Origin of the sequence: Chryseobacterium sp. RLHN22 (assembly GCF_051011795.1) — a bacterium.
GTDB classification, from domain to species: domain Bacteria; phylum Bacteroidota; class Bacteroidia; order Flavobacteriales; family Weeksellaceae; genus Chryseobacterium; species Chryseobacterium zhengzhouense.
This window is the reverse complement of record NZ_JBPCHW010000010.1, coordinates 1-57,671: the sequence shown is the minus strand read 5'-3', so window position 1 is coordinate 57,671 and position 57,671 is coordinate 1. Positions and strand designations below refer to the sequence as shown.

The window sequence follows — 57,671 nt, the reverse complement described above, 5'->3', positions numbered from 1 at the left end:
TGTGATGATCGGAGAAATCGGTGGTGGTCTTGAAGCTGAAGCTGCGAGATGGTACAAAGCTAGTGGTTCTACTAAACCTGTTGTAGGTTTCATCGCAGGACAAACTGCTCCTAAAGGAAGAACAATGGGACACGCTGGTGCAATCGTTGGTGGTGCAGAAGATACAGCTCAGGCAAAAATGGAAATTATGAGAGAAAACGGTATCAACGTAGTAGATTCCCCTGCTGACATCGGTGCTACCGTAGCAAAAATCTTAGGATAATTAAAACAAGCATAATATGAAAAAAATTTTATTAACATCTGCGTTAGCTTTTTCTGTGTTATCATTCGCCCAGATTGATTTAAGAAACACTAGATTTGGTCTTACAGCGGGTGGAAACTATTCCAGAGTAAAGAATGCGCATAATCCTTCGGGACCAAGATTTACTTTTCAGGCAGGTGTTTTGGCATTAATTCCGATGGGGGGGGCAGATCAGTTTTATTTGCAGCCGGAGGTTACCTATTACGGAGCCGGAGAATCGGGAAAAGATAAAAATGCTAAAGGAGCGGATGGCTATGATGCAGTATATGCGAATAATTATTTAAGTGTCCCGATTTATTTCAAAGGATATTTTTCTGAAGCAGAATCAGAATTCTTTGGATTAGTTGGTCCTAGATTTAATTTTTTATTGAGTCAGACTACAAAAAATGCTCCGATTGGAAGACCTTATTACGATCCTGATATAACTGATCCTGATTACCCACAGATAAGTGGTAAAGCGAACAGCTTTAACTTTGCAGTAGGTCTTGGAATAGGATATAGCTATAAAAGACAGCTTGAAGTAGCTTTGAAATATGATTTTGGTATTTCCAATACATATCCGAAGCTTGTCGAAAGTTTTACTCAAGATCCTAATACGGTTAAGAAAAAATCTGAACAGGTTCTTAGTTTAACGTTAAGCTATATTTTCGAATAAAATTTTTTCGTTAAAATATTAATCCCGGAATTTTTTAATTCCGGGATTTTATTTTATACTTTTTGATGAATTATCTTATCCTAACTTCTTATCCATTTCCAGATTTCTTTCATTGTTGCTTTATTGCCGTACATCAAAATGCCTACTCTGTAAATTTTTCCTGCTAAAAAAATCATAAAGAAAGTCGTTCCAGCCAGCAAAGCAATAGACAAAACAATTTGCCACGCCGGAACACCAAACGGAATTCTTGCCACCATCGCAACAGGCGAAGTAAACGGGATAATCGACATCCAGAACCCAACAGGTCCGTCGGGATTATTAATGACAGAAATACTTCCATACATCCCTAAAGTAAGCGGAAGAATCGCAAATAAAGTAAATTGCTGCGTTTCTGTTTCATTATCAACTGCAGAGCCGATTGCAGCATAAACTGAGCTGTAAAACATATATCCTAAAAGGAAAAATATGATAAAAACAAAAATAATTAAAGGAAAATTCATTTCTAACAAACTATGTGAAACCTGTGTTGCCATTTGTCCAATGTCAAGTTTGTTCATCAGTTCTTCATTTCCTCCAGGAATATTCTTCTGAAGCGATGAAAATCCCGTATTTAAAATTAAAGCTCCGGCTACAGACATGGTAATCCAAACGATAAACTGAGTCAAAGCAACCAAAGTTACACCCAAAATTTTTCCCATCATCAATTCGAAAGGTTTTACAGAAGAAATAATAATCTCAACCACTCGGTTGTTTTTCTCTTCCAAAACACTTCGCATTACCCGAACTCCATAAATAATGATAAACATAAAGGTTACATACATCAAAATCATGCTTAATGCACTTTTAATTCCGAATGCTAAATCAGAATCTTCTTTATTATCTTCAGAAACATTGATGGTTTTTAAAGTAAAGCTCTTATCTAAATTTTTAAGCTGCGCTTCCTGAATTCCTAGCTGCTTGATTTTTTCTTTCTTAATAACATTCGTAATGTCTGAGATGATTTGTTGCTTCGTATCAAAACCGATTTTAGTATTGATAACTAATCTCGAATCTTTTTCAACATCATCCAGATTATTTCCTGATAAAGCAGGAAGTACCAAAATGCCATCAAGATTCTCATTGCCTTTCAGGTTTTGAAGTTTAGATTGTTCTTCTGCAACAGGAATAAATACGTATTTGATTTTTTCATCAGATTTGAGTTGTCCTTTAAACAATCCACTGTTATCAACAACTTCAATAACGTTGTGCGACTCATTAGCCTTAAACATAAATCCGATTACTGCTCCAAAAGCAATAATCATCAACGGAGCCAGCAAAGTGAGTATAATGAAAGATTTTTTCTTAACCTGCGTAAGAAATTCTCTTTTTGTAATTAAAAAAATATTGTTCATAAAATTAAGAGTGATTGCTTACCGCATTAATAAATACTTCATTCATGCTTGGAATTTTTTCGTCAAAAGACCTTACTTTTCCCACATTAACCAGATCTAAAAGAATGTTGTTCTGATCTGTTTCATTTTTCAGGTCAAAAGAAACCAGATTATTTTCGTTGGTAATGTTAAAAATCCCATATTTTTCTTTAAACTGATCAAACTGATAATCATTAACTTCAGATAAAGTAACACCAAAAATGTTCTTCTTGAATTTTTCACGAACATCAAAAACTCTTCCGTCAATAATTTTTTTAGAATTATTAATTAAAGCAACATAATCACACATTTCTTCTACACTTTCCATTCTGTGCGTTGAAAGAATAATGGTTGTTCCGTTATTTTTAAGTTCGATGATCTGATCTTTTATTAAATTGGCATTTACCGGATCAAAACCTGAAAAGGGTTCATCAAGAATTAAAAGATGTGGTCTGTGAAGCACCGTTACCACAAACTGTATTTTCTGAGCCATTCCTTTTGAAAGCTCAGACAGTTTTTTCTTCCACCATTGGTCAATATGCAGTTTGTCGAACCATTTTTTTGCTTCATTCAGAGCGTCATTTTTTTTCATTCCTTTCAGCTCTCCAAAATAGAGAATCTGATCTCCGACGCTCATATTTTTATAAAGACCACGTTCTTCCGGCATATAACCGATGTCTTTAATGTGATTGGGATTAAGTTTTTCTCCGTTAATTAAAACTTCACCCGAATCAGCCTGTGTAATCTGATTGATAATTCTGATGAAAGAGGTTTTACCCGCTCCGTTTGGCCCGAGAAGACCGTAAATACTTCCTTTCGGAACGTGGATGCTAAAATCATCCAATGCTGTTTTTTTTCCTGCATTGTAGGTTTTAGTAATATGTTCAGCTTTTAGCATTAAAAATTGTTTTTACAATTAGTATAAAAATATCTGGAAAGTTACGGAATTGAGAATTGAGCTAAAAGAAAAAATCCTGATGTTGATCAGGATTTCTATATTATTGTTTTACTATTTGAGTAACTTTTTGCGTATTGTCGCTTAGAATATATCTGATAAGATATTTTCCGGGTTTCAGTTTCTGAATATTGATCTCTGCACTATTGCTGTTTACTGCATAATTGGCAACCTGAGTTCCTAAGATGGAGTAGAACGAAACATTTTTTATTTTCAATGAAGAATCTTTAGCTTTCACCATCAAAAAGTCTTTCGCTGGGTTCGGGTATGCAGTAAGCACACCATCATCCGACTTTTGAGAGGTCGAAGTTGGCTCTTTTATCTGCGCTTTTAAATTATCGGAAAACCCGACAGAAGCTGCAATAAAGATAAATAAAAGTAAAAGTTTTCTCATCAAAGTATAGTTTGCTTAAATATCACTAACAAAAATAATAAATTCTATAATTATCTGCAATAGTTTTTTGTAGAACTTATATTAAATTTGCAATAAATTATTCAAAAAGTATTCCAAAGATGATATATTCTAGAAACAGAAGATTAAGAGTGAATGAATCGATGAGAGGTTTGGTGAGAGAATGCAGTCTTTCAGTCAGTGATTTTGTAATGCCGATTTTCGTAATGGAAGGCGAAAACAAGCAGGAAGCCATAGCTTCGATGCCCGGAATTTTCAGGCGAAGCATCGATCTTACGGTAAAAGAATGTAAAGAATTATTTTCTTTAGGTGTAAAAGCTGTTAATCTTTACATGAAAGTTTCGGATCATTTGAAAGATAATACCGGAAAAGAAGCGTGGAATAAAGATGGATTAATGCAGAATACCATTAAAGCAATCAAAGATGCAGTTCCTGAAATGGTAATTATGCCCGATGTAGCTTTAGATCCATATTCAATTTACGGTCACGACGGGATCATAGAAAACGGAAAAATTATGAATGACGCCACCAATGAAGCTTTGGCAAAAATGGCAGTGTCACACGCAGAAGCCGGAGCTGACATTGTGGCACCGAGTGATATGATGGATGGCAGGGTTTTAGCCATTCGTGAAGCTTTGGAAGAAAGCGGCTTTCATGATGTGGGAATTCTAAGTTATGCTGCAAAATACGCAAGTTCATTTTACGGGCCTTTCAGAAGTGCTTTAGACAGTGCTCCAAAAGACAATATGGAAATTCCTAAAGATAAGAAGACCTATCAGATGGATTTTCACAATTCCCGTGAAGCTTTGAATGAAGTTTTTAAAGACGTGGAAGAAGGCGCAGATATTATCATGATTAAACCGGGACTTCCTTATCTGGATATTGTTGCAAAGGTTCGTGAAGCGATCGATCTTCCCATTGCAGTTTACAATGTGAGTGGCGAATATGCCATGTTGAAAGCTGCGGCTCAAAACGGCTGGCTTGATAATGATAAAGCTATTATTGAAAGTTTAACGTGCTTCAAAAGAGCAGGCGCAGATATGATTTTCACATATGCTGCGAAAGAAGCTGCAATCATTTTACAACAATAAATCTAATTCAAAAGATTAATTCATCAATAGAAACGGGCTAAAGCCCGTTTTATCTTTATATTAATTCATTGTGGCTTTAGCCAAAACCTATTTGCTATTATCATAATATAATTTTTGGCTAAAGCCATTTGAATGAAGCCATTTTATTAACGGGCTAAAGCCCGCTTCTATTGAATAAATTCCAATATTAATCCACATCAAAATCTTTTCCTTTTACAAACTTCGCTGCAAAAGGAGCCTGGTTTCCTGAATATTTTAATACAAAATGTTTTTTGGTGTCGGTGTCAACTTTTGCTTCTACATTAACATTAGTGGTCTGAAAGCTTACATTTAATCCCACTCCCGATTCTTTTTCAAGAAAAATCTCTACACTTTCAGCATAAAATAAAGAGGCGCTCAAGTAATTAAACTTTACATTTTTCCGATACGTTTTAGACTTCGATTGGGTAAATGCTGAATAATTTTGAAGAATTTCAATTCCGGGAGAATCAATATTGGTAATTCTTGATTTTGTAACGCCGTTTACTCTAACTGAGAAATTTTTAGCCTGATTGATATTACCGTTTACCCCGATATTAAATAAAGAAGGTAAAGCCAATCCATATTCAATCATGCTGTCTTTTGTAAATTCAAAATCGGGAATCAATGCAGAGTGTTTCGTAACATTCATCAGTTGATTTTTGATGTCGGTAAGCTGTTGTCCTGAAAATAAATAACCGATCAGATTATTATTGGTTGTTCGCCAGTTTCTGCCGTTCCATTCGTAGATTTCGCACAATAACGTATCTGTAGAAGAATGAGGAAGAAGATCAATATCCTGCCATTTGAAAACTTCCTTTGCATAAGGTCTTCTGTTAATCAGATTTATTCCTAAATCAAGCGCCATTAATTCGCTGAGTTGTTGATTGGTTGCCATATTTAATATTTAATGATTGGTGTTTTAAAATTATGAAATTATTCAGATTTCTGAGTAAAAAAGTTTAGCAACAATAAAATCAACGAGATATTCATCTTTTAGTTAAATTATTAAAGAGCCTTCTTTTGAATTTTAACTCACATAAACATTTGTCAGCATAATTTTAAAAAAGTAATTTAGGCCTATGAAAATTTACACCAAAACAGGAGACAAAGGTCAGACCGCTTTGTATGGCGGAACGAGAGTTTCGAAAGCCAGCGCAAGAGTTGAAAGCTACGGAAATATTGATGAACTGAATTCTTTTATAGGAATTTCCAAAAGTCATATTGAGGATGAAGAAGTTTTAAAACAACTGAAAAAAATTCAGTTCGATTTGTTTACGGTAGGTTCTGAAGCCGCAACTCCGGTTGATAAACTGATGTTGGCCAACGGAAAATCTCGTCTTCCGTTAATTATTTCTGATACGGAAATTGAAGAATTGGAAAACTGGATGGATGCTTTTGATGAGAAATTAGATCCGCTTCAATACTTTATTCTTCCGGGCGGCGGTAAATCGGCTACTTTTTTACACGCAGCCCGTACAATTTGCCGAAGAGCAGAGCGTTCTTTGGTTTTTTTGAATGAATCTGAAGAAGTACGTCCTGAGCTGATTAAATATTTGAACCGACTTTCAGATTATCTTTTTGTTTTAGCAAGATATATTTCAAAAATCAACAATGAGCCTGAAGAATATTGGAATCCGAATGAAAGATAAAGTGTTGCTTTTCATCAACGGTGATCCACCAAGATCCTTTCCAAACTTAGAAAATTATAACCTGATTGCCTGTACAGACGGTGCTTTTCATTATTTGAAAGATTTTCATTTTCCTTTGGAAAAACTCGATTTTATTTCGGGTGATTTTGATTCTCATTCCGGTTCGGATGAAAATATTTATCACGAAAAATTTATTCATACTCCGGATCAGGAGCGAACAGATTTTCATAAAGCTTTAGAAATTATTCTTGAAAAAGGTTTTGATAATGCTGATGTTTTCGGTGGAAGTGGTGGAGAGCAGGATCATTTTTTGGGAAATCTTACAGTAGCTTTTGGTTTCAAAGAGCAGATGAATATTCAGTTTTATGATGAATTTTCTGAATATTATTTCATTCCGAAATCGTTTTTGGCAAAGAAAATGAAAGGTAGAATTGTATCCTTATATCCTTTTCCTTTTGCAGAAAATATTATCACAAAAGGTTTGCAATGGCCTCTTGATAATGTGAATGCAGATATGACAAAAGATATGATGATCAGAAATTTTGCGGTGGAAGATGATGTTTTTATAGAATATCAGAAAGGAGACCTGCTTTTTTTTGCAGGGAAGAAAATGATGTAAATTCAACATACAGAATGCGTTAAGAAAATCTGTTTTTCACAAATAAATACCATTTTTATTTTAGGTTTAAGTATAAACTTTAAGAAAAATTTAAACTAAAAAATCAAACTTTTTTAGCAATTTTGCATTCTTAATTCACTTGTTAGAAAATGAAAATAAAATACTCGGAACTTATTGATCAGACATTGTATTTTCCAACGGAAGAATTCAATGTTTCTGAGAACAATTTGTTGTTTCACGATATTCCTTTGATGGAAGTTGTTGAAAAGTTTGGAACTCCTTTAAAGGTAAGTTACCTCCCGAAGATTTCTCAGAATATTCAGAAAGCAAAAGGCTGGTTCAAAGAAGCTTTTGAGAAGATAGATTACAAAAAAAGTTACAGGTATTGCTACTGTACAAAATCCAGTCATTTTAAATTCGTCATTGAAGAAGCGTTGAAAAACGATATTTCTATCGAAACGTCTTCTGCGTATGATATGGATATTGTAAAATCACTTTTTGATGAAGGAAAAGTTGATAAAAATATTGAAGTAATCTGTAACGGTTTTAAAACCGATGATTATCTGGCGAAAATTTCAGATATGATCAATAGTGGTTTTGAAAATATTACACCGATTCTGGATAATTACCGTGAATTGGATAAGCTTACCGAAAGCATCGACACCACATTCGATATCGGAATCAGAATTGCTTCTGAGGAAGAACCGAAATTCGAATTTTATACCTCAAGATTAGGAATCGGATATAAAGACATTATTCCTTATTACAGTCAGAAAATCGCAGAACATCCGAATGCAAGACTGAAAATGCTTCACTTTTTCATTAATACCGGAATCAAAGACACGGCTTACTATTGGAATGAATTATATAAATGTCTTCGTGTTTATGCACGTTTGAAGAAAATTGCTCCGGAAGTAAATTCATTAAATATTGGTGGTGGTTTCCCAATCAAAACTTCTTTGAATTTCGATTACGATTACCAGTATATGGTGGAGGAAATTGTTTCTCAAATTAAAAAATTCTGTGAAGAAGAAGGAGTAGAAGAGCCAAATATTTATACTGAATTTGGAAGTTTTACAGTAGGAGAAAGTGGTGCAAATCTTTATAAAATTATTTCTCAAAAACGTCAGAATGACAGAGAAAAATGGAATATGATCGACTCATCTTTCATGACAACGCTTCCCGATACCTGGGCAATTTCAAGACACTTTATTATGCTACCGTTAAACCGTTGGGAAGATTCTTACGAAAGAGTTTTCTTAGGAGGTTTGACCTGTGATTCTGATGATTATTACAATTCTGAACAACACACCAACGCTATCTATCTGCCTGTTTTCAGTGATACAAAACCTTTGTACATAGGTTTTTTCCACACCGGAGCGTATCAGGAAACAATTGGTGGTTATGGTGGAGTTCATCACTGTTTAATGCCTCAACCGAGACACATTTTGATTCAGAAAGATGAAAACGGTGAATTTCAATATGAAATTTTCAGAGAAAGACAGGAACCGGATGATATATTGAAACTTCTTGGTTATAAATAATCTTATCAATAGGAATGGGCTTTAGCCCGTTTTATGTAAAATAAATTCAATTGGCTTTAGCCAAAGTTTAAAAAAAATAGCTCTCATAATTTGAGAGCTATTTTTAGTTGAAATGATGTGAAATTTTATCTTTCTCTATCTCAGAATAATCGGTAATGACCATGTTTGCCAAACTGTAATCCTGATTATGTGAATGAAAACTTTTGTAAGCAGTGCAGAAAATATTGGCTCTGTGTGCGGCTAAAATTCCGTTGGTAGAATCTTCGATAACCATACAATTTTCAATCGGTTCATTTGCCAATTTTGCGGCCAATTGGAAAATTTCAGGATGAGGCTTTGACTCTTTGAGATCAGCACCACTGATTTTTCCACTGAAATATTTTTCCAGACCAAATTTTTCGAAAACCATGTTAATGGTCGTCATCGTTGCAGAAGATGCTAAAATTAATTTGATATTGTTTTGATGATAATGCTCAATGAGTTCTCGTACACCGGAAATTAAATCAAATTCTTCATCATTATAAAAGTAGTCTTTGAAGTGAGCTCTTTTAATGGTAGCAATATCTTCGTGCGATTGAGAAAGTCCGAAAGTCTGAATTAAAGTTTCGCAAACTTTTTTTGTAGAAGCACCGGTAAATGAAGTGTAAAGTTCTTCAGAAACATCAGCATTCAATTCTTGAAATGTTTTGAAATAAGCTTTTCTGTGCAGCGGTTCTGTGTCAACAATTACCCCATCCATATCGAAAAGCACCGCTTTTAAGGACATATTTTTTAAATTTTTGCAAAGTTAAGTTTTTTGGATGGATGTTGGAAGCGGGATGTTGGAAGCTTAACAGTCTATAATTTTCAGAATTTGTTATAAAACAGATAAGAGGTATTGCTCAATCTGCGTAATCTCCAAAATCTGCGGGAGACTAAAATAATTATTTTCAGGCATAAAAACTTCCAACTTCCATCATCCATCTTTCATCTTTCATTATCTTTGCAAAAATCATTTAATTCTAAATAAAACATGAAAACATACGCAGGAATTCCTGAAGAAAATGCTTCATTAGAAAATTCGAAAGTAGTTTTGGTAACAGTTCCTTACGACGGAACTTCAACTTGGGGAAAAGGTGCAGACAAAGGTCCTGAATTGTTTTTAGACGCTTCTGAAAACATGGAACTGTACGACATCGAAACAGGAACAGAGCCTTATCTTGAAGGGGTTTACTTAGCTGGAGAAGTTTCTGAAAGTTCAACGCCTGAAGCCATGACGGAAGCGGTTTATCAGAAAACAAAAGAACTTTTGGCAACAGATAAATTATTCACGCTTTTTGGTGGAGAACATTCGGTTTCTATCGGTTCGATTCGTGCGGTTGGAGAAAAATTTGAGAATCTGACAGTTCTTCAGTTAGACGCTCATACAGATCTTCGTCCGGAATTCCATGGTTCTACTTCCAATCATGCTTGTGCGGTTTTTGAAGCTAATCAGAAACATAATTTGGTTCAGGTGGGAATCCGTTCTATGGATGTGGAAGAAACAGAATATTTACCAGAAGGCAGAGTGTTTTTTGCTCACGAAATTGCCAATAATGACAATTGGGTAAATGATGTTTTGGAAAAAGTTTCAGGAAATGTGTATATCACCATCGATCTGGATGCTTTTGACCCATCAATTGCACCATCTACAGGAACTCCTGAGCCGGGTGGTTTACAATGGTATCCGACATTGGAATTGTTGAGAAAAGTTTTCGAAAAATGTAATGTTGTCGCTTTTGATATTGTTGAGTTGATGGATTCCGCTTATGCAAAACCAACAGCATTTTTAGCTGCAAAACTATATTACAAAATGTTGGCGTATTATCATATTAACAGAGATTAAAATTTTTTGCAAACTGATTTCAAAATAAAAAAATTTAAACACATAAGTCGCAAGAGTTTTAATCTGATATACATATTTGGAACACATAAGCTTTGAAAATCTTTGATTTTTTTTCTGTGTTCTAAATATTATCAAAAATTTAAGCTAATAACTAATGTGACTTATGTGTTTAAAATTATACAGTTTCAGACTTTCTAAAATTTCACAGGAAACGGATTTTTTCCTTCGGTTTTTCTTCTGACATTTGTGAGGTAAAATAAATTGAAATGTCCACACAACAGCAAATAGATTACCAGAGAATTGCAAAGGCGATAGAATATATTCAGAGCAATTTTAAGCTTCAGCCTAATTTGGATGAGGTTGCTGAAAAAGTAAATTTGAGTCCGGCCCATTTTCAGAAGATATTTACGGATTGGGCAGGAACAAGTCCGAAAAAATTTTTGCAGTTCATCAGTCTTGAACATGCAAAAAGTTTATTGAAAGAAGAAAAAGCCACTTTATTTGATGCAGCATTAGAAACCGGGCTTTCCAGTACGAGCAGATTGCACGATTTATTTGTGAACATTGAAGGAATGTCTCCTGCAGAATACAAAAACGGCGGAAAAAACCTGAATATCAGTTATAGTTTCTCTGAAAGTCCGTTTGGGAAAATCATCACAGCATCTACCGAAAAAGGCATTTGCTATATGGCTTTCGAGGAAAATAAAGAACAAGCATTGAAAGATTTACAGAATAAATTCCCCAATGCATCTTTTTTTGAAAAAGAGGACGAACTTCAACATAATGCTCTATCTATTTTCAATAAAGACTGGTCGAAACTTAACACGATAAAGCTTCATCTCAAAGGAACCGATTTTCAGCTGAAAGTCTGGGAAAGTTTACTTAAAATTCCTTTAGGAAAACTGTCAACTTATGGGAATTTAGCCAACGAAATTGGTAGCCCTAAAGCATCAAGAGCTATTGGAACCGCCATTGGAAGCAATCCTGTTGCATTTTTAATTCCCTGTCATCGTGTAATACAGTCTTCGGGGAAAATCGGAGGTTATATGTGGGGAAGTGATAGAAAACAGCTGATTATTGGTTGGGAAAGTGCAAAGATCTATTCAGACGATTCTATATTACTGTAAATGATTTCTCCCACAGATTACATGAATTTCCACAGATTTTTTGTGTTTATTAGTGAAAAATATTTGTGTAATTAGTGTTTGAATTTTTTAATATATAAATTATTTGACTGATGAATTTATTCCACGAAATACAAGATTTCCCAATCAATATTCTTCCCAAAGACGGCGTTACAGAATATTACGGAAAGATTTTCTCTGATGCTGAATGCGAAAAATTTTATAAATATTTATTCAACCAGATTCCTTGGGAAAATGATGAAGCAGTTATTTTCGGAAAACTGATTTATACCAAAAGAAAAGTCGCATGGTTTGGTGAAAAAGAATTTGAATATACTTATTCCAACCGTACGAAGTATGCAAAGCTCTGGACTCCGGAATTATTAACTTTAAAACAAAAATGTGAAGAAGCTTCCGGAGAAACGTACAATTCCTGTCTTTTGAATTTATACCACGATGGTAGCGAAGGAATGGCGTATCACAGCGATGGGGAAAAAGATTTGAAAAAACACGGAGCTATTGCATCTTTAACTTTCGGAGCGGAAAGAAAATTTTCTTTCAAACATAAAGTTTCTAAAGAACGGATTGATATTTCATTAGAAAACGGAAGTTTATTGGTGATGAAAGGAATTACTCAGGAACATTGGCTTCACCGACTTCCGCCAACTACAAGAGTAAAAACTCCAAGAGTGAATCTGACGTTTAGAACGATTGAGGAATAAGTCTTAATTGTACAGCATTTTTGTCATGCTGAAAGCATCTCAATGTACTCTGTTAACTTCGCTTAGATCCTTTCAGGATGACAAACTCGATGTTGATGATTTTGTAACTAAATATAAATGGCACAAATCATTAGTGTAAAAATCTGCATCACTGCAAAATCTGCGAGAGCAAAAAAAAGCTGTTCAAACCGAACAGCTTTTCAAACTTTATTTCAAAACCTCAACCTCAATCGCCGAGTCTTCAAAAATTTTGATGAAGGCTTTTGTATAATCTTCTTTCGTAGCAAAATTCGGGTTTTCCATAAACTTCTGTGGATTAATGGCAAATAAAGGAAACCAAGTTGAAGAAATCTGAATCTGAATTTTATGTCCTTTTTTAAACGTATGAACGACATCCTGCAACCTGAAATTGACTGCGGTTTTCTGATTAGCAATCAAAGCTTCACCTTTTTCTCTGGAGTTTCTGAATCGTGCAGGCATAATCTCACTTCTTACCATTTGATGATAATTTCCGTAAATCACGCCTTCTTTTTTCTCGATTGGCTTAAAATCTTCAGGGTAAACATCAATTAATTTTACTGCAAAATCCGCATCGGTGGTTGTCGAAGCAATATTTAATTTTGCTAAAATTTCTCCAGCAAATGTTATGTCTTCCGTTAAAATATCTGTTGTAAAGGTCAAAACATCGGGTCTTCCAACTGCAAATCTCTGATCTTCCGACATATAATTTCTTGGCGTAAATCCATTAAAATCTTTCAGATTGTCCGAACTTAAAACCGGATTATTCGGGTCGCTGTAATATTCTGAAAATCCTTGCCCTGCAGAATTTTTTAAAGTTCCGTTGACTAAATAAAAGTTCACTTTCTTTGATTCTTTCGGCGGATAAGTTGCAAATTCACGCCACTGTTTTGCTCCTGTATCATACATCAATGCTTCCGGCAAGCCTGCGTCTTGTTTTGTATTTCCTTTTAAATAATGATTGAAAAATTTCGTTTCAATATTTTTTTGGTAATAGGTTGCGATGCTGTCTCCGAAATAAATTTGATTGTGAAAATGTTTGCCTTCTTCACGTCCCCACCCTCCATGTGAAAACGGTCCCATTACGATGGTGTTTTTGGCTTTCGGACTCGTTTTTTCAATGGTTTTATAAATATTTAATGGTCCTGAAAGATCTTCCGCATCAAACCAACCTCCGACTGTCATTACTGCATGATTGATATTTTTCAGATGCTGCAATAAACCTCTTTTCTGCCAGAATTCATCATAATTGGGATGATTCATAATCTCTGTCATGAAGAAATTATTCTTGTAATATTTTTCATAACCGTCTTTTAAAGTACCCATGTCTCTGTAGAATTTCAAACCGTCTTCAGAAGTCGATTTAATCATAGAATCAGAATACCAAGCTTTGTTTTCAGGTTTTGTTTTCTGAACACCGAAAACCGGGAAAGTTTTAAAATAACCCAACATAAATCTCCCGTTATGCAGAAAATCGTCGTTCCAGAAATCTGAAATTGGAGCCTGTGGAGACGAAGCTACCAAAGCAGGATGCTGTGCTAAAGTTCCTACCGCCGTGTAGAAACCGGGATAAGAAGTACCAAACTGGCCAACTTTTCCGTTGTTGTGTTTGATGTTTTTAATTAAATATTCTATTGTATCGTACGTATCGGTGCTTTCATCAACATCTTTTTTCGTTTTTCTTTCAACCTGCGGTGTCATATTGGTGAAAGTTCCCTCACTCATGTATCTTCCGCGAACATCCTGATACACAAAAATATATTTGTCATTCATCAGATATTTATTTGGTCCAAGACTTTTGCGGTATTCATTTTCCCCGTATGGTGCGATGCTGTAGCAGGTTCTCTGCATCAGAAAAGGATATTTGTTTTTATTGGAAATATCTTTCGGAATATAAACTGCCGTAAACAGTTTCGTCCCGTCACGCATCGGAATATAAAATTCCTGTTTTGTAAAATTGTCTTTTACATAGTTTTCTTGTGGTTGAGTTTGTGCATTTCCAAAGATGAAAAGCAAAATAAAGAATATTGAAAAATCAATTTTCATGAATAAAATTTGATGCTAATTTATTAATAAAATGCGACTTTGCTCAATATTTAGATGTATTACTAGTTAGTATTTAAACAAAAAACATCCCCAAAAAGGAGATGTTCTATATTTTAAAATGAATTCGGAAATTAAGCCCTCAAATATCTTGAATAAGCATACCCTTCCTGTCCGTCGGCAGTTTTTACTTTCCACCAGTCGTCAGAAGTTTGTTCTACTAAAGTGACAGAAGCGCCTTTAGCTGCTTTTCCTACAACAGCTGCTTCAGTTGAAGGTTCCTGTCTGATGTTTAAGTTTGACTCTTCGGTTGCTACCGTAAGGTTTGTTCCTGCAGCAAGACCAGAAACCTGAACATCCAGATTGATGTCTGTCGCAGAATACGTAGAGTCAATTGCTCCTAAAGCATTCCAAACAGCATCTTTAGCAGCAGTGTTTGAAGCATTTCCGGAAACATAAAGAATACCGTCCTGCTCCTGAACCTGAAGATTAGAGATTCCTGCAGACTGAGCAGCAGAAACTACACCTGAATATTTATCTTGTAATGTGCTCATCTTAAATTATTTTACGACTAAATTATTGTTATACTTTCCTACTTTTAAAGCATCAACAGATTCTTTGATTTTTCTCGCCTGAGCTGAAGAAACATTACCTGTTAAGGTTAATTCCCCGTTTACAACTTCTACTTTCACAGAAGGAAAATCTTTTACGGCATCCTGTACCTTTTGCTGAACAGCAGGATCTACAGCTGATGTTGTTTCTACCGGTGGTGGAGGTGGAGCAACTTCTACAGTCGCCATATCATGTACGTCTTTTACTCCTTTAATTTCTTTTAGAGATTTAATCGCAGCATCTTTTTCTGCCTGAGAAGCAAATGTACCACCAAGATGTGCCACACCTTCTTTTACTTCAACAGTTGCTGTAGGACTTGCTGTAATTACTGTAGTAGCCTGAGTCTGAAGATCAGCATCGGATACCTTTTTTTTGCACGAAATAGCTCCAAATGATACTGCCAAAGCTAAGGCAGACATTACGAATGTTTTTTTCATAGTTGATTTAATTTAATGTTTTGTTAGACTCAAATGTAACAATAAATTTTATACCAAAACACAAATACTTAAAAATTTAGAAAAACATATACGAAATATTTTATGATTACGATCCTATTTGCTTTTCGTCTAATAGTCTGATTTATAATCTTCTTTCCTTAATCTTCCATAATATTTGAAAAACATTATATTTGTGGCAATTGATAATAAATATGAAAGGACAAAACAAATTATTTTTTGCCATCATCATTGCGCTGGTTTTAGGCGTTGCGATTGGTGGCTTCGTTCATTTACAATATCCCGAAAGCGCTGAACCGTTTTCAAAAAACATTAAACTTCTCGGAACGGTTTTCATCAGATTGGTACAAATGATCATTGCTCCATTGGTTTTCACAACCTTGGTGGTAGGAATAGCCAAAATGAGCGATATCAAAATGATTGGTAGAGTAGGAACAAAAGCAATGCTTTGGTTTATTTCTGCTTCACTGGTTTCTCTTTTCATTGGTTTGATTTTAGTAAACTGGCTTGAACCTGGTCACGTTACAAAACTTCCTATTCAGGATGCAGCTTCTGCAGAAGAATTGATTAAATCGAGTAAAGGTTTTTCTATGGAAGATTTTGTGAAACATATTATTCCTAAAAGTATTTTTGAGGCTTTTGCAACCAATGAGGTTCTTCAGATTGTAGTTTTCTCGATTATGTTTGGAGTAGCTTTGGCAAATTTAGGTGATGAATATGCTCAGCCGGTCATCAAATTATTCGACGTTATTGCCCATGGAATTCTGAAAATGGTTGGCTACATTATGTGGTTTGCTCCGTTTGGAGTTTTGGGTGCTATTGCAGCCGTTGTCGCAACGAATGGTTTTGAAATATTTAAAGTCTACGCCATTTATCTGAGAGACTTTTTCTTTGCTATCGGTGTTTTGTGGTTGGTTTTATTGTTAGTTGGATATATGATTTTAGGAAACCGTCTTTTCGAATTATTAAGAAGAATAAAATCTCCTTTGCTGATTGCGTTTTCAACAACAAGTTCAGAAGCCGTTTTCCCAAAATTGGTTGAAGAATTGGAAAGATTCGGATGTAACAATAGAGTAGTATCATTTATTTTACCTTTAGGATATTCGTTTAATCTGGATGGAAGCATGATGTACATGACGTTTGCATCAATTTTTATCGCTCAGATTTATGGAATCGAAATGTCAATCGGGCAACAGATAACCATGCTTTTGGTTTTAATGCTAACTTCAAAAGGAATTGCCGGTGTTCCAAGAGCATCTTTGGTCATCATCGTGGCAACATGCTCTATGTTTGGAATTCCGCCGGAAGGAATCGCCTTAATTTTACCAATCGACCACTTCTGCGATATGGCAAGAAGTATGACCAATGTTTTAGGAAACGCTTTGGCAACTTCGGCGGTCTCAAAATGGGAAGGTCAGTTGGATAATCATGGCGGAGATATGTAAGATGTCAATTTAACTAACGTTAGTGAATGGTCAATAGTGAATTTTAAATTTGTTATTGACCATTTATTTTTTTAGGAGCAATTTCCCGCTTTCCGTTACAATCTTTTTTTAGCAAAAAAGGATTTTCACTACAATCGGGGCTAAGAAATAAGTTGATAATTTAAATATTGGAAATATTTTTCAAGTTTGTCATTCTGAAAGAATCAAAACATACATTCCTTATTTTATTATGTCAAAACTTCTTCAGAATGATAGAAATAGTATTACTTTGCTGAGTAGAACGCCTTTGCGAACGGAAAAATATTCTCAATCATTTAAAAGAAACTTTGCGAACTTTGCGTTTAAAATAGATTCTTCATTACGCTGCGCTTCTTTCGGAATGACAATGCAATAATAAAAACTTTAATTCATGAATTTACAAAATCATAAAAACTCAATTATAGAAAACGGATTTACAGTAATAAACAATATTTTTTCAGACGAAGAAATTGAAAAGATTTCAGCAGTTATTCAAAATATAGACATCTCAAAAGAAACCTTTCGAAAGTCGGAAGATCTTTTTGCAATCCGTCAGTTTTTAAAGGAAATTCCCGAAGTAAAAGATTTGATTTTTAATGAAAATTTAAAAACAATCATTAAAGAAATTTTTGGTGAAAACTATTTTACAGTTAAAAGTATTTACTTTGATAAACCTGAAAATTCCAACTGGTATGTTGCTTATCATCAGGATTTGACAATTTCTGTCGATAAAAAAGTAGAGTTGGAAAACTTCGGACCCTGGACGACCAAACAGAATCAGTTTGCAGTACAGCCTCCTTTAGATATTCTTGAAAATATTTTTACCATAAGAATTCATTTAGACGATACTGATGAAAATAATGGTGCTTTAAAAATTATTCCGAAATCTCACGCCAAAGGAATTTACAGACCGGAAACCATCGACTGGAATGTAGAAACTGAAAATATCTGCAAAGTAGAAAAAGGCGGAATTATGATTATGAAACCATTAATTCTTCACGGCTCAAATCGCACAACAAACGGAAAGAAAAGAAGAGTGATTCATATTGAGTTTTCTGATAAAGAACTGCCGGAAGAATTGAATTGGTCGGAGAGGATCAATTGATTTAAAAATTATTCAATAAGTTTCGGCTAAAGCCAATGGAACTTTTATATCTTGATAAACGGGCTAAAGCCCGTTCCTATTGATATATTAAAAAATAATCTCACGCAGATTATTCGGATTAAACAGATTCATAAAAGAAAATCTGCTCAATCAGCAAAATCTGCATGAAATATAAAAACAAAAACCTCTTTCCATCAAAAGAGGTTTTATTATTTATTTTGAATTTTTCGTTTCGGCTTCAGCTTTTTTGGCTGCTTCCTCTTCTAAAGATTTTTGATAATCTTTGAAATCATCATCGGTTTCGTTCAAATCTTCTTTTTGATATTTTCCGGTTTCAACTTTAAATGTATCGGAAGGTCCCGTAATTTTAATGGGAATTCCGATAATTCCGAAAGGTGGCAGACCTAAACGCATTCCGACATTGATGTAGCCATCCAAACTTACTTGTCCTTCAATTCTTGGTCTGAAGCCGGCAATTTTAAACTTCGTTCGTTCGATGGTAATAACGTTGTCTTTTATGGTTGTTTTAATACCAACTTTACTCACTTTTGCATCGTGCAGAGCATCGGTTGAAGTTTTTTCAGCTACCGAATTGAATACTTTAAATCCGTAAAACTGAATATCTTCCAGAGTCAAAATACCGTCTCCTTTTATCGTCTTCAGTTTTGGAAAAAAATCTGCTCCCAAATCGCCTTCCAAATGGTAATCCATAGAAACTTTTCCGTGCGCTTTTTCTGCTGCGGAAACCATTTCTCTAAATAATGTAATCTCTTTGTAGGCTCTCTGGATATCAAAGTTTTTAGCTTTTGTATCAATGCTGAATTTCGCTTTTTTAGCGTTGATGGGAGTGTAAGTTCCATTAGCGTTAAATGTTGAGCCAATCATTCCAAATTCTGTTTCATTGAGTGATAAATTTCCACCTTTTAAAGCTAAGTTGCCTTTAAAATTATTCAGTTTAATATCTTTAAACAAAATTTCGTTGGCATTTCCGGTTATGGTAATGTCGAGATTTTTTGGTAATAAAATCACTCCCTCTTCTGCAGATGAAGAGTTTGAAGATTCTCCTGAATTGTACGCCATAAAATCATCAATATTAACTTTTTTTGAAGTAAAACTGATGTTTCCGCTCAAGTTTTGATCTTTTAGAATATAATTAATGTAATTGCTCACATTGCCGTTGAATACAAACATATTTTTCTTGTAACGGGCTTTCACATCTTCAAATTTAAGCTGACTTCCATTCAGTTTAAACAATCCTTCTTTTATTACAAATTTACTTGGGAAAAACTTAGAATTGATGGTGATGTTTTCAATTTTCACAAAGCCTCGATTCTGGATGTTTTCCAGAGCAGCCCCGTTTTCACCTTTTAAACCAACATCTGTAGAAATCACGCCATTCACATCAAGTCCTTCAATAGGAAAAAGTTTATACAAATCTCCCAGGTTGAGTTGCCCTTTTGAATGAAGTCTGTAATCAAGATTATTCAGATTTTTTAAATTGGCTTTTACCGTGAAAGGTTTTCCTGCCAAAGTAAACGAAATAGGAAGAATATTGATGTTTAAATCATTAAATGAGCCTCTGCCGCTTTTTACTTGGGTTTCTACATTGATATTTTCTAAAGGAAGCTCAGGATAACTGTCTAATTTTATGTAGCCGTTTTTTAACGATAAAGTACTGTTGGTTACAGGAACTTTTTTTCTTTTGGGTTCGTAGGTTCCGACAGCTTTTGATTTTATGAAAACGTCACCTCGCATATTGATCCCTTTTACAGGATAAATTTTGTAGATGTCTTCCAGACGGACTTTTGCTGTAAAATCCGCATCAATAGGGTAGTTGTATAAATTTTTTATTTCAATTTTACCTTTTGCGTAATTATCCAGTGCTTTTGCATCAATGTTATGAACTAAAACTGCCGTGTTTTTAAAATTACCATTTGTGTTTCTGATGTCCATATCAAGATTGATATGCTCTAAAGCAGCGGGCATTTCTCTCATTTTGAAATATCCGTTTTGTAAATCTGCATTCAGATCAAAAAGAGGAACTTTTTGCAAAGTGTTTTTTGAATCAGTAGAAATAAATCCTTTCCAGTTTCCGTTAAGTTTTATATTTCCTTTCGCGTCGATTTTTTTGTAACCAATCGCATTTTTCAAAGCCTCAAGATTGATGTTTGAATCTATATTTCCTTCCGAAAACATTTTAGGGCCATTTTCAAATGTGAAATTTGTTCTGGTGTAACCATTTAATAAACTGAAGTCGAGCTCGCTTACTTTTACTTTAAGTTGATTTGGGTCCAAAGCCGGAATATCCATAACAGAACTCAGACTTAAGTTATTGATTGGCGAAGAAGATTTTTGATAATTGAAAAAACCGTTATTAATATTTGCTTCGATATGAATGTCGGGATTTTGCTTCTTAGTAGCATTTAAAATTCCTCTCATTGTAAACAAAAGGTCAGCTTTTCCTTTCGTTTCAATGTGTTTTGCATATTCCTGATAAGCTTCCGGCATTATTACAGGAACTGATTTTAAATTGGCATTCTTTGTCGTTATTTTTAAATCGTAAACCTGTTGTTCAGCGGGCATTTTCAAACTTCCCTGAAGATTAAACGGAAATTCTCCCAAAATCAAAGGATTATCTGTGAAATAAAAAGCCAATTGATTGGTATTGATTTTTGTATTGATTTTTCCTTTCAAAGGAAGGTTTTTAACCCAGACATCTTTATCGACTTTGAAAAGCGTATTTCTAATTTCAGTCTTAGCATTTAAACTTAAGATATCCTTCGATAAATCAATCAAACCGTCATAAGTTAAATCATCTAATTTCAGATAAGTTTTGCTTTGCTGATCATCATAAAGAAAATTAGAATTTGAAATTTTGAAATTCTGTAACGCTAAAGCCAAATTAGAATCGTTTTTCTCTTTAGATTCTTCTTCAGCAACCAGAATGTCGAAATTGTTTTTTCCTAAACTATCAATTTTCATCCGGATGTTTGCATTTTCAATATAAAGTTTATTGAAAATTATTTTATCTCCGAAAAGACTTGTGATGTCAACGCCTAAACCAATTTCTTTTGCATCAATAAGGTTTTCATTTTGAAAGGGCTTACTGGATTTTACAGACGAATTGGTTAATGTAACCGTAAGATTGGGAAAGTGCTTAAAGAAAGAAATATCCAAATCTTTAAAGTCTACTTCGGTTTTGATGTAGCTTTTTGAAATTTCTTTTATGCCGCTGTTGATAGAGTCTTTAAAAAAGTAAGGTGTTACCAAAAGAACGAGCATAATACTCCCTAAGCTTATACCTGAAATTTTTAAAACTTTAGATAAGGTCGATATTTTTGTTTTTTCCTTCTTCATAAGTGTCTTTAATATCAATATGCAAAATTAATTGATTAATAAAAACAAAACGAAATTTTTTAGACGAATATGAATTATTTATAGATGAATTTGAATATTTTTAAGAAATAAATACCACATTGGATATTGTATTTAAAAAATAAACCTCCTTCGGTTGAAAGAGGTTTAATTATAGAATTTAAATTTTTTTGACTATTTCACAGAAATTTCATCTACAAAAACATACGCTTCTCCACCTGCACCTTGATGCCATTCCGGAAGTTTTCCGAAGTGATAAGCTTTTACTTTTACATATCTTGCTTCAGTTGGAAGAACCGTTGTTCTGAAATCTTTTATCTGAACATTGGTGTCTTTCGGGTCGATATCATTTTCTAAAGTTTTCAGAAGGATAAATGTTTTTCCGTCCATTGAAGCGTAATATTCTACTTCTTTAGGCATTAAAATCCAAGCTCGGCTGTCCTGTAAATAAGTTGAAGAAATTTCGTTGATTTGCTGTGGAGATTTAAAATCAATAATCGCTTCCACAGTTTGTCCCTGATAACCCTGCCATTCTCCTTTTCTCCAGTTTACATCACCGTTGATCCCGTCGATAATTGCTAATTTTCCACCTGCAGTGTATTGCGGATTTACCGTTGCATTAATTTCTACATCCCAATGATTGGGTCTTCTGTTGAAATTAGCTGTTGTAATTCCGCTTTTTTCGCCATTCCTTTCTGCGTAGGTCGAAACAATTGTTGTTTTGCTGATGGTAAATGGTTCTTTGTAAACTTTAAAGGTTTTTCTTACATTTTTATCGCCTTCATCCAAAGTCATGTAATATACTTTGTCTTTTTCGTTCAATGGAGTGATTTTTACTTGTGTAGTAAAATCAAAAATTCTGTCTGCAGCAATTACGGGAGATGCTGTTTGTTCGGTGTATTTTAAATCTTTCGCAATTTTTACATTTTCAAAACCTAAAGTTTTAAGCTCAGTTTTCGGAGTGTTTTTAGTGATAACTCTTGTCGTTCCATCTTCTAAATGTAGTTTAACCTCATCAAAATAAGGTGTAACGGTTTCCCATTCAGGTTTTCCGGGAGTTACCGAATAAATTCCCATTGTGCTCAAAATGTACCATGCGCTCATTTGTCCGCAATCTTCATTTCCAATCAAGCCATCCGGAGAATTTTTGTAGAAATTATCAAGAATATATTTTATTTTTTCTTCGGTTTTTTGAGGTTTATCAACGAAATTATAAAGATAAGCGATATGATGACTCGGCTCGTTTCCTTGAGCATATTGTCCCATTAAACCTGTGATATCGACCTGTTCTCTTCCTGTTGTTTTATCAGAAGCAGCGAAAATAGCATCAATAAACTGTTCGAATTTTTCCTTTCCGCCATGTGCCTGAATCAATCCCGGAATATCCTGCTGAACTGAATATGAATAATGCCAAGAATTTCCTTCCGTATAATTATTGTTGACTTCATTAGGATCAAACGGTTCGTACCAGTTTCCGTTCTTTCTAGCCTGCATAAAACCGTTGTTTGGATTGTAAAGGTTTTTCCAGTTTTGAGAACGTTTCATGAAATATTCGTAATCTTCTTTCTTGTTTAAAATTTTCGCCATTTGAGCAATACACCAATCGTCATAAGCATATTCTAATGTTTTTGAAACACTTTCGTGCTCATCATCAATGCTGATATAATTTTTCTGTTTGTAAGCATTTAAACCAAAAATATCCTGTATCGCAGAGTTTTTTGAGGCCTCAAAAGCTTTTTCGTAATCAAAACCGGTAATTCCTTTTGCCATTGCATCTGCAATGACGGAAACACCGTGATAACCAATCATACATTCGGTTTCGTTGGAAGCCAATTCCCAAACAGGAATTCTTCCGCCTTGTTCACGTTGTTTAATAAAAGTATTAACGAAATCTGCCGTTCTTTTTCTGTCGATTAAAGTCATTAAAGGATGCGCTCCTCTGAAAGTATCCCAAAGTGAAAACACAGAATAATACCCGAAATTATTTGCTGTGTAAAATTTGTTGTCTCTTCCACGGTATTTTCCGTCAACATCCATGTTGATATTCGGTTGCGTGAAAACATGATACATCGCCGTGTAGAAAACTGTCAGTTTGTCTTTGTCATTAGATTTAACTTCAGTTTTCGAAAGTTCTTTATTCCAATCCGCAACCGCCTGATTTTGGATTTCAGTAAAATTATTTGATTTTCCTTCAGCCAACATATTTTTTGCCGCTCCTTCATAACCGGTCGGAGAAATCGCAACTTTTACACTGATTTTTTCTCCTTTTTTTACCGCTGAGGTAAATGCTAAAGCTAATTTAGTTCCTGAAAAAGTATTGTTTTCATTTTTACCGTTGAATGTTTTACCAGAAATTTTCATCGGTTTTGAAAACTCAATTCTTGCATAAATATATTGATTGGTTGCCCAGGCTTCACTTCTCCTGAAAACTTCTATGGTTTTGCTATCAATAATTTTAACTTCTCCCTCCAGAAGTTTGTCTCTGTGGTTTAAATCTAAAACGATATTGGCATTTCCTGCTTTGTTGAATTTATACTCGTGATATCCAACTCTCGCCGTAGTCGTCAAACGAACATCAATATTATGTTTGTCTAATTTAACCGAATAAAATCCGGCAGTTGCTTTTTCGTTTTTATGAGAAAATTTTGATGAATACTCTTTTGGCGTTAATCCCGGTTTTCCCATTGTAGGCATCAACATGATGTCTCCATAGTCAGAAACTCCGGTTCCGTTTAAGTGGGTGTGAGAAAATCCGTAGATCACAGAATCGGAATAATGATAACCGCTGCAACCGTCCCAACTTCCGTCAATTCTCGTGTCCGGAGAAAGTTGTACCATACCGAAAGGTACGATGGCTCCCGGAAAAGTATGTCCGTGACCACCCGTTCCAATAAAAGGATTTACATATTGCGAATAATTTTGTGAAAACGAATTATGAGCAATTAATCCTAAAAGAACGAATATTATTTTTTTCATGGATATTAAAATTAAAATCGCCCTAAATTACACAAAAATTCCTTCAGCAAAAGAATTTATCTATCAGTAAGTTTATTGATTCTAAATAGCTAAAAAATACGTAAATTTGTAGACAATTTATATTTTTATGTTGACTAAAGAAAAAGTTCAGAATTTCCTGAAAGAGATTGAGGTAGACGATTTGGTGACCAACTTTCAGCTTATGGGAAATGATGTTTATATCGATATGACTGCGCATTCTCCGGCAATGCATGAAAAGAAAAAACTTGAGGCAGCAATGAAACAGGCGTTTGCAAGTGAATTCGGAGAAGAGATTAATCTTAAACTAAAAATTGTTTCTCCGGAACCAAGTGAAATTCAGCAAAGCCAGATTAAAGGAAAACAAATTCCCGGAATTCAGAATATTATTGCCATTGCATCGGGAAAAGGCGGAGTAGGAAAGTCTACCGTTTCAGCAAACCTTGCGGTAACTTTAGCAAAAATGGGCTTTAAAGTAGGCTTATTGGATGCCGATATTTACGGGCCGTCTGTTCCTACCATGTTTGATACAGAAGGGCAAAAACCGATTTCTGTTGATGTAAATGGAAAGAGCTTGATGAAACCTATCGAAAATTACGGTGTTAAAATGCTATCTATCGGGTATTTCTCAGGAGCGAATCAGGCAGTGGTCTGGAGAGGACCAATGGCTTCGAAAGCTTTAAACCAAATGATCAGAGATGCAGCTTGGGGCGAACTTGATTTCTTATTAATCGACCTTCCTCCGGGAACTGGAGATATTCATTTATCAATTATTCAGGAAGTTCCGGTAACGGGAGCGGTGATTGTAAGTACACCTCAACACGTTGCTTTAGCAGACGTTAGAAAAGGAATCGCCATGTTCCAGATGGAAAGTATTAACATTCCTGTTCTTGGATTAGTGGAAAATATGGCGTATTTTACACCGGAAGAATTACCTGACAATAAATATTATATCTTTGGAAACCAGGGAGCACAATATTTAGCAGAGGATTTAAATATTCCTGTTTTAGGAGAAATTCCTTTAATCCAAAGCATCAGAGAAGCGGGAGATGTAGGAAGACCTGCAGCGCTTCAGGAAGGTTCTAAAATTGCTGAGATTTATACTGAAACTGCCAAGAAAATGGTAGAAAGTTTAGTGGAAAGAAATAAGTTTCTTCCTCCGACTGAAGCGGTGAAGATCACGACAATGGCAGGTTGCTCACCAAAAAAATAATTTAATTAATTTCAAAAATATTTTTGAAAACCAAACCCAAATATGGAGACAAATATAACACACGAAGACACTGTAACCCGAGTAATGGAAGCTCTGGAAAGCATTCGTCCGTTTCTGAATAAAGACGGCGGTGATATTGAGCTTTTGGATGTAAAAGATAATACTGTTTTTGTAAAACTTTTAGGAAACTGTTCAGGTTGTTCTCTTAATTTCTCAACTTTGAAATTAGGTGTTGAAAACACCATCAAACAACATGCTCCTGAAATTGAAAAGGTAGTAAATGTAGAGTAAAAAATAAGACGATATATTTTTTGAAGACAGACTTTTAGGGTCTGTCTTTTTTTATTTTTAATTAATCAAAGTTTAAATTTAGTGATATTCAATAGAAACGGGCTTTAGCCCGTTTTAAAAATTGAAAAATCCAATGGCTTTAGCCAAAATTTATTGTAGGTTTATTTTAACATTAAACTCTTCGAATATCTGTAGAATTTTATGGAACTTGGTTTTAAAAAGCTTTTTACTTTTTTGATGATTTTTCCAAGTTAATTCTTCAATCGATTTAACTCCAAAATCTCCTCTCAAGCAATCATAAAGTGCCGGAATGTTTCTCCCAAAATAACCAGCAATACCATTGATTTCTTCTCCAAGATTACAAAAGAATTCATCTAAATTGTGAAAGTTATTTCCATCAATTTGTATATTTAAATTTTCTTTTGAAGATTCATTAATCATATTATTTAAAGCAAAAACCAACCAACCTTGTAATTCATCCTTTTCAAAATTTCTCCAAATATTTTTACTAGTTATTTGGCTATTTACCTTCATTTTCCAAGCTTTGTAATAACCTTTTGGTTGATGCCAAACATAACCATTTAAGCTGAAATGATTCTTCTTTGATTTCGTAATTGTAATATTACTGATGAATGTTCCTGTAACGGTTGAATTTTTTTGATCTAAAAGATATACATAGCCTTGATTGTTAAAATTACAAGTCTCTTTTTCTATTTCAGATTTTAACTGTTCAAAATTTTCAATATTAATTAATCTCAGTTTGCGATAACCAAAATTAGTTTTATTGCTTTCTAGATTTTTGACGTCTTCTATAAGAGAGATAAATTGTGGTTCGTCGGATGTGTCAAGTGAGAATGCAAACATATAATGTATGATTATTGTTTTTGAATTATTTATCCTGTAAAATTTTAATACAGTCTTTCAAATCATTTAACCAATCAAAATTAATGGTTTGGTCTTTTTTGTATTTTTCATAAATGTGAATTATCATTGGAAGGTATTGTTCACTATTTTTAATGTTGAGCAAAGTATCAAAAAACAAGGTGTCAAAATTTTCCTTATGAAGTTCAGATAATATTAACTCTTCAACTCTTTCATCATTTCGATTTGCAAGTCCCTTTATAGCTTCTTGTCTGATTTGGTCATTCTTTGATAAAGAATTTTTATACAGAATATCTCTTATTTCTTTAGTGTCAGTTTCTATTTGTGTTCCTAAGCCGAAAGTTGCCCAATCACGTATTCTTAGACTTTTATCATTTGCTAATTCTATAAGTATTTTTATTGCTCCATTTCTTTTAATTCCAAGTAATGAAAAAGTTAAAGCATATCGAATATCTGTAGAATTAGAACTTTTGAATTTTTCTAAAACACTGAAATGTTTATTTCGAATATACTTGTTGTTGTGACCAATTGCAAACAAGCTTTTAGAAATTAATTTTTCATCGGTAGAAGTTTCAAAAAATCCAAAGATTTTATCAAGCAATTTTGGTGTAGAACTTTTTCTGTCTTCTCCAAGTTGTGATAAAACATCAATTCCAATTTCCTGAAATTTTAAATCATCAGAATCAATAAGCGAAAAACATTTTGAAATCATTTCTGGTGTGACAACTTTTCTAAGTTCAAATATCTGATTCCAATAATTATTATTGGTCTTTGCTTTATATGCCCTTTCAAATAATTTTGAGACTTCCGATTCGTTCATTTGTATTTCGATAATAGTTTCAAGGTAAAATTAGTGAATTTCCAGACCCAAAAAAAGCCCCGAAAAATTCCGAGGCTTCAAGTGTAAATTATTAAGAAAAAAAATTATTTCACGATGACTCTCTTTACTTCTCCTTCTGAAGTTTTGATTAAATAAACTCCGGTGTTCAGTTTTGAAGTATCAATGGTTAAAGCGTTTTTCTCTTTTCCAAGAATTTTTCCGCTCATGTCATACAATTCGTAACCCATTGCTCTGTTAAAGTACATTGTATTTCCTTTGTTTACAGGATTCGGGAAGATGTTGAAAGTTGCTTTTTCGGTTTTCACTTCTCCTGTAGATAGGTTTGCAGGCATCGTGATATCGTAAATCGAAAGTGTACCACTGATTTCGTTGGCAACGACTACATAACCTTTTCCACTTGGATTATTGGTAATGTTTTCCGGTGCGATATAAGTAATTCCTTCAGGACCATTGTCTCCGCCGAATGCAGAAGTCATTCTTGAATGCTTGTAATCGGTAAATGTTACATTATTTGGGTCGGTTACGTTATAAACCATGACACCTCCTGTTCTTTCCAAAGTGATGAATGCAAAAGTCTGAGTTCCGATTTTTCCTAACGTTACGCCTTCCGGTTCAGGACCTTTAGCGCGGCTTCTGCTTTTTGCTCCGTTTGCTTCGTTATCGGCATTGAAAATTAATGGATGATTGGCTGCAATATATCTTTCAAACTGATCTCCACTGTCATAAACGAGTTGTTTTGTATCGGCATTGAAAATCGAGAATGATCTCGCTCCTAAAGCATTGATTTCTTCAAAATCTGCATCACCGTCTGTATTTCCGTTCACATTGGTCACTCTGAATCTTCCTAAATTATGTGAAGCTTTCAGAATAGAAGCATTCGGGAAAATGGCTGAATCTAAAGTATATCCGTTGGCTCCAACAGTTGTTCTTTCGCTGAATCCGCCTAAATCTTTTTCATCTCCTTCATTGGCTGTAACCAGATAATTGGTGTTTCCAATTTTGAAAGAAGCCATTGCATCAGGATTGTAATACGTTTTTACAGGCCAGTTGGCAATTAAAACTTCGCTATTGTTGTCTGAAGCATCAAAACCATTTCCTGGAAGACTCATGTCTTTTTTGCCTAATCCCCAAATGTTTCCTAAAGTATTATTGGCTAAATTAACCTCAATAATTCCGTTGTTTTCCTGACAAGAAACCCATGCTTTCTGGCTATCTGCGCTGATTGAAATGTATTCAGGCTCCAAATCCTGCGCTAAAGTACTCGTTGATTTTACTTTTCTTCCGCCTGAAGCGATGAATGCAGCTTCCTGAGCATTATATCCTGTGAAAGAAAGTGTCGTTACATTCGATTGCGTTAAAGCCGGAATTCCACCTGAAATATTAATGATAGAGATTGAACCTTCAGGATCTACGGTGTAAGCATCATTTGGTTCGCCTTCATTGGCAGTCATTACTTTTGTTCCGTCTGGTGTGAAAGTAACCATATCCGGTAAAACACCTACTTCAACCTGCTTTAGATAAGCTCCGTTAGTGTCAAAAAATACTACTTTTCCGCTTCCTTGTGGGTTGGTTGCGTTTGGAGAAGCTACTGCAACAATTCCGTTTTTCACGGCGATGCTTGTGATTCCACCGTAAGGAGCCATATCTACAGTCTGAATAACTGATGGTTGTGCCGGGTTTGAGAAATTAATAATATCAAAAACATCCGTCAAAGAACTGATGGTAAACAATCTCTGAGTTGCTGCGTCATGAACTACAATTTCGGTCGAACTCGTATTATTGCTTGAAGGATCAAAACTTCCGACATAATTCAACTGAATCTGGTTAGAAGGAACAGGAGCTGTTTTGTCGTTATCAATAATATAAACGGTAGAAGAAGTATCTCCCGTAATCGTCGTTCCTACAGGATTTTCAAGACTTAAAACAAAATATTCAGCCTGTTGTTCTGCTGCTGTATCGTCAATGATCGGAATATTTACCGTAACACTCGTTGTCGTTGGTGTAATGTTGGTGGTTTGGCTTGTGAATGTATAATCACTTGTGTTTGCAGTCCCGTAAGCAGTTTTTGCCACTAAATTTATCGTTGCGTTCGAAGGATTATTAACATTGATTTTAAATGCTAAAGTTCCCGCATTTTCATTGACTTTAATTAAAGTTTTATCTAAAGAGATGCTTGTTCCTGCCGTCGTGAAAGTACTTGACGTAGTTGTTGTCACTGCATTATCACTTGTGTCTTCAACCATGTTTGGTTTTAAAGCTAAATAATAAGTCTGACTCGGAAGCAAAGCCGTAGTAGGAGTTACCGTAATCGCATTATTTGCAAACGTTGTTGTAAACGGAACGGCTGTTCCTGTTGCATTGTTCAGTCTCAATTCTACAAGATTTTGAGCATTTGCAGCAGTAATCGCAGAGTTGTCAATCAATCTTACGTTTTCATTAAAGGTAATGGTAGGATTTATCGTTGTAGAAGCGTTATTTACATTGTTTGCCGGAGCATAAATCGCTGTTGGTGGAGTCGTATCAACTCCGCCGATTGATGTTGCATCTACTGTGAAGTTGTCAAATCTGTTATTTCCGACTGTGCCTCCTGTTCCCTGTGTAAACTCAACTTTAAGTTTGAAATTCGGATTATTCGAAACTCCTGAAATATTTGAAAAATCAAAAATAACCAATTGTGGATTTGCATCTTGCGGAGATACGGTTTGGTATGTTGTGTAAGTTATTCCGTCTAAAGAATAAGACCAAGTCTGAGTTCCCGCTCCGGAACCTGATCTTCTTGTCGTGAATTTTACCACAACATTGTTATAACCGGTTGTAGGTAAATTAAACTGAATATTTCCGTTGATCGGATAATTGTATCTTAAATGTGTTCCGGGAACATCTCCGTTTCTTGCATTAAAATTATCTATATTGAAATTCTGACCTGTACCTCCTGCAAAATCAATGAAAGTGTCGTTGCTTCCAGTTCCTGTTGATGCAGCAGTTATAGAACCGTTAAGAAGTGTGGAAGTTGGTGCTGTAATTGCGGCAACAGATGTGTTATTGTTGAAGTTCCAATAGTGTAGTAAAGTGTTTTGGCCAGAGACTGCGCCATGAAATAAAGCGGCAATAGGCAAAAGTCCTCTCAAAAGGTATTTGTTCTTCATTTTTATTAATTTAGATTGTTGCAAAAATGAAGATTGTACGTTGTGAGGATTTTAAGGGAATTTTAAGAAATGATTAATAATTACTTCTCATCTGATGCTATTTTTTAAATATTTATTAAATAAAAAAAGACAAACTGATATTGATCAATTTGTCTTATATTCTGAAAATAATGATTTAATTATTTTTTCTTTGAAACTTTATCATAAATATTATGTATCAAACCATCCGCAACCGAGATTTTAGGAACAAAAATTCTGCTGATTTCAGACCAGGTCATTACGTTGTTGTAGATTTTCAAAGCATGTCCCAAAACGTCTGCACGATCTTGGCGTAAATTGTATTTACTCATCCTTTCATCTACGGTAAGTGCGTTGATTTCTTTGTAAATCTTCTTCAGATACGTTGCAGACATCGGTTTTCCGTCTTTGGTCTTGCTCATCGAAAAAGCTTTGTTGATGTTTCCACCCGAACCGATCGCAACAATAGGTTTCTTGCTGTTGATATTCTTTCGGATTTCTTCTTTCATTTCTTTCCAGTTCTCTTCGCTTACTAAATCGTTCAATAATCTGATGGTTCCGATGTTGAAAGACCTTTCGTAAACCATTTTTCCGTTTTCATAGAACGTAAGTTCGGTAGAACCGCCACCAACATCCACATAGAGATACGCAAAGTCTTTATCAAGCCCTTCTGCAACGTGGTTTTCATAAATTAAAGTAGCTTCTTCGTCTCCGGAAATAATTTCAATGTCAATCCCTGAAGATTCTTTTACTTTTTTGATGATTTCCTGGCCGTTCGCAGCGTCACGCATGGCACTGGTTGCACAGGCACGCAAATGTTCTACCTTATAAATTTTCATCAGATCACTGAAGATTTTCATAGAATCGATGACCATTTTTTGCCTTTCTTCACCGATTTTTCCGAGTGTGAAAACATCCATCCCCAACCTTAAGGGAATTCGTAAGAGATTAAGCTTAATAAATTCGGGCTTTCCATTCTGAATTTTTACTTCATTTATTAAAAGTCTGGCTGCATTACTTCCTATGTCTATCGCTGCAATGATCATTGTAATTCTGGTTGTTAAATCAGTGGTTTTTTAATTTCGAAATTTACGAAAATTATTCTCTGTATAAGGACGCTTCGTTCTGTTGCACTCTATTTTTTACCTGCCTTAGCTTTTAAATACCGGTAAGTTTCAATTTGCGAACGACATTCCTTTTTATCATTTCTGATATATTCGTTGCTAAGCTTTTTATCTAAAATTCTTGCTTTTACATTATCACTAAGCTGAATATCCAGAATGTCTTTAATCTCTTTTTTTAAATTTTTATCGGTGATTTTTGCAGCGGCTTCGATTCTGTAGTCAAGATTTCTGGTCATCCAGTCGGCTGAAGAGATATAAATGTCTTCAGACCCTTTATTGTAGAAATACATTACTCTCGCATGTTCCAGATATTCGTCGACAATACTTATGGTTTTTATTTTTTCTTTAAAATCTTTTTGGTTGACAGCACAGTAAATTCCACGAACAATCATTTTAATAACAACACCGGATTGAGCGGCTTCGTATAATTTGGTAATTAGAGCACGATCACTTACCGAGTTGGCTTTTACAATCATCTCTGCTTTTCTTCCTGCTTTGGCTTCATCAATTTCTTTATCAATATGATGAACGATTTTTTCACGCATAAACTGCGGACAAACCATTAAAGATTTACATGTTTTTAAAACTGATAAATAATCATCTTTTGGTCTTTTAAGAACATTAAATACTTTATTGATATCTGCCATTATGCCACGGTCGGCTGTCATAATCAAGTGATCGCCGTAGATTCTTGCTGTTTTTTCATTAAAGTTTCCGGTGCTCACAAAACCATACTGTATTGTCTTGTTATTGGCGCGTTTTTTAATCACACAAAGTTTTGCATGGACTTTTTTATCAGGAATTCCCGTTAAAACAGTTATTCCTTCAGGCTCAAACATTTCTTTCCACATCAGATTAGATTCTTCATCAAACCTTGCCTGAAGTTCCAGCATTACCGTAACTTCTTTTCCGTTTCGGGCAGCGTAAATCAATGCATTGCTGATTTTCGAATTGCTGGCGAGACGATATGCAGTGATCTGAATAGATTTGACATCAGGATCCATTGCCGCTTCACGAAGAAGGTCGATTACCGGAGTATAAGTATGGTAAGGGAAAGTTAGGAGAACATCATGTTTTAAAATAACATCTGTTACTCTCTCGCCATGTTCAAAAGCCTGATGTGTAAAAGAAGTTCTTTCTACGGGTCTTTCATACTTTTCAAAAACATCAGGGAAATCCATAAAGTGTTTGAAATTGTGAATTTTTCCGCCCGGAATAATGCTGTCTTTTTTACTTAAATTTAATTTACGGATGAGAAGTTCAAGTAAAGCTTTATCCATATCCTTGTCAAATACGAATCTTGTTGGTTTTCCTTTTCTCCGATTCTTTAATCCTTTTTCTATTTTTTCTGCCAGATTGGTTTTGATGTCGTTATCAATGTCCATTTCGGCATCTTTGGTTACTTTAAATGCATTTGCAGCAAACTCATCATACCCGAAATAAGAGAAAATATGTGGCAGATTGAACGTTATTACATCTTCCAGAAGCATTACGTTTTTCTCTTCTGGATCTTCTGTCGGTAAAAGAACAAATCTCCCCACAAAACGGGACGGAATTTCTATAATGGCATAATTGCTGTGATAATTCCAGTCTTTTTTTCTCATTGCAACACCCAGATACAAACTTTTGTCTCTCATATATGGCATAGGAGTGTTTTCGTGCAAAAGGATCGGAATGACATTGGCTTCTACCACTTCATCAAAATACTGTCTTACAAATTCTTTTTGCTTTGAGCTTAAATTTTTTGAAGTTTTTATATAAACATGATGTTCTGCCATTTCACTCTGAATTTTTTTCCAGGTTCTGTCAAAATCATGCTGTTGTTTAATCACAATATCATTTATTTTTTGAAGAATCTTCGAAGGTGGCTGGTAAAAAGATTCGGCAAGTACCTTTTCTTTAAAATCCATAGCGCGTTTTAAACCCGCAACCCGTACTCTGAAAAACTCATCCAGATTATTAGAGAAAATCCCGAGAAAACGAATTCTGAGATGAAGCGGCACATTTTCGTCCATTGCTTCCTGTAAAACTCTTTCGTTGAATGATAACCATGTAATATCTCTGGGATTAAAATGTAATGACATATTTGTGTAAAATTTATCAAAAATACTAATAAAACTCTTCGATCGACGGGATTTAAAGTTAATTCTTAATTAAATTTTTAGTTAAAGCAAAATGATTCAGACAGGAAAATATTTTCACATAAAGTTTAGCAATAGGGCTGAGTCTGTCAATTTGTCATAAAACATTCAATGGTACAAATATTGAGAAAATGAGATTGTAAATTAAAATTTAAAAATTAGAAAAAATATAAATATTATGAGTAAAATAATTGGAATTGACTTAGGAACAACAAACTCTTGCGTTGCAGTAATGGAAGGTAAAGACCCTGTTGTTATCCCTAACGCAGAAGGCAAAAGAACGACGCCGTCTATCGTAGCATTTACAGAAGATGGTGAGAGAAAGGTAGGAGATCCTGCAAAAAGACAGGCGGTAACAAACCCTACAAAAACGGTTTATTCTATCAAAAGATTTATCGGAACGCACTTCAAAGATGATGCTTCTGAAATCTCAAGAGTACCTTATAAAGTAGTATCCGGACCAAACGATACGGTAAAAGTAAAAATTGACGACAGAGAATATACACCACAGGAAATTTCTGCAATGACGCTTCAGAAAATGAAGAAAACTGCTGAAGATTATCTTGGTCAGGAAGTAACAAGAGCGGTAATCACTGTTCCTGCATACTTTAATGATGCTCAAAGACAGGCTACTAAAGAAGCTGGTGAAATTGCTGGCCTTAAAGTAGAAAGAATTATCAACGAACCTACTGCTGCAGCGTTAGCTTACGGTCTTGATAAAAACCATAAAGATCAGAAAATCGCTGTATATGACCTTGGTGGTGGTACTTTCGATATCTCTATCCTTGATTTGGGAGACGGTGTATTCGAAGTATTGTCTACAAACGGTGATACACACTTGGGAGGTGACGATTTTGATGATGTGATCATCAACTGGATGGCAGACGAGTTCAAAGCTGAAGAAGGTGTTGACTTAAAAGCTGATGCAATTGCATTACAAAGATTGAAAGAAGCTGCTGAAAAAGCAAAAATCGAATTATCTTCTTCTCCTCAAACTGAAATCAACCTTCCATATATTACAGCTACAGCTACAGGTCCAAAACATTTAGTGAAGACTTTAACTAAAGCTAAATTCGAGCAGTTATCTGCTGATCTTGTAAGAAGATCTATGGAGCCAGTTGCTAAAGCGTTGAAAGATGCAGGTTTATCAACTTCAGATATCGACGAAGTAATCTTGGTAGGTGGTTCTACAAGAATCCCGATCATCCAGGAAGAAGTTGAAAAATTCTTCGGTAAAAAACCTTCAAAAGGAGTGAATCCAGATGAGGTTGTAGCAATTGGTGCAGCGATTCAGGGAGGTGTATTGACAGGTGATGTAAAAGACGTTCTTTTATTAGATGTTACGCCACTTTCTTTAGGTATCGAAACTATGGGTTCTGTTTTCACTAAATTAATTGAAGCAAACACTACGATCCCAACTAAAAAATCTGAAGTATTCTCTACAGCTTCTGACAACCAGCCGGCTGTAAGCATCAGAGTAGGACAGGGTGAAAGACCAATGTTCAACGACAACAAAGAGATCGGTAGATTTGACCTTACAGATATTCCACCAGCACCAAGAGGAGTTCCTCAAATCGAAGTTACTTTCGATATTGATGCGAATGGTATTCTAAGTGTTTCTGCTAAAGATAAAGGAACCGGTAAAGAGCAGTCTATCAAAATCCAGGCATCTTCAGGTCTTTCTGACGAAGAAATCGAAAGAATGAAGAAAGAAGCTCAGGAAAACTCTGCAGCAGATGCTAAGAAAAAAGAAGAAGTTGAAATCTTCAACAAAGCAGACGGATTGATCTTCCAGACTGAAAAACAATTGAAAGAATTCGGTGAAAAACTTTCTGCTGACAAAAAAGCAGCTATCGAAGCAGCTCACGCGGAATTGAAAACAGCTTTCGAAGCTAAAAATGTAGACGACGTAAAAGCTAAAACAGAAGCTTTAGATGCGGCTTGGATGGCAGCTTCAGAAGAATTGTATGCAGCTGGTCAACAACCTGGAGCTGATGCAGGCGCTCAAAATGCTGGAAATGCGGGAGGTGCAGAAGATGTACAGGATGCAGACTTCGAAGAAGTGAAGTAAGAATAATCAATCTATAAATTAATCCCCAAGCGAAAGTTTGGGGATTTTTATTGATAAGTTTCTTTGGATAAACAATTGTCAGAAACTTCTGATTAATGATTTATAATACTTTTGTTTTAAAAATAATTATTTATTACAATTCACAATATTATTTTTCAACAAAAAATTTGAAAATTGAAGCTTTTTAAAGCATTAAAATATTTTCAAATAAAAATAGAAAATCCCGAAGCGTAATTGCCCCGGGATTTTTCGTGATATATAATGTGATTTAGTGTCTTTTGAATAATACTTCATCCATTTTGTTCTGCTTTACGTAAATTCTCTGAAAACTTACGGGCATATATTGATATAGTAGATTCCACTGATTGGTATCGGTTTGTTTTTTAAAGCTTCTGAAAGATCTTACAAAAAGATTTTCAATAATTTGCTTTACGTTTTTCGTTCCGTTTCGATAGAGCCAGTCCATCATTTTGATGTTATGGTTTACAATATTAATTTTTGATTCCTTTAAAAGGTTTTTCAGGTGATCAACAGTTGTTTGGATAATTCCTGCAAAATTGTTTTGTGCGGAAAGTTGCACAATTTCCTTTTGTAAAGAAGGGTAGAATACTTTCAAATGTTCAATTGCTCCACTTTCATTAATTACTTTCTTCTCAATATTCTTCATTTTTAAATAGTTTTCAAAACATTCTTATTTCAGCTAAAACTGTACCAAAGCAAAGGTTTTTCAGATTAAATATTTTATTTGTCTATTTTTTTATACACTGTTTAGTGAATTTGTATTTTTTCTTTATTCATCGAGGTTTGAATGGATTTTGTTTTATTTTTGGTTTTTCTAAATAGTTGATTATTAATGCTAATTGTTTTGGGAAATTTGAGGTTTTATGTAATGAAATGCTTTAAAAATGTAATGAAAATTTCATTTCCGGATTTTTGATATTTTTTAAATTGATCTCTAAAGAAAAAAAGAATTTCCTTTTTTTAAATTTCAGAATAAATATATTTGCAATCCATAAAAAAATCAGCGATGTTTACAAAAATTGTAGTCCACAGAGTCGGAAATAAAATCAACGGAGAATCACTTATACTTTCACAGGAAGAGCTTCAGCTCGATGAAGGAACGGTAGAAATGCTTGAAAATTATTTTTTAGGCTCTTTTAAAACGGAAGAAACTTACCAGTTTTACAGCGATTCTTATTTGGTCAATAATCCGGTTTTCAGTTCGGTTTCTGAAATTTTTGACGACAAGGCCAAATTTCTTTGGGAAGCTGAAAATATAGCGAAGCATCTTTTCGAGGCAGCAGAAAATCCGCGTGTTCAGGGTGGAGAATTATTTATTGTTTTCTTTGAAGATGAAAGAGAGGGTGATGAAAAAGTTGATAAAATAGGAATTTTTAAAACAGAAAAAAGAGAATCATTCTTAAAAATATTCCCTCAAAACGAAACTTTTGAATTGGAGAAAGATCAGGGAATCAGCCTTTCAAAAATTGATAAAGCTGCTCTGATCTATAATAACAATAAAGAAAGCGGCTATGTGCTTTCGGTAGTTGACAACAATAAAAACGGTGATATGTATTACTGGTTTGAGGATTTCCTGAAAGTAAAACAGCGTGACGATGAATATTTTCATACACAGGAAGCTTTGATGGTGTACAAAGATTATATCACAAAGCAGCTTCCGCAGGAATTTGAGGTTTCAAAGGCGGATCAGGCAGATTTTTTAAATAAATCGATTAATTTTTTTAAGGAAAAAGAAGAATTTAAGCTGGATGAATTTGCAACCGAAGTTTTGGGAGACGAGCATGTGATCGAGAGTTTTAATAATTTTAAAACCGATTATGAGCAGGATATGCAGATTAACATTGCCGAAGAATTCCCGATCAGTGAAGCGGCCGTAAAAAAAACACAGCGCCATTTCAAAAGTATCATTAAATTAGACAAAAACTTTCATATTTACATCCACGGTGACCGAAAAATGCTGGAGCAGGGTCAGGATGAAAAGGGAAAATATTACATGCTTTATTTTGATAAAGAGGTGTAAAAACAAGAATAATCAAAAAAACTAATAACTTAAAAATAACATGGGAAAAAACTACAAACTTATAGCCATCACCGCGATGGCTATATCTGTTATCGGCATTATTAGCTGCCTGTTTTCTTTTTACGGAGTTTGGAAGGGAGCTTCACAATTTAATACAGTTCCCGATATTTTTCAGATTTTATTTTCTTTCACAACGCTTAATCTCAGTTTTACGAACAAGTTTGAGCACTCTGATATCTGGAATTTCATCTTTTATGTTCTTCTTTTTATCGGAGGACTACAGTTTATCCGTACAAAAGGCAAAGAAACCCGTTTTGTGGGTTTTGTTTTTTCGGTGATATTTTTAGAGGCTATTATTTTATTGCTGCAGAGCACATTCTATAAAGTTTTTATTATACAATGGGAAAATATAACGTCTAAGCAGGTTTTTTATCTGATGTTAAGCTACGTCGTGCTTTTTGGAGTTCTGTACTTAAGTTTCCGTATATTAAAGATTATTAAAAGCGAAAAAGAAATTGATATTATTAAAACAGAAGCAAAAACTACCGTTACAGATACGGGAAAATGGCAGCGTTTTTTTCACTGGATTGTGGATGCTACGATCATGGCTCTTATTCTCATTCCTTTTGTCATATCTTTAGGATATTGGTTGATGGAGTCTGATGTACTTAGGGAAAGCGAAGGCCTTAGAATGTTTTTCAGAAGCAGATGGTCTTTATATGTAATCGTTTTTGCATTCTTTTTTATTTATTATCCGGTTTCGGAGATTCTTTTTGGTTCTACTCCCGCAAAATTTCTTACAGAATCGAGAGTTGTCAACTCAAAAGCAGAATCGCCGGGTTCATCAGTTGTTTTCCTTAGAACTTTATGCAGAAATATTCCGTTTGATGCATTGTCTTTCTTTGCGAAAAGAGGATGGCATGATTCGCTTTCTGAAACTTATGTTGTAAAAGAAAAACGAACAGGTTTTAAAACGAATAAACTGCTTTGGATTTTACCCGTTTTAGCCATCTATCTTGCTGTAATGTATTTTGGGAAAAGATATTATTCTGAATACACCTCTCACCGTGAAATGGAAGACAGAATGTCAGAAAAACTGAAGTTTCTGGAATCTGAAATCAAAAACCCGAATCCAGGACAGTTTTTTGTAGTCAATGATATTGATTATTATGGTGATATTGATAATTACGGCTTTAAGATCGAAAAAGTAGAAGGCAATAAAATAACCATTAAAAGGATTATGGGTGAATTCCTTTCCGAATCAAATTTTTCGCAGGCAAAATACCTTTATCAACAACAGAAAGATTCAGCAAAAACATTTGTCATCAGAAAGGATGAATTCGTAAAGATGTTTCCTAAAAATCAAGAAGAATTTTATCGTCCATCTGTTACGATGGAATTTTTTGAACCGGGAATACGTTATAATATCGAAAATGTTTACAATTTTAATATTCCTTTCTTAGAAGCACAGATCAGCAACACAACAAATGATTATAGTGACCGAAAGGCAACTGTATATTTTACCAATCACGGCGCAAGCGGAACAATTACCAATATCAAAAATATAGAAGGAGATATGAAATGGAAGACAGGTTTCCCTGTAATTATAAGTAATCAAATCAATTCTCCTGCAATGATTGACGTAGAAAATTTTGATTTATCGGGAGAAAATGTATCTCAGATTGATGTCTTGGATTCTTTGAAGCAGAAACATACATATATTTTTAAAAATCGTGGTTTTCAAACCGAAATCACGAAGGTAAAGTAATACGGTTGCATTCTGCTGCAAATGCTTTGATGTTTATGGGTATAAATAGTGAATTATTATACTTTTTGTAGAGGTATAAAGTGTATAAATAATCTTTTGTTGAAAGTATTTAATGTTTAATTTTTTAACTATATGTTGTGTTTTTAATGGTTAAATTGTGGGTTTTACTTTAATAAATCATAATTTTAGTTAATTATTAGTGTGAAAGTTATATTACATACCACATTATGGTTGTTTCGGGTATTAATTTAGTTACCTTTGATAACTTATTTAGACTATTATGAATTTTGTAGAATGTCATGATGAGCCCATCCATATACCGGGCTATATACAAAGTTTTGGGTATCTGATTGGCATTGACACAGCTTCTCTTACCATTTCTTTTTTCAGCGAAAATATTACTGATATTTTTAATATCAAAAAAACGACAGAGTTATTCGGGAAAAAGCTATCACAATTCCCGGAAATTTTTCACAGTGTGATAAGCTCTGAGATCTTTAGCAATTCAGATTTTCTTTCAAGAAGAGAAAACGAAACATATTTTGATAAAATTATTCTGAACGCTAGAGAATATCATTTTTCGGTTTTCCGTGCCAATAATTATATATTTCTTGAGTTTGAAGCAGTTTTAGAAAACCATCGGAAACGTATTACCAATAAATATGATAATTTCTACATTATTGATAACGAGCAGGAAATCTGGGATCAGCTTCTTAATACACTCTTCAATATAATAAACTATGACCGGATCATGGTTTATAAATTTATGGATGATGGGTCAGGTAAAGTAATTGCCGAAAAAGCCAATAATCATCTGGAAAGCTATATGGGGCTTCACTATCCCGAACACGATATCCCAAGACAGGCCCGTGAATTGTACAGAAAAAAAAGAAAGAGAATATTTTCTAATGTACATTCAGAGCCGGTTCGCCTTCTGAGTCTTACCGAAGCAAATATCGATCTCACCTTTACTGCTACAAGAGCAATGTCGCCGATTCATGGACAATATGTGAAAAACTCAGGAGCGTCATCCAGTTTCAGTATTTCGATTATTATTGACGATCAGCTTTGGGGATTGGTAACCTGCCAGAATTCTGAGCCGAAACATATTGATCTTGAAGATCGCGTACAGTCAGGAATTTTCACAGTTTTGGCGTCCAATGCCTATTCTTCTTTTAAAGCTAAAAAAGAACTTGAATACAGGCTTGATCTCAACGAAAAGTTGAGTCGTCTGAAATCTGAATTCTTAAAATACGGAAGTCTTTTTGAATCTCTGGATGCCAATAAATCTGAACTGAGAATAATGCCCAAAGCTGATGGTCTGGTTATTATTTCAGATCATGATATGGTAACCGACGGGATGACTCCTGCTAAAGAAACGATTGATAAAATTGTTGATTGGGCATATCAGAACACGGTAGAAAATATATTTGTAAGCAATAGCTTTTTAAAAGACCACGGTAGAGAGCTCAATTTAGGTTCCGAGGCGGCAGGAATTATTATTTATTTCATTGAAAGAAGCAAAAAAGAGGTTCTGATGTGGTTTAGAAGAGAATTTGACGAACATATCAACTGGGCTGGAAATCCGGAAAAGAATATTGATGTAATTTCCAAAGACGGTGTGGAAATACAATACTATTCTCCACGAACTTCTTTTCAGGTTTTTACTGAAAATATCAGAGGAAGCTCTAAGAGATGGAGTTCTAAAAACGTCATTGCTGTCGATTTAATCAAAGATCTTATTTTTGAGACTTCCCACAAACAGTACATTACCATAAAAAAACTTAATGATCAGCTGAAAAAAGTGAATGAAGAGTTAGATAGCTTTTCTTACACCATTTCGCACGATCTCGGCACTCCGCTTACCGTAATGAAACTGAATGCTCAGATGTTGTTGAATAGTTTGGGAGATACTTCGGAAAAAAACAAGAACAAAATCAATTCAATTATTGACGAGATCGACAATATGGCAGAAATGATGCAGAATGTTCTCCAGCTAAGCCGAGCAAAGCATAGTGAAATTCAGCTTGAAAATGTTGAAACTACTGTCACTATTCAAAAGATTACTGAAAATGCGAAAATGACTTACGACAGCCAGAAAAGTTTAGTAGTCATTAAAGAATGTCCTCATGTTTTGGCAGATAAAACAATGCTGCATCAGGTGTTTTTAAATATTATTAATAACGCTGTAAAATATTCTTCAGATCAGGAACAGCCAATTATTGAGATTGAAGGAACTGAATTCGGTGATAAAATTATCTACAGAATTAAAGATAACGGAATAGGAATTCCTGAAGAGAACAAACATAAAATGTTTAAAATTTTCAACAGGATGGATAATGCGAAAAAATTCAAAGGAAATGGAGTAGGGTTATCTATCGTTCACAGAATTATGAACAGGCTGGGCGGAAATGTCGATTACGAGAGTAGTACAGAAGGTACTTGCTTTATCCTTACATTTCAAAAACCTAAATTTGCCGAACTTTAAAATAAAAAATATGGTATCTGAATATCTAAAACGAAATACGGCAGAATATCACGATGCAGCTGAAAAGCTTTTTAATTCTGAAAAAATTTTTAATAAAACATTCACTTTAGAGGATTATAGAAAAATTATCCATACCAATTATCTGATGCTTCTGCATAGCGAAGATAAAATATTCAACAGCCTTTCTGATAAGTTCAGTGAAAAACTTCAGCTTAGCGAAAGAAAAAAACTCTCTCTTATTGAGAAGGATCTTTCCAGTCTGGCTCTTCAAAATCAAAAACCTTCTCTTGATCTTGAGTTTAAGAATGAACATGAAGCTTTGGGAGCAATGTATGTGATTGAAGGTTCTACTTTAGGAGGAAATGTGATTGCCAAACAACTTTCTAAAACCGAAGGTTTTGATGAGGTTACCTTTAATTTCTTCGGATGTTATCGTGAAAATACAGGTCCGATGTGGAAGAATTTCAAAGAAGTTCTTGATGCAGAAGTACAGGAAAAGAATTATAATGACGTACTTTCAGGTGCAAAAAAACTTTATATGTTTTTATTAAGCGTTAACTAATATCTCTTAAATAATAATTAAAATTCCCGAAAAATTGCTCAATTTTTCGGGAATTTGTACATTTGGGAAGCAAAATTTTAAACTAACAATAATAAATAATAAAAAGTAAACATTATGAAAGTAACTGTAGTAGGTGCGGGCGCTGTAGGTGCAAGTTGTGCAGAATACATCGCGATGAAAAACTTCTGTTCAGAAGTGGTTTTAGTAGATATCAAAGAAGGCTTTGCAGAAGGAAAAGCAATGGATTTGATGCAGACTGCATCTCTGAACGGATTTGATACAAAAATTACAGGAACAACAGGAGACTATAGTAAAACAGCTGGTTCTCACATTGCAGTAATCACTTCAGGGATCCCAAGAAAACCGGGAATGACCAGAGAGGAATTGATTGGTATCAACGCAGGAATCGTAAAAGAAGTTACTGAAAACTTAGTGAAAAACTCTCCGGATGTTATCATTATCGTGGTTTCTAACCCGATGGATACAATGGCTTATTTGGTACACAAAACTTCAGGTCTTCCTAAGCATAAGATCATCGGTATGGGGGGTGCTTTGGATTCTGCAAGATTCAAATACAGGTTGGCTGAAGCTTTAGAAGCTCCAATTTCTGATGTTGACGGTATGGTAATCGCTGCACACAGTGATACGGGAATGCTTCCGTTATTGAGCAAAGCAACAAGAAATGGTGTTCCTGTAACAGAATTTCTTAGCGATGAGCAACAAAACTACGTGATTGAGGAAACTAAAGTTGGTGGAGCAACATTAACAAAATTATTAGGAACTTCAGCTTGGTATGCACCGGGTGCAGCAGTTTCTGTAATGGTTCAGGCAATTGCTTGTGACCAAAAGAAAATGATTCCTTGTTCTTTAATGCTTGACGGAGAATACAACGAAACAGATATCTGTCTAGGTGTTCCTGCCATCATCGGGAAAAACGGAGTTGAAAAAATCGTAAACGTTACTTTAACAGCTGCTGAACAATTGAAGTTTGCTGAAGCTGCAAAAGCAGTAAGAGAAGTAAACGGAGATTTGAAGTTTTAATTAAATTAAACTTTATATAATTAAACCGCACTTGAAAAAGTGTGGTTTTTTTGATTTTTTAGTTTAAGTTTTTTATTAAGACTTGTTTCTTATTCTTAAAATAATCAAGGTAATTTGAGTAATTAGGAAAATAAATAAAGGAATAGTAAAAGCAGGATAATTTAATGCTTCTACAGAAACATAGGCCAACCGACTTGCAACTGCAATAATCATCAAGGCTAAACCTAATAATGAAAATAAAATGTCATATTTGAATTTTATTAGATTTAAAATCATTCCTAAAAGGCCTAAGAAAGCAAAAAGTTGGTCAATATTTCCAAAATCAAAAACCGTAAAACTTAACCAAAAAATAAATGGAATTGGAATTATTTGTCCCATCAACATTATTAACGAATATGAAATGAGAGAGAAAATTCTTAAATATTTTATAAATATTCTCATCTTTAAATTAATTAGGTATTAATCTCCACCACAACCACCGCAACTGCTGCATGAGCTGCCACAGGATGAATCTGAAGATGATGAAGTTCCGCAACTGCTGCCTGAGTCATTTGATGCTGTGCGTAGGATTAATGGAACAAAAGATGCTGTCAAAACAGCTGTTCCCATCAGAAAATAACTCCATTGCCAATCATTGCTGGTGTTTCTTTTAGGCAAAATGATTGTTCTGTAAAAATCGGGTAAAACTTTTGTACTGAATAAAATGGTCAACCGGAATAAATATCCAATCATAAACAAAGTCAGCAGGATAACAGCAAAACTTATTTGTGAAACAGGCTTTTCCCGTAAAATTCCTGTTGCAGTTCTAAGGAACCCAAACATGATTAATAACAGAAAAACAATCAAATTTATGACAAATAAATTGGAAAAAATCTTGGAACGGTTAAAATATTTTTTAACTGCAGACATCGATTTTATAATATTTGCAAATACAGGCTTAGTCATCAACTGAATTAAAAGATTTTGATAGGATACCTGGCCAAGCTCATTTAATAAATCAATTACCTGCTGATGTTCTCTTGATTTTATAAAAGTTAAATTGTTGGCGCTGATTGTTTTATCTTTATTTATTTTAATAGATCCATTGTCGATTAATTCGTTCACCGTTCCGTTGATGACAGTAGAGATATTTTGATTTTTTAAATAAATGAGTTCATAAGGCCGAAGTTCAAAAACGAAAGAATCTTTGTCAAACATTTGAATGGACTGTGCCAGTTTTCTTCGGTTGAACCATTCCAAACCAAGAACGGCACATATAATTAAACTCAAATAAAGAATAATAAAATCAGGATTCTCTATACTGTAATACAATGGTTTCAGCAAAAGATAAAGCGGAACAGTCAGAATGATGAATGATGTAATTCCGATAATCACTGCCGTTCTGAGTTTAAATCTGGATTTTTTAAGATTCAGACTGCCGTAAAGATTTGAACGGTTCCAGATTTTTCCCGGCTGATTACCAAAATGAGCTTCGTATAATTTTGTGGTGCGCTCTTTTGCTTGTTTAAATTTCTGAAAATCTTCTTTATTGTGTGTAGAAGGAATATGCTGAATCTGCTTTCCTAAAATCTGACAAAATTCATAATAAGATTTTGTGAAAATAAGATGTTGATGCCAAACCGTATCTACAATTTCTGAAGGTGAAACCATCATATCTGAAACCGAAGCAAGATACATGAATTTCTTATATTCTAAAATTGCCTGTTGTGTAAAATTCTGCGTCCAGTAGTTTTCATGAGCTAATCTTAACGTAAAATTATACTCGCTTACAGGAAGATCAAAATCGAACTTTTCTATTTTTTTCCACAGTTCTGTATTCATTATGTTTGAATATTGAACTTAAAGATAAGTAATTTTGGCTTTGAAAATCTGATTTTATTGGTATAGACTTAAATCTAAAAAATTATTGTTTTTTTCCACTTTTCGCTTTGTTGCTTCCCGTTCACTTTTTCTGTACTCATTTAAATCTAATTCTTTTCCTGTTTTATCAAGTATTTTAAAATCACTCGCTTGCGGGGTTATACGTGCAAACTGCTCATTCATTCCAATCGGATTTTTTCTAAATTCATTCCATTTTTTGTTAAATTGTTTTCGCGTAACTTCATAGGTTTTCATGAGCTTGTTGTTCTTTTCAATTTTAGGATCATCTGAAGTTTTATAGTTTGCAATAAGCCGGAAAGAATGGTGTTTTTTAGAATCTTCAATCACTACAATCATACCTGGAAGCTTTCTGAATAAATGTGGACCATCCTGAAACGGTAATTCAGTAGTAAACCAAGCCGTCCATTCCCGATTACCAAATTGTAATACTGCTTTCTGACAATGATAATTTTGGATTTTCTGAGTTTCATTAATTAATTGCCAGTTTAAGCTATTTTCATCTAAGACTTTATATGATTCTATGCCGATGAATTCTGTCGAGAAATTCCTTAAGCCATCTCTATTTTTCCAAACCATAGACCGTAGATTTCCAGGTAATAGATCTGTTCCAATGTGTCCATTAACTTTTTGTGAGGATTTTAAAATAGCAGAATCTCTTCTCGCTTTCATTTCACTCAAAAACTCAGAATGATCTTTAAAAATAGTAAGACGCATATTTTCAGTTAGAGTACTGTCAACTTTTGTCGAATCAGGAACGTAGTTATATTCGTAAATAAATCTATGATTTTGTGCATTCACAAATAAGCTTAAGACTAAAAAGAGAATCTGATGAAATTTATTCATTTTTGATTGATATAATTTAATCAAATCTACAAAAACTGAATTTTAGTTCAATAAAATCTTTCTTAATTCTCTTTTTAATAGTTAATCTTCGGTTTAAATAAAACAATCCGTCACCAATTCCATATTCACCATCGCTCCGGCTACATTTCCGGTCATTACCGCATTAGAAACCGAACGCATCATCGAAGAGTTGTCACCGCAAACAAAAACTCCCGGAATAGTCGTTTTCTGCATGAAATCTGCCTTAATGTGTCCCATTTCGGTAAACTCGCAACCCAGCTGTTTGGGAATTTCAGAATGCTGATGAAAGGGAAATGCTCCGTAAACGGCTTCAAACCCAATCTCTTTTCCATCAGACAATAAGATGCTTTCGACCATTCCGTTTTGATGCTTTAATTCTGTAATTTCACTTTCAATAATCTGAATATGATTTCTTTCAAGTTTTTCTTTCTGTTCATCAGAAAAATTGGCTGTTCCCCTCGTGATTAGGGTTACGTCTTCGGTAAGGTTTTTAACTAAAGAAGCTATGTGAACCGCCTTATCTCCATTGGCAATAATGCCTGTTTTTTTTCCCTTGTATTCGTAACCGTGACAATAAGGACAATGAATCAAAGATATTCCCCATGATTCTTTAAAACCTTTGATATCTGGAATTTCATCGGTAATTCCTGTGGCTATAATTAATTTTTTTGAATGAAATTTTTCTCCTTTTTCGGTAGTAATCGTAAAACCATTTGTATTTTTTTCAGCATTAATAGCTTTTCCCTGATGAAATTCTACAGTTTCATATTCTAAAACCTGTTTTCTAGATAATTCGGAGATCTCTTTAGGTGTTTTTCCATCCTGTGTCAGAAAATTATGAGAATGGGGAGTTTGCTCGTTGCACGGTTTCCCGCTGTCTATAATTAAAGTTTTTCTTATGGATCTTCCCAATGCCATGGCTGCAGATAATCCTGAATAACTTCCGCCGATGATGATAACTTCGTATTGTGCTTCGTTCATAATTTCAGATTTTAAGTTTTGGTAAATATTCTTCCTTGAAAAGTTTGTCAAAGTTAGAATAATTTTTTATTATTGCAACATAATCGCATTAATAAAAATGATCAGGAGAAGTACCCCAACGAAAGAAGCCGTTCTCAATGTCTTAACAGAATCAAAAAAAGCAATGAGCCAGGAAACGATATTGAAAAAGGTTGATATCAATATCGACAGAGCGACTGTTTATCGTGTTTTAAACAGATTTTGTGAAGACGGCATCCTTCATAGAATCGTTGCTGAAGATGGTAGACAATATTTCGCAGTCTGCATCAAATGTGAAGAAAAAAAAATGGCAGACCATCATTTTCATTTCAGATGTACAAAATGTGAAACAATAGAATGCTTGCCCGTTGCTGTTCAGTTTTCTTTAGAAAAAGGCTATTCCGTGGAAAGGGTAAACTGTATTTTGACTGGGGTTTGTAAAGATTGTGCTTGAAAAACCTTTGCAAAATTTTACAAAGGTTAGAAATGTTTTCGAATTTATTTTTTCTTGGTTTTCATAGAATCCATATCCGGTTTTTCATCTACAACCGACATTTTGTTCTCGAAAGGTTTCGCTTCCAATACCGTAATGCTTGTTTGATCTTTACCTAAATTGTATTGTACAAATACTACTTTTTCTGTACTTCTTATGATGTAGGTGTTTACATTTTTCCAGTTGTTGCAGGAGTGCATGTATCCAAGATTATAAGCATCAGGATCCTGCTTCTTCAATCGTTCTTCTTCATCTTCCCTCAATGGTTGGCCCATATTAATTTTTATGCCGCCAAGATTTTTGATCAGTTCATCAAAACTTTTCTGAATTTCAAGGGGGGAAAATTTTTTATCTTTAAAATCATCTGAAATACGGATTTCTGCTTTGTACGTTTTGCCTTCCATAGAAGTGTAAGAGCCATGATCGTAAAAATATTCTTTATCAAAATCTTTTATCTGCCCGTTTCCATGATAGGAATTAGGATCGGTGAAAGTATACCCCTCCGGAAGCTTGAAATAAGGAAAAGTTCCATGAAATTTATCTGTTACAGGAATTTTGCTGATGTTATAGCCGGTCTCTGAAATCACTTCAGAAGAATCATCTGCATCAGATTTAGATTTACTATTCTCAGTCTGAGATACAGTTTGTGGGTCATCTTTCTTATTGCACGACCAAAAAAGGAATGCCACCAAAGCTCCTGTTAAAACGATTTTCTTCATATTTCATAGATTTGAGAAACATCATTTGTGCTTCTGGTTCAGCAAAATTGGTGCTAAAAGCAGTTGTAAAAGTTTAAAATTATGTTAAATTACAGCCTTTACTGTTCAACATGTTGCTTCTGCAAAGCTGAAGGTGGAAATCCGAACTCTTTTTTAAAAACAAAAGAAAAGTGGGAGAGGTCTTCAAAACCAAGATCAATGTAAATATCACTTGGTTTTTTGTGCTCTTTATTCAACAAAAAATAGGCTTCTTCCAGGCGCTTTTTCATCAGCCATTTTCCTGGTGTTGTGTTGAAAATTGTTTTGAATTCTCTTTTAAAAGTTGATAAGCTTCGTCCCGTAAGAAAAGCAAAACGCTCCAAACTGATGTTGAATTTATAATTGTGATTCATAAATAATTCCAGATCAATTTTATGTGGAACATTGAAATTGAAGAAAATATTTTTAAGATCAGGATTGTTTTTCATTAAAATCATCAACAATTCTTCACGCTTGATATCCACAAAAGTATCATCCAATTGTTCAGATCCGTTGTAATAAGGTTCTAGAGATTGAATGAAATTATGAATCAACTTATCTTCTTGAATGAATAGAAAAGAATCGTCATTATCGGTCGGTTCAATTTGGTAAGGATGGCGTTCCAAAAATCTCTTCAGAAAGGCTTCATCAAAAGCAATAATCACCTTTTCAAAACCTCCATCTTCTTTATATTTTGTGTATCGAACCAAATGATTTTTCCGTGCAATACAATAATCGCCGGGTTTCATCGAATAATGTTTGTAACCGTCATAAGAAACCATCGACCCTTTAAGCAAAAACAAAAAGAAATGCTCCGGAATAAATTGTTCCGGAGAAATTTCTGGTCCTAAATGACAGGATTGTATATTGTTGAATTTCATCTGATATTTTTTGTTAGGGCAGCTTACCCGCCTTCCACTCCCGCTTTTTTGTTCCGCTTTGCTACACAAAAAGAGCTCCGTTCAAGTCGGGCTGCGTAGATTCAGTGTGTGAACAGTTTACTTAAACAAATTTAAGAGTTTCCCATCAAACTATCCACACTTGCCAACAATGCTTCTTCACGGCTTCTCGGATTCCAGTCAAGGATTGTTTTTGCTTTTTCGTTAGACATTTCTTTGTAGAGTTCTTCACCAATCGGTTCTAATTTCTGAATATTTTCCGCGTATTGAGGTCTTTCTTTTTTGAATAATTCGGCAACGTCATAAAAGCTCATCACGCTGTCTGAAGTTGCAATAAAACGTTCTCCGGCAGCTTTCGGACTCAACATTGTTTTGATATGAATATCCACAACGTCTCTCACATCGACAACGCCCATCGTAAAAGTAGGTGTGTAATTTAAAGTTCCGTCTAAAATTCCTGAAACTGCAATGTCTAATGAAGCAGAAGTAATTCCTCCAACGGCAGGGCCGAAAATTCCGACAGGATTGATGACCGACAATTCCAAACCGTTGCCTTCTTTTTCGATGAATTCCCAAGCCGATTTTTCAGCAACCGTTTTTGATTTGATATACGCTGGAAGTTCTGCATTCACATCCGTCCAGTCTTCTTCCGTAAAAATGTGGTCTTTAATATTCTTGCTGTAACCGACTGCCGCAAAGGAAGAGGTTAAAACCACTCTTTTTACGCCCGCATCACGTGACGCTTTCAACACCCGCAAAGCACCGTCTCTCGCAGGAATAATGAGTTCGTTTTCATCCTTCGGATCTTGCGCAGGGAAAGGCGATGCAACGTGAAGAACATAGTCGCAATCTTTCACGGCTTCGTCCCAATTGTTGTCGTTTGTAAGATCTGCTTCAATAAATGAAAGGTGCGAGAAATCTGTAATTCCGCCTTCTTCCAATGCTTTGATGATGGTGTCTTTTTTCGACAATGAACGAAGTGTTGTTTTCACCTCATATCCTTGTTGTAATAATTGCAGAACGGTATGAACTCCCAAAAATCCTGTTCCTCCCGTTACCAAAACTGTTTTCTTTGTCTGTACGTTTTCCATTTTCATTTAAATTTTACAAGACAAAGTTGGGGATTATTTGGGGTGGGGATTTTGTTGTGGGGTTCAAGTTTTGTTTGTTGTGGAGGTCAGGGATTTTAAAAATATTTTTTGATTTGTCCAATGTTGAACTTTATGGAAATAAATTAGCGGAAAATTTTATTATTAAAAAATCCCCCACGAAAAACCGTGAGAGATAAAATATATGGAATCAACTCCTAATCAGGAATGATGAAATTTTTAGTTGTTGAAAGTAGCAAAAGCGCCTTCTGTAGCGGCAAAGAAATTATCGTAAATTAAACCTGTGTTTCCTACACGAATTTCGTAGATGTTTTCCTGCAAAGCTTTTACGAGATCATTGGCAACATCGGAAGCCGGAATTCCATTTTCCAAACCACCAATTTCTGCAGAGAAATCTGTGGCAACCAAAGGTGGCATCAATTCAAAAACTTTGATGTTGGTTTCTTTTGCCAGTTCGTATCTCAATAATCTTGTGTGAGAATGGAGCGCTGCTTTAGAATCCGAGTACGTCGGAAGATGCGAACCCGGAACGAATCCTACAATGGAAGAAACATTCACGATGGCTGCTTCGTTTTGTTCTTTTAATAAAGGCAAAAATTTGTCTGTCAATCGAAGAGGAGCGAAATAATTTGTTGTAAATTCTGCTACTGCTTTGCTGTAAATATCACCGTCTGTCGCAAGATTGTAAACGTAAGCATTTCCTGCATTGTTGATCAAAATATTGATCCCACCGAAACTAGTTTTTACTTCTTCATACAATTTGTTGACATCACTTTCATTCGTAATATCCGCCTGAATAGTGAAAACGTTTTCTAAATCTTTCGCCGCAGCATCCAATTTTTCTTTGTTTCTGCCAACAATGATGATTTTGTTCGCAGGGCTTAATACTTTTGCAATTTCTAATCCGATACCTGAACCTCCGCCAGTAATTAAAATTGTGTTGTTTGTAATGTTCATAATAACTTGTTCTGTTTAATTTATATTCAAATCTAAATATTGTACTATTTGGTACAAAATATGATAAAAAAATTTTACGTTTTGCTGGAAGCTTATAAATCGCAAAATCAACAGTACTAAATAAAACCTCCATCATCCACCTTCCCGCTTCATCATTCCAATAATCTCAAATTCATTTCAATCATTGATCTGAGGATTTTTGGAGAGCTTTCCATACGTCTCGTGACATGAATTCCGTTCCATAAATTGGTTAAATGCCAAGCCAGAATTTCTGGATTTTCTTTGGTTTTTAATTGTTTATTTTCCTGAGCTTTTTTGATCGATTTAGCAAAAATTTTTTGTAAACCTTTCAACAATTCGGCTGTGATTTTTTTAATATCTTCATCTTTTTCAGATAACTGAACCAATGCATTACCAAGATAACAACCTTTTTCGATATCACAATCCGGGGCATCTGCAAGTGCCAGAAAAAACTGTCTGATCAATTCAATTTGGTTGTCCGTTTTTTCAATCGCCTGCCCGATTTTTTGATTAAAACCTTCCGCAAACTGTTTGATAGACCGAACGTACAATTCCTGTTTTCCTCCTTTGAAAGCCAGATAAAAACTTCCTTTTCCGATTCCCATGGCATCGAGTAATTCATCTGCAGAAGCCGTATTGTAGCCTTTATTTCTAAAGACTTCGGTCGCTTTTTGAATCGCTTCCTGCTCGTCGAATATTTTGGGTCTTCCTGCCATTTCTTAATTTGATGAGACAAAGGTATATGATTGTACTGATTAGTACAAAATTAAATTGTAATATGTTTTATTGATTTTGTCGATAAAGTTTTTGATTGGTTTACAGGGGATTATTAGTTTTCGCAAAGGCGCAAAAGTTTATTAAAAAATAATGCTGTTTCTAAGGCGCAAGAATTTTATCGAAGATAAAATTGAAGAATTCAAAACCAGTTCAAATTCAAGATCATGATTATCAAGAATATCTTGATCTTTATATTTGATCACTTCATTGATCCGGATTCCTGTTTGCTGAGTTTGTGATTGATCAGGATAAAAAATTCCGTTTCCTGTAAATTGCAAAATGTAATCTCCCGGAAGGTTTACTTTGACAAGATCTCCATCTGCACCGGAAGTTTGTTGGCCAATCGTTAAAGAATGTGGGAAAATTTTCTGCAAGCTCATCGAATACCATTCGCTAGCGCTTCGTGTTTCAGGATTTACAAGGATAAAGACTTTTCCATGATAAGTGCTTACCGTTTTATTTTCAATAATAGGAAAATAATCGTAATCTTTATAAACAAATGTGCCGATATTTTTCAAATCAGGTTGGTAATATTTTGCGAAATAATTTTCTTTTGGTGAAAAATATTTATAAATGTAGTGATATACGAAACCGCCCCAATCGGGATAACCTCTCATATCAAAAACAATGGCTTTTTTCTGTGAGGCATCCTTTAAAATACTGTCCATTTTAGCATCTATTTTATCATCATCAACATTATTGATAAAATCCAGAGTTTTATCTATTCTGAAGTAAGCAATATCTTTATGAATCAAGCTGTGGTCTTGTTTTTTCCTGTTTTTATTGTTGATGTAATTGGAAAGAACGGTAACCTGCGCTTTGTCTTTTGCATTGATTAATGGTAGTTCTGTAGAGAATTTCTTAGAACCGGATTGTACTTTTAAGGTTTTCTGCGAAAGTTTATCTGGCCAGATTAAATTGTATTCATACGTAGAAAGTACGAATATCAATTTTTGATAATTCGAAACCGAAAGTAATTTACTTTTTTCATTTATAATTTGTTTGATGCTTTTGCCGTTAATTTCAGTGATTATATCGCCGACTCTGATCTGAGCTGTATTACAAATTTCGGGAAAAATAAGTTTGGTCACCAGCAAATGATCGTCTGCAATCTGAAAGTCAAACGGTGGATAATAGGAAGAGGAAAACAAAATTTCATCTCTGAAATTCAATTGACGATAAAACTCAAAAGCATGACTGTCCTGAAAATAGGAAACCGTTTTAGCAAGAACAGTTTCAAAATCCTTTCTGGAAAGAGCTTGTACGGCTTCATTCAACAAATCATTAAAATAAGAATCAAAATGTTTATCCATCAGATATTTGTGTGGAAAAAGATAATCAACGATACCCTGAATTTTTGCCATCGCTAATAATCGATATTTCAATGGAAGATTTTCCTCTTTCGTAAATGGGTATTTTTTCTCGTCATTTACAAGCTTTCCTTCTTTTAGAAGCTCGTAATTGAAACGGTTTTTATAAATAGCATTCAGTAAATTCTTATTTTCTGCACTGATTTTTTTGTTTTTTTGAAACCAATCGAAATTTTGATTGACAGTGAGTATGTCTTTTTGAGTATCAAATATGGGTGCTGCAGAGAACTCAGGGTTCAGGTTCTGTGATAATTGTTTAATGATATGATTAAAACTCTGTTTTGCATCCACTTTTTCAATGTTGTTTAAAAACAGACTATCTGCATCCATTTTTCTGCCGGCGAGATCGGGATGGTAATTTTAATAAAATTCCAGGTTTTAATGAAATCGAAATATTGATTTTTTTGTGCAAAAATAAACTGCTGAAATAGTAAAAATAATATGAGAAGTATGGTTTTTTTCATGTTAATAAGTAATTTTTAAAGATAATATTTCTTTATCAATGAAAAATATTTATTATAACAAATGAAAAGGTTAATTTATAATATCATATCGAAACTCATATATAAAGCTGTTTCTGTAGAATCTTTATATAATTTTGTGTTGATTCCTGTAATGGTAAATCCGGCATTGTGATAAAATTTTATTGCCGGATAATTGGTGTTCTGGGTTTCAAGTTCGACGAGTCTGCATTGAAGTTCTCGGGCTTTTCTGCTAATATTTTTTATAAATAGCTTACCGATATTTTTCCTGCGAAATTTTTCACTGACCAAAATATTTTCGATGAAAAGGCTGTTATTCCATTGCCGGTAATCGCAGATTGCCCAACCAATCAGTTCATCATTTTCAAAAGCTCCGAGGGAATTTCCTTGTTCAATGATTTCATTTAAATCTTCAATATCTGAATCATTTATTTCCCAAATTTTTTTGTATTGTTGATTTTTTTCTCTTAGATTAAATTCAAAACAGTTCCCGGTTTCGATGGTGGAAATTGCAAAGATCTTATCAGTTTCGTAGCCATTAAGACCCCAATAGTGAGTTGGGTTCGAATGTAGTTTTTCAAGTTTTCGGATGTCAATTTTCATTATATTATGATTTTATAGCTGAAACTCTCTTTGTTGCATAAAGTACAATTTGGATGATGATGAAAGCTGAAATTACTTTGGTCCAGATTTTTACATTTTTCTGAAAAACGATGATTTTATTACTTCAATATAATTAATTTTTTCGATGGAAGATTCTTTAAGCCTGCTGATTTCTGTGAAGCTGTTTGCTTCTCTACCTGCGAATTGATTTCCAACTCGTTCAATGATGCCGTAACTTTAGTCCGGTTAATGTTGCTCATCAAAAGCCAGATAAACAAAATAAGTGAAATAAATAAGAGACAAGGTATGAAAAACTTCATTACACAACTGGTTTTATGTGAAATAGAATGGTCTCAAATTTAAAGAAATCAGTTTTAAGTATGAAATAATCTTTTAAAATAATCTTATTAAACATATCTCCAATCATATTTATAGCGAAGCTTTATCTGTGTCGATACAATACGGATATGTTGTGCGGTACAATACGCTCATATTGGTATGCCCAATTCGGTCATATTGTACTGTCCATGATATCCGATCCTAATGCTCCGTTTCGTCCGTAAGATTTTACTATGGACTTGAATATCACTTTTATTACAAATAATTAATCAAAATTTGACACATCAGAACTGTCAAACCTGTAAATTTGTGCACTAAAAAGTTATACAATGCTTAGGAAAATTTCAATTGCGGCAGCAACCTTTATGTCTGTAATTACAATCAATGCTCAGAAAAATAAGAATTCACAGGTCGAAAGACCAAAACTTGTTGTAGGTTTGGTCATTGATCAGATGAGGTGGGATTATTTGTACCGTTACTACAGCAAATACGGGAACGATGGATTCAAAAGACTTTTAAATAAAGGGTATTCATTAAATAATGTGCATATTCCGTATGTTCCCACAGTTACCGCTTTAGGTCATACTTCAATTTATACGGGTTCGGTTCCCGCGATTCACGGAATTGCAGGAAACGACTGGACGGATAAGGAAACAGGCAAAAATGTATATTGTACAACAGACGAGAGTGTGCAACCGGTTGGAACAACCAATATAAAAGCAGGAAGCCATTCTCCGAAAAATCTTTGGTCTACAACTGTTACGGACGAACTGAGATTAGCCACCAATTTTCAGGGAAAAGTAGTGGGGGTTTCTTTAAAAGACCGAGCTTCAATACTTCCCGCAGGTCATACACCAAACGGAGCGTATTGGTTTGACGATTCTACAGGAGACTTCATTACAAGCACTTGGTACATGAATGATTTACCGCAATGGCTGAAAAACTTTAATTCACAGAATCTGCCGGATCAATTGGTTGCAAACGGCTGGAATACTTTATTGCCAATAGATCAATATACAGAAAGTACACCCGACAATTCACCTTGGGAAGGTCTTTTGGGAAGTTCAAAAACTCCTACATTCCCATATTCTAATCTTGCTGAAGATTATAAATTAAAGAAAGATAATATCCGTTATACACCATTTGGAAATACTTTAACGCTGAAATTAGCCGAAGCTTCTGTAGAGGGCGAGAATTTGGGAGGAGACAACATTACCGATATCTTGGCAATCAATTTAGCATCAACAGATTATGCGGGACATAAATTCGGCCCAAACTCAATCGAAGTGGAGGATGTTTATATCAGACTTGATCAGGATTTGGCAAAATTCTTTAAATATCTTGATGCTAAAGTAGGAAAAAATCAATATACTGTTTTTGTATCGGCAGATCATGGCGGTGCTCATTCTGTCGGATTTTTACAGTCACACAAAATCAACACAGGATTTTTTGGTGAGGGCATGGAAAAGAGTCTTAACGAAAAGCTCAAAACTAAATTTGGAGTGGATAAGCTGATCAACGGCGTGGATAATTATCAGATTTATTTCGATAGAAAATTAATTGCCGATAATAACCTGGATTTGGAACTGATCAAGAAATTTGCCGTTCAGGAATTAGAAAATGATCCTTCAGATTTGTATGCGGTTTCTACAACTGCTGTTCAGGAGGCAAGTATTCCGGAACCGATTAAACAGAGAATTATCAACGGGATCAACAGACAGAGAAGCGGTGATATTCAGCTGATTTCACACGATTCAATGCTTCCTCCCTATTCGAAAACCGGAACCACGCACAGTGTCTGGAATTCTTATGATGCCCATATCCCTTTAATTTTTATGGGGTGGGGTATCAAGCACGGTGAAAGCAATAAGCCTTATTTTATGACCGATATTGCACCAACTGTTTCTGCTTTGCTGAAAATTCAGTTTCCAAGTGGCAACGTAGGTAATCCGATTACGGAGGTTATTGGAAGATAGAATCTTTAATGTATTGGAACCACCTCGGGCGCAGTAAAGCTGCGCCCGAGGTGGTTTATAAAGTTTCGGGGGGGGGGGGGGGGGGAGAAAAAAAAAAGTTTCTTCC

At 34.5% G+C, this 57,671-nt stretch carries 49 protein-coding genes (1 of these 49 running past the window's edge); 21 read left to right on the top strand and 28 right to left on the bottom strand.

What is annotated here, in order from left to right; genetic code table 11:
* Window positions 1-262, top strand: partial view of a succinate--CoA ligase subunit alpha gene (gene sucD / locus ACR1PN_RS11665; protein WP_123910440.1) — the end only. Its footprint begins 611 nt before the window's first position; the window shows 262 of its 873 coding nt (coding positions 612-873); its start codon lies beyond the left edge, outside the window; it ends in the stop codon at window positions 260-262.
* 16 nt (window positions 263-278) lie between these two features.
* Window positions 279-956 carry a porin family protein gene (locus tag ACR1PN_RS11660; RefSeq protein ID WP_433980175.1) on the top strand — a complete coding sequence of 226 codons (678 nt, stop codon included), beginning with the start codon at window positions 279-281 and terminating at the stop codon, window positions 954-956.
* A gap of 80 nt (window positions 957-1,036) precedes the next feature.
* Here the strand turns inward: ACR1PN_RS11660 and ACR1PN_RS11655 are convergent, their stop codons facing one another.
* The 3 genes from ACR1PN_RS11655 to ACR1PN_RS11645 all read right to left on the bottom strand — a co-directional run bounded on the left by ACR1PN_RS11655 (window position 1,037) and on the right by ACR1PN_RS11645 (window position 3,714).
* Window positions 1,037-2,347 (bottom strand): ABC transporter permease, encoded by a 1,311-nt coding sequence (locus ACR1PN_RS11655; protein WP_433980174.1) that lies wholly within the window; start codon window positions 2,345-2,347, stop codon window positions 1,037-1,039.
* A gap of 4 nt (window positions 2,348-2,351) precedes the next feature.
* Window positions 2,352-3,263 (bottom strand): ABC transporter ATP-binding protein, encoded by a 912-nt coding sequence (locus ACR1PN_RS11650; protein WP_433980173.1) that lies wholly within the window; start codon window positions 3,261-3,263, stop codon window positions 2,352-2,354.
* Window positions 3,264-3,363: 100 nt separating this feature from the next.
* Window positions 3,364-3,714 carry a T9SS type A sorting domain-containing protein gene (locus ACR1PN_RS11645; RefSeq protein ID WP_378180003.1) on the bottom strand — a complete coding sequence of 117 codons (351 nt, stop codon included), beginning with the start codon at window positions 3,712-3,714 and terminating at the stop codon, window positions 3,364-3,366.
* A 119-nt stretch (window positions 3,715-3,833) separates the two neighbouring features.
* On the opposite strand from ACR1PN_RS11645, the gene hemB reads away from it, so the two are divergent.
* On the top strand, window positions 3,834-4,823 hold the full coding sequence (gene hemB / locus ACR1PN_RS11640; RefSeq protein ID WP_433980172.1) for a porphobilinogen synthase: 990 nt from the start codon (window positions 3,834-3,836) through the stop codon (window positions 4,821-4,823).
* A 187-nt stretch (window positions 4,824-5,010) separates the two neighbouring features.
* On the opposite strand, the gene ACR1PN_RS11635 is transcribed toward hemB, so the two are convergent.
* The gene (locus tag ACR1PN_RS11635; RefSeq protein ID WP_433980171.1) at window positions 5,011-5,739 is read right to left on the bottom strand and encodes a hypothetical protein; all 729 of its coding nucleotides are present in this window, start codon (window positions 5,737-5,739) and stop codon (window positions 5,011-5,013) included.
* 184 nt (window positions 5,740-5,923) lie between these two features.
* Between ACR1PN_RS11635 and ACR1PN_RS11630 the strand changes: the two genes are divergently transcribed.
* The 3 genes from ACR1PN_RS11630 to ACR1PN_RS11620 all read left to right on the top strand — a co-directional run bounded on the left by ACR1PN_RS11630 (window position 5,924) and on the right by ACR1PN_RS11620 (window position 8,656).
* Window positions 5,924-6,493, top strand: a complete 570-nt coding sequence (locus tag ACR1PN_RS11630; protein ID WP_433980170.1) for a cob(I)yrinic acid a,c-diamide adenosyltransferase — start codon at window positions 5,924-5,926, stop codon at window positions 6,491-6,493.
* On the top strand, window positions 6,456-7,112 hold the full coding sequence (locus ACR1PN_RS11625) for a thiamine diphosphokinase (protein WP_433980169.1): 657 nt from the start codon (window positions 6,456-6,458) through the stop codon (window positions 7,110-7,112). The genes ACR1PN_RS11630 and ACR1PN_RS11625 overlap by 38 nt, the downstream gene beginning before the upstream one ends.
* A 149-nt stretch (window positions 7,113-7,261) precedes the next feature.
* Entirely contained in the window at window positions 7,262-8,656 is a 1,395-nt protein-coding gene (locus ACR1PN_RS11620; protein WP_433980168.1) for an arginine decarboxylase, read from the top strand.
* Window positions 8,657-8,759: 103 nt separating this feature from the next.
* Here the strand turns inward: ACR1PN_RS11620 and ACR1PN_RS11615 are convergent, their stop codons facing one another.
* The gene (locus ACR1PN_RS11615; protein ID WP_433980167.1) at window positions 8,760-9,422 is read right to left on the bottom strand and encodes an HAD family hydrolase; all 663 of its coding nucleotides are present in this window, start codon (window positions 9,420-9,422) and stop codon (window positions 8,760-8,762) included.
* A 246-nt stretch (window positions 9,423-9,668) separates the two neighbouring features.
* On the opposite strand from ACR1PN_RS11615, the gene speB reads away from it, so the two are divergent.
* The 3 genes from speB (at window position 9,669) to ACR1PN_RS11600 (ending at window position 12,366) form a co-directional block, all read left to right on the top strand.
* A complete protein-coding gene (gene speB / locus ACR1PN_RS11610; protein ID WP_433980166.1) occupies window positions 9,669-10,520 on the top strand; it encodes an agmatinase in 852 nt (283 codons plus the stop codon).
* Between the two features lie 266 nt (window positions 10,521-10,786).
* Window positions 10,787-11,647, top strand: a complete 861-nt coding sequence (locus tag ACR1PN_RS11605; RefSeq protein WP_433980165.1) for a bifunctional helix-turn-helix domain-containing protein/methylated-DNA--[protein]-cysteine S-methyltransferase — start codon at window positions 10,787-10,789, stop codon at window positions 11,645-11,647.
* Between the two features lie 110 nt (window positions 11,648-11,757).
* A complete protein-coding gene (locus tag ACR1PN_RS11600; protein WP_433980164.1) occupies window positions 11,758-12,366 on the top strand; it encodes an alpha-ketoglutarate-dependent dioxygenase AlkB family protein in 609 nt (202 codons plus the stop codon).
* A 207-nt stretch (window positions 12,367-12,573) separates the two neighbouring features.
* On the opposite strand, the gene ACR1PN_RS11595 is transcribed toward ACR1PN_RS11600, so the two are convergent.
* The 3 genes from ACR1PN_RS11595 to ACR1PN_RS11585 all read right to left on the bottom strand — a co-directional run bounded on the left by ACR1PN_RS11595 (window position 12,574) and on the right by ACR1PN_RS11585 (window position 15,476).
* A complete protein-coding gene (locus ACR1PN_RS11595; RefSeq protein WP_433980163.1) occupies window positions 12,574-14,430 on the bottom strand; it encodes a CocE/NonD family hydrolase in 1,857 nt (618 codons plus the stop codon).
* 131 nt (window positions 14,431-14,561) lie between these two features.
* The gene (locus ACR1PN_RS11590) at window positions 14,562-14,981 is read right to left on the bottom strand and encodes an SH3 domain-containing protein (RefSeq protein WP_378180037.1); all 420 of its coding nucleotides are present in this window, start codon (window positions 14,979-14,981) and stop codon (window positions 14,562-14,564) included.
* Window positions 14,982-14,987: 6 nt separating this feature from the next.
* Window positions 14,988-15,476 (bottom strand): BON domain-containing protein, encoded by a 489-nt coding sequence (locus ACR1PN_RS11585; protein WP_378180040.1) that lies wholly within the window; start codon window positions 15,474-15,476, stop codon window positions 14,988-14,990.
* 212 nt (window positions 15,477-15,688) lie between these two features.
* On the opposite strand from ACR1PN_RS11585, the gene ACR1PN_RS11580 reads away from it, so the two are divergent.
* Window positions 15,689-16,939, top strand: a complete 1,251-nt coding sequence (locus ACR1PN_RS11580; protein ID WP_378180043.1) for a dicarboxylate/amino acid:cation symporter — start codon at window positions 15,689-15,691, stop codon at window positions 16,937-16,939.
* A 409-nt stretch (window positions 16,940-17,348) separates the two neighbouring features.
* Entirely contained in the window at window positions 17,349-18,062 is a 714-nt protein-coding gene (locus ACR1PN_RS11575) for a phytanoyl-CoA dioxygenase family protein (protein ID WP_433980162.1), read from the top strand.
* 213 nt (window positions 18,063-18,275) lie between these two features.
* On the opposite strand, the gene ACR1PN_RS11570 is transcribed toward ACR1PN_RS11575, so the two are convergent.
* Both ACR1PN_RS11570 and ACR1PN_RS11565 read right to left on the bottom strand, forming a co-directional pair.
* Window positions 18,276-21,419 (bottom strand): hypothetical protein, encoded by a 3,144-nt coding sequence (locus tag ACR1PN_RS11570; protein ID WP_433980161.1) that lies wholly within the window; start codon window positions 21,417-21,419, stop codon window positions 18,276-18,278.
* Between the two features lie 192 nt (window positions 21,420-21,611).
* Window positions 21,612-24,413, bottom strand: a complete 2,802-nt coding sequence (locus ACR1PN_RS11565; protein ID WP_433980160.1) for a GH92 family glycosyl hydrolase — start codon at window positions 24,411-24,413, stop codon at window positions 21,612-21,614.
* 127 nt (window positions 24,414-24,540) lie between these two features.
* Here ACR1PN_RS11565 and ACR1PN_RS11560 point away from each other — a divergent pair, with 127 nt between their 5' ends.
* Both ACR1PN_RS11560 and ACR1PN_RS11555 read left to right on the top strand, forming a co-directional pair.
* The gene (locus ACR1PN_RS11560) at window positions 24,541-25,644 is read left to right on the top strand and encodes an Mrp/NBP35 family ATP-binding protein (protein WP_433980159.1); all 1,104 of its coding nucleotides are present in this window, start codon (window positions 24,541-24,543) and stop codon (window positions 25,642-25,644) included.
* A 42-nt stretch (window positions 25,645-25,686) separates the two neighbouring features.
* A complete protein-coding gene (locus tag ACR1PN_RS11555) occupies window positions 25,687-25,935 on the top strand; it encodes a NifU family protein (RefSeq protein ID WP_051882657.1) in 249 nt (82 codons plus the stop codon).
* A gap of 150 nt (window positions 25,936-26,085) precedes the next feature.
* Here ACR1PN_RS11555 and ACR1PN_RS11550 read toward each other — a convergent pair whose 3' ends face one another.
* From ACR1PN_RS11550 to ppk1, 5 genes are all read right to left on the bottom strand, one after another.
* Window positions 26,086-26,799 (bottom strand): barstar family protein, encoded by a 714-nt coding sequence (locus ACR1PN_RS11550; protein WP_433980158.1) that lies wholly within the window; start codon window positions 26,797-26,799, stop codon window positions 26,086-26,088.
* A 25-nt stretch (window positions 26,800-26,824) separates the two neighbouring features.
* Window positions 26,825-27,637 carry a hypothetical protein gene (locus ACR1PN_RS11545; protein WP_433980157.1) on the bottom strand — a complete coding sequence of 271 codons (813 nt, stop codon included), beginning with the start codon at window positions 27,635-27,637 and terminating at the stop codon, window positions 26,825-26,827.
* Between the two features lie 104 nt (window positions 27,638-27,741).
* Window positions 27,742-30,804 (bottom strand): choice-of-anchor I family protein, encoded by a 3,063-nt coding sequence (locus ACR1PN_RS11540; RefSeq protein WP_433980156.1) that lies wholly within the window; start codon window positions 30,802-30,804, stop codon window positions 27,742-27,744.
* Between the two features lie 179 nt (window positions 30,805-30,983).
* Window positions 30,984-31,868 carry an exopolyphosphatase gene (locus ACR1PN_RS11535; protein ID WP_433980155.1) on the bottom strand — a complete coding sequence of 295 codons (885 nt, stop codon included), beginning with the start codon at window positions 31,866-31,868 and terminating at the stop codon, window positions 30,984-30,986.
* An 89-nt stretch (window positions 31,869-31,957) separates the two neighbouring features.
* Window positions 31,958-34,030 (bottom strand): polyphosphate kinase 1, encoded by a 2,073-nt coding sequence (gene ppk1 / locus ACR1PN_RS11530; RefSeq protein ID WP_433980154.1) that lies wholly within the window; start codon window positions 34,028-34,030, stop codon window positions 31,958-31,960.
* Window positions 34,031-34,265: 235 nt separating this feature from the next.
* On the opposite strand from ppk1, the gene dnaK reads away from it, so the two are divergent.
* The gene (gene dnaK / locus ACR1PN_RS11525) at window positions 34,266-36,158 is read left to right on the top strand and encodes a molecular chaperone DnaK (RefSeq protein WP_433980153.1); all 1,893 of its coding nucleotides are present in this window, start codon (window positions 34,266-34,268) and stop codon (window positions 36,156-36,158) included.
* A 268-nt stretch (window positions 36,159-36,426) separates the two neighbouring features.
* Here dnaK and ACR1PN_RS11520 read toward each other — a convergent pair whose 3' ends face one another.
* Window positions 36,427-36,825: a DUF7674 family protein gene (locus tag ACR1PN_RS11520; RefSeq protein WP_433980152.1), complete on the bottom strand. Its 399-nt coding sequence runs from the start codon at window positions 36,823-36,825 to the stop codon at window positions 36,427-36,429.
* 360 nt (window positions 36,826-37,185) lie between these two features.
* Between ACR1PN_RS11520 and ACR1PN_RS11515 the strand changes: the two genes are divergently transcribed.
* The 5 genes from ACR1PN_RS11515 to ACR1PN_RS11495 all read left to right on the top strand — a co-directional run bounded on the left by ACR1PN_RS11515 (window position 37,186) and on the right by ACR1PN_RS11495 (window position 44,058).
* Window positions 37,186-38,199 (top strand): nucleoid-associated protein, encoded by a 1,014-nt coding sequence (locus tag ACR1PN_RS11515; RefSeq protein ID WP_378180080.1) that lies wholly within the window; start codon window positions 37,186-37,188, stop codon window positions 38,197-38,199.
* Between the two features lie 40 nt (window positions 38,200-38,239).
* A complete protein-coding gene (locus ACR1PN_RS11510; RefSeq protein WP_433980151.1) occupies window positions 38,240-39,967 on the top strand; it encodes an RDD family protein in 1,728 nt (575 codons plus the stop codon).
* A 280-nt stretch (window positions 39,968-40,247) separates the two neighbouring features.
* Entirely contained in the window at window positions 40,248-42,455 is a 2,208-nt protein-coding gene (locus tag ACR1PN_RS11505; RefSeq protein WP_433980150.1) for an ATP-binding protein, read from the top strand.
* Window positions 42,456-42,465: 10 nt separating this feature from the next.
* Window positions 42,466-43,017 carry a biliverdin-producing heme oxygenase gene (locus ACR1PN_RS11500; RefSeq protein ID WP_433980149.1) on the top strand — a complete coding sequence of 184 codons (552 nt, stop codon included), beginning with the start codon at window positions 42,466-42,468 and terminating at the stop codon, window positions 43,015-43,017.
* Window positions 43,018-43,131: 114 nt separating this feature from the next.
* Entirely contained in the window at window positions 43,132-44,058 is a 927-nt protein-coding gene (locus ACR1PN_RS11495) for a malate dehydrogenase (protein WP_378180091.1), read from the top strand.
* Between the two features lie 75 nt (window positions 44,059-44,133).
* Here the strand turns inward: ACR1PN_RS11495 and ACR1PN_RS11490 are convergent, their stop codons facing one another.
* From ACR1PN_RS11490 to ACR1PN_RS11475, 4 genes are all read right to left on the bottom strand, one after another.
* Window positions 44,134-44,436, bottom strand: coding sequence for a hypothetical protein (locus tag ACR1PN_RS11490; protein ID WP_433980148.1), 303 nt, complete (start codon window positions 44,434-44,436; stop codon window positions 44,134-44,136).
* An 81-nt stretch (window positions 44,437-44,517) separates the two neighbouring features.
* A complete protein-coding gene (locus tag ACR1PN_RS11485; RefSeq protein ID WP_433980147.1) occupies window positions 44,518-45,879 on the bottom strand; it encodes a glycine-rich domain-containing protein in 1,362 nt (453 codons plus the stop codon).
* A gap of 54 nt (window positions 45,880-45,933) precedes the next feature.
* Window positions 45,934-46,782 carry a GLPGLI family protein gene (locus tag ACR1PN_RS11480; RefSeq protein WP_433980146.1) on the bottom strand — a complete coding sequence of 283 codons (849 nt, stop codon included), beginning with the start codon at window positions 46,780-46,782 and terminating at the stop codon, window positions 45,934-45,936.
* 93 nt (window positions 46,783-46,875) lie between these two features.
* Complete coding sequence (locus ACR1PN_RS11475) at window positions 46,876-47,784, bottom strand: NAD(P)/FAD-dependent oxidoreductase (RefSeq protein ID WP_433980145.1); 909 nt, start codon at window positions 47,782-47,784, stop codon at window positions 46,876-46,878.
* A 97-nt stretch (window positions 47,785-47,881) separates the two neighbouring features.
* Between ACR1PN_RS11475 and ACR1PN_RS11470 the strand changes: the two genes are divergently transcribed.
* Complete coding sequence (locus tag ACR1PN_RS11470) at window positions 47,882-48,256, top strand: Fur family transcriptional regulator (protein WP_433980144.1); 375 nt, start codon at window positions 47,882-47,884, stop codon at window positions 48,254-48,256.
* Window positions 48,257-48,300: 44 nt separating this feature from the next.
* Here the strand turns inward: ACR1PN_RS11470 and ACR1PN_RS11465 are convergent, their stop codons facing one another.
* The 8 genes from ACR1PN_RS11465 to ACR1PN_RS11430 all read right to left on the bottom strand — a co-directional run bounded on the left by ACR1PN_RS11465 (window position 48,301) and on the right by ACR1PN_RS11430 (window position 55,570).
* Window positions 48,301-49,014 carry a hypothetical protein gene (locus ACR1PN_RS11465; RefSeq protein ID WP_433980143.1) on the bottom strand — a complete coding sequence of 238 codons (714 nt, stop codon included), beginning with the start codon at window positions 49,012-49,014 and terminating at the stop codon, window positions 48,301-48,303.
* A gap of 98 nt (window positions 49,015-49,112) precedes the next feature.
* On the bottom strand, window positions 49,113-49,913 hold the full coding sequence (locus ACR1PN_RS11460) for a helix-turn-helix domain-containing protein (RefSeq protein ID WP_433980142.1): 801 nt from the start codon (window positions 49,911-49,913) through the stop codon (window positions 49,113-49,115).
* 131 nt (window positions 49,914-50,044) lie between these two features.
* A complete protein-coding gene (locus ACR1PN_RS11455) occupies window positions 50,045-51,022 on the bottom strand; it encodes an SDR family oxidoreductase (RefSeq protein ID WP_433980141.1) in 978 nt (325 codons plus the stop codon).
* A 237-nt stretch (window positions 51,023-51,259) separates the two neighbouring features.
* Window positions 51,260-51,997, bottom strand: coding sequence for an SDR family oxidoreductase (locus tag ACR1PN_RS11450; RefSeq protein WP_433980140.1), 738 nt, complete (start codon window positions 51,995-51,997; stop codon window positions 51,260-51,262).
* A gap of 152 nt (window positions 51,998-52,149) precedes the next feature.
* Window positions 52,150-52,734 carry a TetR/AcrR family transcriptional regulator gene (locus tag ACR1PN_RS11445; RefSeq protein WP_378180121.1) on the bottom strand — a complete coding sequence of 195 codons (585 nt, stop codon included), beginning with the start codon at window positions 52,732-52,734 and terminating at the stop codon, window positions 52,150-52,152.
* Between the two features lie 141 nt (window positions 52,735-52,875).
* Complete coding sequence (locus ACR1PN_RS11440; protein WP_433980139.1) at window positions 52,876-54,495, bottom strand: S41 family peptidase; 1,620 nt, start codon at window positions 54,493-54,495, stop codon at window positions 52,876-52,878.
* 209 nt (window positions 54,496-54,704) lie between these two features.
* Complete coding sequence (locus ACR1PN_RS11435; protein WP_433980138.1) at window positions 54,705-55,250, bottom strand: GNAT family N-acetyltransferase; 546 nt, start codon at window positions 55,248-55,250, stop codon at window positions 54,705-54,707.
* A gap of 119 nt (window positions 55,251-55,369) precedes the next feature.
* Window positions 55,370-55,570, bottom strand: a complete 201-nt coding sequence (locus ACR1PN_RS11430; protein ID WP_433980137.1) for a hypothetical protein — start codon at window positions 55,568-55,570, stop codon at window positions 55,370-55,372.
* Between the two features lie 348 nt (window positions 55,571-55,918).
* On the opposite strand from ACR1PN_RS11430, the gene pafA reads away from it, so the two are divergent.
* A complete protein-coding gene (gene pafA / locus ACR1PN_RS11425) occupies window positions 55,919-57,565 on the top strand; it encodes an alkaline phosphatase PafA (protein ID WP_378180135.1) in 1,647 nt (548 codons plus the stop codon).
* The last annotated feature ends 106 nt before the right edge of the window (window positions 57,566-57,671 follow it).

Coding starts and splice junctions, on each gene's coding strand:
- ACR1PN_RS11660 (WP_433980175.1), top strand. CDS start 279: ATGAAAAAAATTTTATTAACATCTGCGTTAGCTTTTTCTGTGTTATCA.
- ACR1PN_RS11655 (WP_433980174.1), bottom strand. CDS start 2,347: ATGAACAATATTTTTTTAATTACAAAAAGAGAATTTCTTACGCAGGTT.
- ACR1PN_RS11650 (WP_433980173.1), bottom strand. CDS start 3,263: ATGCTAAAAGCTGAACATATTACTAAAACCTACAATGCAGGAAAAAAA.
- ACR1PN_RS11645 (WP_378180003.1), bottom strand. CDS start 3,714: ATGAGAAAACTTTTACTTTTATTTATCTTTATTGCAGCTTCTGTCGGG.
- hemB (WP_433980172.1), top strand. CDS start 3,834: ATGATATATTCTAGAAACAGAAGATTAAGAGTGAATGAATCGATGAGA.
- ACR1PN_RS11635 (WP_433980171.1), bottom strand. CDS start 5,739: ATGGCAACCAATCAACAACTCAGCGAATTAATGGCGCTTGATTTAGGA.
- ACR1PN_RS11630 (WP_433980170.1), top strand. CDS start 5,924: ATGAAAATTTACACCAAAACAGGAGACAAAGGTCAGACCGCTTTGTAT.
- ACR1PN_RS11625 (WP_433980169.1), top strand. CDS start 6,456: ATGAGCCTGAAGAATATTGGAATCCGAATGAAAGATAAAGTGTTGCTT.
- ACR1PN_RS11620 (WP_433980168.1), top strand. CDS start 7,262: ATGAAAATAAAATACTCGGAACTTATTGATCAGACATTGTATTTTCCA.
- ACR1PN_RS11615 (WP_433980167.1), bottom strand. CDS start 9,422: ATGTCCTTAAAAGCGGTGCTTTTCGATATGGATGGGGTAATTGTTGAC.
- speB (WP_433980166.1), top strand. CDS start 9,669: ATGAAAACATACGCAGGAATTCCTGAAGAAAATGCTTCATTAGAAAAT.
- ACR1PN_RS11605 (WP_433980165.1), top strand. CDS start 10,787: ATGTCCACACAACAGCAAATAGATTACCAGAGAATTGCAAAGGCGATA.
- ACR1PN_RS11600 (WP_433980164.1), top strand. CDS start 11,758: ATGAATTTATTCCACGAAATACAAGATTTCCCAATCAATATTCTTCCC.
- ACR1PN_RS11595 (WP_433980163.1), bottom strand. CDS start 14,430: ATGAAAATTGATTTTTCAATATTCTTTATTTTGCTTTTCATCTTTGGA.
- ACR1PN_RS11590 (WP_378180037.1), bottom strand. CDS start 14,981: ATGAGCACATTACAAGATAAATATTCAGGTGTAGTTTCTGCTGCTCAG.
- ACR1PN_RS11585 (WP_378180040.1), bottom strand. CDS start 15,476: ATGAAAAAAACATTCGTAATGTCTGCCTTAGCTTTGGCAGTATCATTT.
- ACR1PN_RS11580 (WP_378180043.1), top strand. CDS start 15,689: ATGAAAGGACAAAACAAATTATTTTTTGCCATCATCATTGCGCTGGTT.
- ACR1PN_RS11575 (WP_433980162.1), top strand. CDS start 17,349: ATGAATTTACAAAATCATAAAAACTCAATTATAGAAAACGGATTTACA.
- ACR1PN_RS11570 (WP_433980161.1), bottom strand. CDS start 21,419: ATGAAGAAGGAAAAAACAAAAATATCGACCTTATCTAAAGTTTTAAAA.
- ACR1PN_RS11565 (WP_433980160.1), bottom strand. CDS start 24,413: ATGAAAAAAATAATATTCGTTCTTTTAGGATTAATTGCTCATAATTCG.
- ACR1PN_RS11560 (WP_433980159.1), top strand. CDS start 24,541: ATGTTGACTAAAGAAAAAGTTCAGAATTTCCTGAAAGAGATTGAGGTA.
- ACR1PN_RS11555 (WP_051882657.1), top strand. CDS start 25,687: ATGGAGACAAATATAACACACGAAGACACTGTAACCCGAGTAATGGAA.
- ACR1PN_RS11550 (WP_433980158.1), bottom strand. CDS start 26,799: ATGTTTGCATTCTCACTTGACACATCCGACGAACCACAATTTATCTCT.
- ACR1PN_RS11545 (WP_433980157.1), bottom strand. CDS start 27,637: ATGAACGAATCGGAAGTCTCAAAATTATTTGAAAGGGCATATAAAGCA.
- ACR1PN_RS11540 (WP_433980156.1), bottom strand. CDS start 30,804: ATGAAGAACAAATACCTTTTGAGAGGACTTTTGCCTATTGCCGCTTTA.
- ACR1PN_RS11535 (WP_433980155.1), bottom strand. CDS start 31,868: ATGATCATTGCAGCGATAGACATAGGAAGTAATGCAGCCAGACTTTTA.
- ppk1 (WP_433980154.1), bottom strand. CDS start 34,030: ATGTCATTACATTTTAATCCCAGAGATATTACATGGTTATCATTCAAC.
- dnaK (WP_433980153.1), top strand. CDS start 34,266: ATGAGTAAAATAATTGGAATTGACTTAGGAACAACAAACTCTTGCGTT.
- ACR1PN_RS11520 (WP_433980152.1), bottom strand. CDS start 36,825: ATGAAGAATATTGAGAAGAAAGTAATTAATGAAAGTGGAGCAATTGAA.
- ACR1PN_RS11515 (WP_378180080.1), top strand. CDS start 37,186: ATGTTTACAAAAATTGTAGTCCACAGAGTCGGAAATAAAATCAACGGA.
- ACR1PN_RS11510 (WP_433980151.1), top strand. CDS start 38,240: ATGGGAAAAAACTACAAACTTATAGCCATCACCGCGATGGCTATATCT.
- ACR1PN_RS11505 (WP_433980150.1), top strand. CDS start 40,248: ATGAATTTTGTAGAATGTCATGATGAGCCCATCCATATACCGGGCTAT.
- ACR1PN_RS11500 (WP_433980149.1), top strand. CDS start 42,466: ATGGTATCTGAATATCTAAAACGAAATACGGCAGAATATCACGATGCA.
- ACR1PN_RS11495 (WP_378180091.1), top strand. CDS start 43,132: ATGAAAGTAACTGTAGTAGGTGCGGGCGCTGTAGGTGCAAGTTGTGCA.
- ACR1PN_RS11490 (WP_433980148.1), bottom strand. CDS start 44,436: ATGGGACAAATAATTCCAATTCCATTTATTTTTTGGTTAAGTTTTACG.
- ACR1PN_RS11485 (WP_433980147.1), bottom strand. CDS start 45,879: ATGAATACAGAACTGTGGAAAAAAATAGAAAAGTTCGATTTTGATCTT.
- ACR1PN_RS11480 (WP_433980146.1), bottom strand. CDS start 46,782: ATGAATAAATTTCATCAGATTCTCTTTTTAGTCTTAAGCTTATTTGTG.
- ACR1PN_RS11475 (WP_433980145.1), bottom strand. CDS start 47,784: ATGAACGAAGCACAATACGAAGTTATCATCATCGGCGGAAGTTATTCA.
- ACR1PN_RS11470 (WP_433980144.1), top strand. CDS start 47,882: ATGATCAGGAGAAGTACCCCAACGAAAGAAGCCGTTCTCAATGTCTTA.
- ACR1PN_RS11465 (WP_433980143.1), bottom strand. CDS start 49,014: ATGAAGAAAATCGTTTTAACAGGAGCTTTGGTGGCATTCCTTTTTTGG.
- ACR1PN_RS11460 (WP_433980142.1), bottom strand. CDS start 49,913: ATGAAATTCAACAATATACAATCCTGTCATTTAGGACCAGAAATTTCT.
- ACR1PN_RS11455 (WP_433980141.1), bottom strand. CDS start 51,022: ATGGAAAACGTACAGACAAAGAAAACAGTTTTGGTAACGGGAGGAACA.
- ACR1PN_RS11450 (WP_433980140.1), bottom strand. CDS start 51,997: ATGAACATTACAAACAACACAATTTTAATTACTGGCGGAGGTTCAGGT.
- ACR1PN_RS11445 (WP_378180121.1), bottom strand. CDS start 52,734: ATGGCAGGAAGACCCAAAATATTCGACGAGCAGGAAGCGATTCAAAAA.
- ACR1PN_RS11440 (WP_433980139.1), bottom strand. CDS start 54,495: ATGGATGCAGATAGTCTGTTTTTAAACAACATTGAAAAAGTGGATGCA.
- ACR1PN_RS11435 (WP_433980138.1), bottom strand. CDS start 55,250: ATGAAAATTGACATCCGAAAACTTGAAAAACTACATTCGAACCCAACT.
- ACR1PN_RS11430 (WP_433980137.1), bottom strand. CDS start 55,570: ATGAAGTTTTTCATACCTTGTCTCTTATTTATTTCACTTATTTTGTTT.
- pafA (WP_378180135.1), top strand. CDS start 55,919: ATGCTTAGGAAAATTTCAATTGCGGCAGCAACCTTTATGTCTGTAATT.